The 57671-nt window shown below is 69.0% G+C and carries 47 protein-coding genes and 1 pseudogene (1 of these 48 running past the window's edge); 24 read left to right on the forward strand and 24 right to left on the reverse strand.

Translation table 11 applies throughout. The annotated features are described in order from the left end of the window. The coding region (locus tag H5J26_RS01035) for a multifunctional oxoglutarate decarboxylase/oxoglutarate dehydrogenase thiamine pyrophosphate-binding subunit/dihydrolipoyllysine-residue succinyltransferase subunit (protein ID WP_181763710.1) at window positions 1-3400 on the forward strand (3400 nt) is incomplete at its 5' end. Window positions 3401-3602: 202 nt separating this feature from the next. Continuing rightward, complete coding sequence (locus H5J26_RS01040) at window positions 3603-3785, forward strand: DUF6104 family protein (protein WP_181763711.1); 183 nt, start codon at window positions 3603-3605, stop codon at window positions 3783-3785. Window positions 3786-3850: 65 nt separating this feature from the next. Here the strand turns inward: H5J26_RS01040 and H5J26_RS01045 are convergent, their stop codons facing one another. Beyond that, window positions 3851-5047: a PucR family transcriptional regulator gene (locus H5J26_RS01045; protein WP_181763712.1), complete on the reverse strand. Its 1197-nt coding sequence runs from the start codon at window positions 5045-5047 to the stop codon at window positions 3851-3853. A 121-nt stretch (window positions 5048-5168) separates the two neighbouring features. Here H5J26_RS01045 and ureA point away from each other — a divergent pair, with 121 nt between their 5' ends. The 5 genes from ureA (at window position 5169) to H5J26_RS01070 (ending at window position 12467) form a co-directional block, all read left to right on the forward strand. Further along, window positions 5169-5810 carry an urease subunit gamma gene (gene ureA, locus H5J26_RS01050; RefSeq protein ID WP_181763713.1) on the forward strand — a complete coding sequence of 214 codons (642 nt, stop codon included), beginning with the start codon at window positions 5169-5171 and terminating at the stop codon, window positions 5808-5810. Next, window positions 5807-7507, forward strand: coding sequence for an urease subunit alpha (locus H5J26_RS01055; RefSeq protein WP_181763714.1), 1701 nt, complete (start codon window positions 5807-5809; stop codon window positions 7505-7507). Before ureA ends, H5J26_RS01055 begins: the two co-directional genes overlap by 4 nt. A 37-nt stretch (window positions 7508-7544) precedes the next feature. Further along, complete coding sequence (locus H5J26_RS01060) at window positions 7545-9209, forward strand: amidohydrolase (protein WP_181763715.1); 1665 nt, start codon at window positions 7545-7547, stop codon at window positions 9207-9209. A 169-nt stretch (window positions 9210-9378) separates the two neighbouring features. Then, entirely contained in the window at window positions 9379-10779 is a 1401-nt protein-coding gene (locus tag H5J26_RS01065; protein ID WP_181763716.1) for an MFS transporter, read from the forward strand. Beyond that, window positions 10776-12467 (forward strand): thiamine pyrophosphate-binding protein, encoded by a 1692-nt coding sequence (locus H5J26_RS01070; protein WP_181763717.1) that lies wholly within the window; start codon window positions 10776-10778, stop codon window positions 12465-12467. Before H5J26_RS01065 ends, H5J26_RS01070 begins: the two co-directional genes overlap by 4 nt. A 187-nt stretch (window positions 12468-12654) precedes the next feature. On the opposite strand, the gene H5J26_RS01075 is transcribed toward H5J26_RS01070, so the two are convergent. The 9 genes from H5J26_RS01075 to H5J26_RS01115 form a co-directional block, all read right to left on the reverse strand. Beyond that, window positions 12655-13092 carry a hypothetical protein gene (locus tag H5J26_RS01075; protein WP_181763718.1) on the reverse strand — a complete coding sequence of 146 codons (438 nt, stop codon included), beginning with the start codon at window positions 13090-13092 and terminating at the stop codon, window positions 12655-12657. An 892-nt stretch (window positions 13093-13984) separates the two neighbouring features. Continuing rightward, on the reverse strand, window positions 13985-18616 hold the full coding sequence (locus tag H5J26_RS01080; RefSeq protein ID WP_181763719.1) for a putative T7SS-secreted protein: 4632 nt from the start codon (window positions 18614-18616) through the stop codon (window positions 13985-13987). Next, window positions 18616-19266: a hypothetical protein gene (locus tag H5J26_RS01085; RefSeq protein WP_181763720.1), complete on the reverse strand. Its 651-nt coding sequence runs from the start codon at window positions 19264-19266 to the stop codon at window positions 18616-18618. The genes H5J26_RS01080 and H5J26_RS01085 overlap by 1 nt, the downstream gene beginning before the upstream one ends. After that, entirely contained in the window at window positions 19263-19625 is a 363-nt protein-coding gene (locus H5J26_RS01090) for a hypothetical protein (RefSeq protein WP_235980191.1), read from the reverse strand. Before H5J26_RS01090 ends, H5J26_RS01085 begins: the two co-directional genes overlap by 4 nt. A gap of 363 nt (window positions 19626-19988) precedes the next feature. After that, window positions 19989-20738: an amino acid ABC transporter ATP-binding protein gene (locus tag H5J26_RS01095; RefSeq protein WP_181763792.1), complete on the reverse strand. Its 750-nt coding sequence runs from the start codon at window positions 20736-20738 to the stop codon at window positions 19989-19991. Between the two features lie 59 nt (window positions 20739-20797). Continuing rightward, window positions 20798-21832 (reverse strand): amino acid ABC transporter permease, encoded by a 1035-nt coding sequence (locus H5J26_RS01100; protein WP_181763721.1) that lies wholly within the window; start codon window positions 21830-21832, stop codon window positions 20798-20800. A 91-nt stretch (window positions 21833-21923) separates the two neighbouring features. Beyond that, a complete protein-coding gene (locus H5J26_RS01105) occupies window positions 21924-22883 on the reverse strand; it encodes an ABC transporter substrate-binding protein (protein WP_181763722.1) in 960 nt (319 codons plus the stop codon). Continuing rightward, entirely contained in the window at window positions 22880-23689 is an 810-nt protein-coding gene (locus H5J26_RS01110; protein ID WP_181763723.1) for a deaminated glutathione amidase, read from the reverse strand. Before H5J26_RS01110 ends, H5J26_RS01105 begins: the two co-directional genes overlap by 4 nt. A 29-nt stretch (window positions 23690-23718) precedes the next feature. Beyond that, the gene (locus tag H5J26_RS01115; protein WP_309237731.1) at window positions 23719-24753 is read right to left on the reverse strand and encodes a hypothetical protein; all 1035 of its coding nucleotides are present in this window, start codon (window positions 24751-24753) and stop codon (window positions 23719-23721) included. A 199-nt stretch (window positions 24754-24952) separates the two neighbouring features. Between H5J26_RS01115 and H5J26_RS01120 the strand changes: the two genes are divergently transcribed. The 3 genes from H5J26_RS01120 to H5J26_RS01130 all read left to right on the forward strand — a co-directional run bounded on the left by H5J26_RS01120 (window position 24953) and on the right by H5J26_RS01130 (window position 28383). Continuing rightward, window positions 24953-26338 (forward strand): aminotransferase class I/II-fold pyridoxal phosphate-dependent enzyme, encoded by a 1386-nt coding sequence (locus tag H5J26_RS01120; protein WP_181763724.1) that lies wholly within the window; start codon window positions 24953-24955, stop codon window positions 26336-26338. Between the two features lie 181 nt (window positions 26339-26519). After that, entirely contained in the window at window positions 26520-27383 is an 864-nt protein-coding gene (locus H5J26_RS01125; RefSeq protein ID WP_181763725.1) for a DUF4097 family beta strand repeat-containing protein, read from the forward strand. Window position 27384: 1 nt separating this feature from the next. Beyond that, on the forward strand, window positions 27385-28383 hold the full coding sequence (locus H5J26_RS01130; RefSeq protein ID WP_181763726.1) for a PadR family transcriptional regulator: 999 nt from the start codon (window positions 27385-27387) through the stop codon (window positions 28381-28383). Window positions 28384-28404: 21 nt separating this feature from the next. On the opposite strand, the gene H5J26_RS01135 is transcribed toward H5J26_RS01130, so the two are convergent. Further along, window positions 28405-28950 carry a Uma2 family endonuclease gene (locus tag H5J26_RS01135; protein ID WP_181763793.1) on the reverse strand — a complete coding sequence of 182 codons (546 nt, stop codon included), beginning with the start codon at window positions 28948-28950 and terminating at the stop codon, window positions 28405-28407. 296 nt (window positions 28951-29246) lie between these two features. Here H5J26_RS01135 and H5J26_RS01140 point away from each other — a divergent pair. Next, window positions 29247-29587: pseudogene (locus tag H5J26_RS01140) on the forward strand (DUF6624 domain-containing protein); the annotation flags it as partial. A 43-nt stretch (window positions 29588-29630) separates the two neighbouring features. Here H5J26_RS01140 and H5J26_RS01145 read toward each other — a convergent pair. The 4 genes from H5J26_RS01145 to H5J26_RS01160 form a co-directional block, all read right to left on the reverse strand. Continuing rightward, window positions 29631-30593: a zinc-binding dehydrogenase gene (locus H5J26_RS01145; protein ID WP_181763727.1), complete on the reverse strand. Its 963-nt coding sequence runs from the start codon at window positions 30591-30593 to the stop codon at window positions 29631-29633. 207 nt (window positions 30594-30800) lie between these two features. Next, window positions 30801-31553 carry an amino acid ABC transporter ATP-binding protein gene (locus tag H5J26_RS01150; protein WP_181763794.1) on the reverse strand — a complete coding sequence of 251 codons (753 nt, stop codon included), beginning with the start codon at window positions 31551-31553 and terminating at the stop codon, window positions 30801-30803. A gap of 11 nt (window positions 31554-31564) precedes the next feature. Next, entirely contained in the window at window positions 31565-32512 is a 948-nt protein-coding gene (locus H5J26_RS01155; RefSeq protein ID WP_181763728.1) for an amino acid ABC transporter permease, read from the reverse strand. Between the two features lie 49 nt (window positions 32513-32561). Further along, entirely contained in the window at window positions 32562-33518 is a 957-nt protein-coding gene (locus tag H5J26_RS01160) for an ABC transporter substrate-binding protein (RefSeq protein ID WP_181763729.1), read from the reverse strand. Window positions 33519-34132: 614 nt separating this feature from the next. Between H5J26_RS01160 and H5J26_RS01165 the strand changes: the two genes are divergently transcribed. Next, the gene (locus tag H5J26_RS01165) at window positions 34133-35329 is read left to right on the forward strand and encodes an NAD(P)-dependent malic enzyme (RefSeq protein ID WP_181763730.1); all 1197 of its coding nucleotides are present in this window, start codon (window positions 34133-34135) and stop codon (window positions 35327-35329) included. A 61-nt stretch (window positions 35330-35390) separates the two neighbouring features. On the opposite strand, the gene H5J26_RS01170 is transcribed toward H5J26_RS01165, so the two are convergent. After that, on the reverse strand, window positions 35391-36209 hold the full coding sequence (locus tag H5J26_RS01170) for a class I SAM-dependent methyltransferase (protein WP_309237733.1): 819 nt from the start codon (window positions 36207-36209) through the stop codon (window positions 35391-35393). 86 nt (window positions 36210-36295) lie between these two features. Between H5J26_RS01170 and H5J26_RS01175 the strand changes: the two genes are divergently transcribed. Next, complete coding sequence (locus H5J26_RS01175; protein ID WP_181763732.1) at window positions 36296-36940, forward strand: CGNR zinc finger domain-containing protein; 645 nt, start codon at window positions 36296-36298, stop codon at window positions 36938-36940. Here H5J26_RS01175 and sodX read toward each other — a convergent pair. Further along, window positions 36829-37305 carry a nickel-type superoxide dismutase maturation protease gene (gene sodX / locus H5J26_RS01180; RefSeq protein ID WP_181763733.1) on the reverse strand — a complete coding sequence of 159 codons (477 nt, stop codon included), beginning with the start codon at window positions 37303-37305 and terminating at the stop codon, window positions 36829-36831. The genes H5J26_RS01175 and sodX overlap by 112 nt on opposite strands. A gap of 153 nt (window positions 37306-37458) precedes the next feature. Here sodX and sodN point away from each other — a divergent pair, with 153 nt between their 5' ends. Next, a complete protein-coding gene (sodN, locus tag H5J26_RS01185; RefSeq protein ID WP_181763734.1) occupies window positions 37459-37854 on the forward strand; it encodes a superoxide dismutase, Ni in 396 nt (131 codons plus the stop codon). A gap of 212 nt (window positions 37855-38066) precedes the next feature. On the opposite strand, the gene H5J26_RS01190 is transcribed toward sodN, so the two are convergent. Continuing rightward, complete coding sequence (locus H5J26_RS01190) at window positions 38067-39221, reverse strand: methyltransferase (RefSeq protein ID WP_181763735.1); 1155 nt, start codon at window positions 39219-39221, stop codon at window positions 38067-38069. A 9-nt stretch (window positions 39222-39230) separates the two neighbouring features. Beyond that, window positions 39231-40052 (reverse strand): EamA family transporter, encoded by an 822-nt coding sequence (locus H5J26_RS01195; RefSeq protein WP_181763795.1) that lies wholly within the window; start codon window positions 40050-40052, stop codon window positions 39231-39233. Window positions 40053-40241: 189 nt separating this feature from the next. On the opposite strand from H5J26_RS01195, the gene H5J26_RS01200 reads away from it, so the two are divergent. Both H5J26_RS01200 and H5J26_RS01205 read left to right on the forward strand, forming a co-directional pair. Further along, entirely contained in the window at window positions 40242-41150 is a 909-nt protein-coding gene (locus H5J26_RS01200) for a LysR family transcriptional regulator (RefSeq protein ID WP_181763736.1), read from the forward strand. Between the two features lie 86 nt (window positions 41151-41236). Continuing rightward, a complete protein-coding gene (locus tag H5J26_RS01205) occupies window positions 41237-41473 on the forward strand; it encodes a hypothetical protein (RefSeq protein WP_181763737.1) in 237 nt (78 codons plus the stop codon). Window positions 41474-41629: 156 nt separating this feature from the next. Here the strand turns inward: H5J26_RS01205 and H5J26_RS01210 are convergent, their stop codons facing one another. After that, the gene (locus H5J26_RS01210; RefSeq protein WP_181763738.1) at window positions 41630-42160 is read right to left on the reverse strand and encodes an NUDIX hydrolase; all 531 of its coding nucleotides are present in this window, start codon (window positions 42158-42160) and stop codon (window positions 41630-41632) included. A gap of 88 nt (window positions 42161-42248) precedes the next feature. Further along, a complete protein-coding gene (locus H5J26_RS01215; protein ID WP_181763739.1) occupies window positions 42249-43625 on the reverse strand; it encodes a transcriptional regulator in 1377 nt (458 codons plus the stop codon). Between the two features lie 228 nt (window positions 43626-43853). On the opposite strand from H5J26_RS01215, the gene H5J26_RS01220 reads away from it, so the two are divergent. Further along, on the forward strand, window positions 43854-44201 hold the full coding sequence (locus H5J26_RS01220) for a hypothetical protein (protein ID WP_235980171.1): 348 nt from the start codon (window positions 43854-43856) through the stop codon (window positions 44199-44201). A 167-nt stretch (window positions 44202-44368) separates the two neighbouring features. Here the strand turns inward: H5J26_RS01220 and H5J26_RS01225 are convergent, their stop codons facing one another. From H5J26_RS01225 to H5J26_RS32160, 3 genes are read right to left on the reverse strand one after another with little or no spacing between them, the layout of a single operon-like run. Then, complete coding sequence (locus H5J26_RS01225; protein WP_181763740.1) at window positions 44369-46378, reverse strand: anthranilate synthase family protein; 2010 nt, start codon at window positions 46376-46378, stop codon at window positions 44369-44371. After that, window positions 46375-47031, reverse strand: coding sequence for an isochorismatase family protein (locus H5J26_RS01230; RefSeq protein WP_181763741.1), 657 nt, complete (start codon window positions 47029-47031; stop codon window positions 46375-46377). Before H5J26_RS01230 ends, H5J26_RS01225 begins: the two co-directional genes overlap by 4 nt. Then, window positions 47028-48272 (reverse strand): 3-deoxy-7-phosphoheptulonate synthase, encoded by a 1245-nt coding sequence (locus H5J26_RS32160; protein WP_181763742.1) that lies wholly within the window; start codon window positions 48270-48272, stop codon window positions 47028-47030. The genes H5J26_RS01230 and H5J26_RS32160 overlap by 4 nt, the downstream gene beginning before the upstream one ends. Window positions 48273-48486: 214 nt before the next feature. Between H5J26_RS32160 and H5J26_RS01240 the strand changes: the two genes are divergently transcribed. The 7 genes from H5J26_RS01240 to H5J26_RS01270 all read left to right on the forward strand — a co-directional run. Then, window positions 48487-49818, forward strand: a complete 1332-nt coding sequence (locus tag H5J26_RS01240; protein ID WP_181763743.1) for a peptide ligase PGM1-related protein — start codon at window positions 48487-48489, stop codon at window positions 49816-49818. After that, complete coding sequence (locus H5J26_RS01245) at window positions 49819-50559, forward strand: SDR family NAD(P)-dependent oxidoreductase (protein WP_181763744.1); 741 nt, start codon at window positions 49819-49821, stop codon at window positions 50557-50559. It abuts the gene before it with no gap. A gap of 55 nt (window positions 50560-50614) precedes the next feature. Beyond that, window positions 50615-51856, forward strand: a complete 1242-nt coding sequence (locus H5J26_RS01250; protein WP_181763745.1) for an ATP-grasp domain-containing protein — start codon at window positions 50615-50617, stop codon at window positions 51854-51856. A 505-nt stretch (window positions 51857-52361) separates the two neighbouring features. Then, window positions 52362-54944, forward strand: coding sequence for a nitrate- and nitrite sensing domain-containing protein (locus H5J26_RS01255; protein ID WP_181763746.1), 2583 nt, complete (start codon window positions 52362-52364; stop codon window positions 54942-54944). Beyond that, window positions 54944-55348, forward strand: a complete 405-nt coding sequence (locus H5J26_RS01260; protein WP_210770878.1) for a roadblock/LC7 domain-containing protein — start codon at window positions 54944-54946, stop codon at window positions 55346-55348. The genes H5J26_RS01255 and H5J26_RS01260 overlap by 1 nt, the downstream gene beginning before the upstream one ends. Before the next feature lie 63 nt (window positions 55349-55411). Beyond that, window positions 55412-56614, forward strand: a complete 1203-nt coding sequence (locus H5J26_RS01265) for an ABC transporter substrate-binding protein (protein ID WP_181763748.1) — start codon at window positions 55412-55414, stop codon at window positions 56612-56614. A 1-nt stretch (window position 56615) separates the two neighbouring features. Next, window positions 56616-57671: the 5' portion of an ABC transporter permease gene (locus H5J26_RS01270; protein WP_181763749.1), read on the forward strand. 978 nt of this gene lie beyond the right edge of the window; the window shows 1056 of its 2034 coding nt (coding positions 1-1056); the start codon lies at window positions 56616-56618; its stop codon lies beyond the right edge, outside the window.

Below are 57671 nucleotides of genomic sequence, written 5' to 3' on the forward strand. Positions count from 1 at the left end.
CGGAGAGGGCTCCGAGGCGGAGCAGCCGTCAGGTCCCGAGTACGTGGCGCTGCGGGGTCCGTCCGCGGCCGTCGCCAAGAACATGAACGCCTCGCTGGAGCTGCCCACGGCCACGTCCGTGCGTGCCGTTCCCGTGAAGCTGCTCTTCGACAACCGCATCGTCATCAACAACCACCTCAAGCGCGCCCGCGGCGGCAAGGTGTCCTTCACGCACCTGATCGGCTACGCCATGGTGCAGGCGCTGAAGGCGATGCCGTCGATGAACTACTCGTACACCGAGAAGGACGGCAAGCCGACGCTGGTCAAGCCCGACCACATCAACCTCGGCCTCGCCATCGACCTCGTGAAGCCGAACGGCGACCGCCAACTCGTCGTCGCCGCCATCAAGAAGGCGGAGACGCTCAGCTTCTTCGAGTTCTGGCAGGCGTACGAGGACATCGTCCGCCGCGCCCGCCACAACAAGCTGACGATGGAGGACTTCTCCGGCGTCACCTGCTCGCTCACCAACCCCGGCGGCATCGGCACCGTGCACTCCGTGCCGCGCCTGATGCCCGGCCAGGGCCTGATCCTGGGCGTGGGCGCGATGGAGTATCCGGCGGAGTTCCAGGGCACCTCGCAGGACACCCTCAACAGGCTCGGCGTCTCCAAGGTGATGACGCTGACCAGCACCTACGACCACCGCGTGATCCAGGGTGCGGCCTCCGGCGAGTTCCTGCGCATCGTCAGCCAACTGCTTCTCGGCGAGAACGACTTCTACGACGAGATCTTCAAGGCGCTGCGCATCCCGTACGAGCCGGTGCGCTGGAACCAGGACATCGACGCCTCGCACGACGACGACGTCACCAAGGCCGCCCGCGTCTTCGACCTGATCCACTCCTACCGGGTGCGCGGCCACATCATGGCCGACACCGACCCGCTGGAGTACAAGCAGCGCAAGCACCCCGACCTGGACATCACCGAGCACGGGCTCACCCTGTGGGACCTGGAGCGGGAGTTCGCGGTCGGCGGCTTCGCCAACAAGTCGATGATGAAGCTGCGCGACATCCTCGGCGTCCTGCGTGACTCGTACTGCCGCACCACCGGCATCGAGTACATGCACATCCAGGACCCGAAGGAGCGCAAGTGGATCCAGGACCGGGTCGAGCGTTCGCACTCCAAGCCTGAGCGTGACGAACAGCTGCGCATCCTGCGGCGGTTGAACGCCGCGGAGGCCTTCGAGACGTTCCTGCAGACCAAGTACGTCGGCCAGAAGCGCTTCTCGCTGGAGGGCGGCGAGTCCGTCATCCCGATGCTGGACGCCGTACTGGACGCGGCCGCCGAGTCGCGCCTCGACGAGTGCGTGATCGGCATGGCGCACCGCGGCCGTCTGAACGTGCTGGCCAACATCGTCGGCAAGAGCTATGCGCAGATCTTCCGGGAGTTCGAGGGCAACCTCGACCCGAAGTCGATGCACGGCTCCGGCGACGTGAAGTACCACCTGGGCGCCGAGGGCACCTTCACCGGTCTGGACGGCGAGCAGATCAAGGTCTCCCTCACCGCGAACCCCTCGCACCTCGAAGCGGTCGACCCGATCGTCGAGGGCGTCGCGCGTGCCAAGCAGGACATCATCGGCAAGGGCGGCACGGACTTCACCGTCCTGCCCGTCCAGCTGCACGGTGACGCGGCGTTCGCGGGCCAGGGCGTGGTGGCTGAGACGCTCAACATGTCGCAGCTGCGCGGCTACCGCACCGGCGGCACCGTGCACATCATCGTCAACAACCAGGTCGGCTTCACCGCCGCACCCGAGTCGGCTCGTTCGTCGATGTACTCCACCGACGTGGCGCGGATGATCGAGGCCCCGATCTTCCATGTGAACGGTGACGACCCGGAGGCCGTGGTCCGCGTCGCGCGGCTGGCCTTCGAGTACCGCCAGGCGTTCAACAAGGACGTGGTCATCGACCTCATCTGCTACCGCCGCCGCGGGCACAACGAGACCGACAACCCGCAGTTCACACAGCCGCTGATGTACAACCTGGTCGACAAGAAGCGCTCGGTGCGCAAGCTCTACACCGAGTCCCTCATCGGCCGCGGCGACATCACGCTGGAAGAGGCCGAGCAGGCCCTTCAGGACTTCCAGGGCCAGCTGGAGAAGGTCTTCACCGAGGTGCGGGACGCGGCGAACACGCCCGCCCCCGCCGAAGTCCCCCAGCCCGAGGCGGAGTTCCCGGTGCACGTCGGGACCGGCGTCAGCCAGGAGGTCGTCAAGCGGATCGCCGAGTCCCAGGTCAACATCCCCGATCACGTCACCGTCCACCCGCGACTGCTTCCGCAGTTGCAGCGGCGCGCGGCGATGATCGAGGACGGCACCATCGACTGGGGCATGGGCGAGACGCTGGCCATCGGTTCGCTGCTGATGGAGGGCACTCCCGTCCGGCTCGCCGGTCAGGACTCCCGCCGCGGCACGTTCGGCCAGCGCCACGCGGTGCTGCTCGACCAGAACACCGGCAACGACTACACGCCGCTGCTCTACCTCTCCGAGGACCAGGCCCGGTACAACGTCTACGACTCGCTCCTGAGCGAGTACGCGGCGATGGGCTTCGAGTACGGCTACTCGCTGGCCCGCCCCGAGGCGCTGGTCATGTGGGAGGCCCAGTTCGGTGACTTCGTCAACGGCGCGCAGACCGTCGTGGACGAGTTCATCACCTCGGCCGAGCAGAAGTGGAATCAGACGTCCGGTGTGACGCTGCTGCTGCCGCACGGCTACGAGGGCCAGGGCCCGGACCACTCCTCGGCCCGCATCGAGCGGTTCCTCCAGTTGTGCGCGCAGAACAGCATGACGGTCGCGATGCCGTCCCTGCCGTCGAACTACTTCCACCTGCTGCGCTGGCAGGTCCACAACCCGCACCACAAGCCGCTGGTCGTCTTCACCCCGAAGTCGATGCTCCGGCTGAAGGCGGCGGCGTCGAAGGCCTCCGAGTTCACCGAGGGTGGATTCCGTCCGGTCATCGGCGACGACTCCGTGGACCCGGGCGACGTCCGCAAGGTCGTCTTCTGCTCCGGCAAGGTCTACTACGACCTGGACGCCGAACGGCAGAAGCGTGGTCTCACCGACACCGCGATCATCCGGCTGGAGCGGCTCTACCCGCTGCCCGGCAAGGAGATCCAGGCGGAGATGGCCAAGTACAGCGGTGCGTCGAAGTTCCTGTGGGCCCAGGAGGAGCCGGCCAACCAGGGTGCGTGGCCGTTCATCGCACTCAACCTGGTCGACCACCTGGACCTGATCATCGGTTCCGACCCGGTCCCGAACGCGGACCGCCTGCGCCGGGTCTCCCGGCCCTCGTCCTCCTCGCCTGCCGTCGGCTCCGGCAAGCGGCACCAGGAGGAGCAGCAGAACCTGATCCAGGAGGTCTTCGACCTCTGAGCGGTCTGAACGACGAAGAGGGCCCCGCCGGTTCGCTCCGGCGGGGCCCTCCTCGTGTGCGGGGCGGGTGCGCGTGGTCAGCCCCGGTACGGGCGGACGCACGCGAACGGGCCTCTCCGTGCGGAACCCCGCCTGACCGACGGCGCCGGAACGCGCCCGCATATCGTGGGAGTGCAACGTCAACAGTCCCCGGGAGCGCTCCTTGTACTTCACCGACCGCGGCATCGAAGAGCTGGCCGACCGACGCGGCGAGGAATCGGTCACCATCGAGTGGCTGGCCGAACAGCTCCGCGCGTTCGTGGACATCAACCCGGACTTCGAGATCCCGGTGGAGCGCCTCGCGACCTGGCTCGCGCGGCTCGACGAAGACGAAGACGAGGACTGAGGCAGGGCCGAGGGAGAGCTGAGGGGCGGGCGACGGCTGAGTGCGGACGTCCGGCATCCCGTCGCTCACTGCCCGGGCCTGCTCCCCTCGTGCTTCCGTGCGCGCAGCGCGAGTGCGAGAAGGGCGGCGTCCTCGGGACGGCGGACGTCGCGGCCCGTGAGCTGGAAGAAGCGCGTGAAGCGCTGCTGCACGGTGTTCCGGTGGCAGTAGAGAGCATCCGCGGTCTCCGCGATCGATCCGCTGCCCGCCAGATGCACCCGGACCGTGTGCAGCAGCCGACTGGTCTCGGCAGCGGGAGCACCGCTGTCGGTCAGCCCTCCGAGCACGTCCTGCGCCAGGTGCCCCGCGAAGGAGTCCGCGCGGTGCACGAGTACGTCGAGCCAGGCGTCCGCCAGGCGCAGCGGCCCCGTCGCCGCTTCCGGAAGCGCCCGTACGGTGGCGGTGGCGAGTTCGACCGCGCGGGGCACTTCGGCGAGACCCTCGGCGGCGGGTGACAGCCCGCACGGCACACCCTCCAGCCGGTCGAGCACCGCCCCCTCCGTGACGCGTCCCTCCAACTGCACGACCAGCAGCGAGGCGGACGAGACGGTGTGCCGCTGCAACGTTGTACCGACGGCACGCAGCGCGGTGGCCGCGCCGTGCAGTCCGCCTCCGGCGCCCGGCAGGGCGGCCACGCAGAGGAAGTCCGCGGTGGGCCGGAATCCGAGCGCCACTCCCACGTCGCGTACGACTGTCGGGTTGTGGCCTCCGGTCTCCAGCAGCCTGTCGAACCACAGCCGGCGTTCGTCCTCGCGCTGCCTGCCCATCTCCAGCACGGTGCGCTGGTACGCGGTCATGATCCCGGTGACGTGCGCTTCGACGGCCTCCCACACCTGGTAGGCCGAGGCGACGAGCAGCACCTTGTCCTCGTCGTCGGCCCGTTCGACGAGTGCGGCCCACACGACCCGGAAGTCCAGGCGGGCCGCCGCCAGCAGCGAGTCGAGTGGTACGCCCTGGCGCGCTCGCCGTTCGCCGATGCGTCCGGAGATCCCGGCGAGGCCCGCGGGCACGGGCAGCTCCGCGACGGTTCGGAGCAGCAGCTCGAAGGCCTGGAGGGCCGTCTCGCGGAAGTCGTCGTCGGGCACGGCGTCCGCGTACTGCGCGCGCAGCGGCCGTACGGTCTCCAGCCAGTCGACGAGCAGGCTGTCGATCTCCTGGAGGCACTCCACAGCGAGCTCGGCAGCGCGCGGTGACGGCGGGGGTGAGGCAGGCGGAGTGTGCATCTGCACAATGGTGGCCCTCCAGTCCGCGATACTTCAACGTTGGCCTCCTCCTCGACTGACGCCATGCTGGGTCGATTGCCCGCACCCGCCGTCCGGTCAGTCGATCCCGGAGGTCCCGACAGTGCATCTGACCCCTCGCGAGAACGAGCGGCTCCAGTTGTTCACCGCTGCCGAACTCGCCCGCCGCCGCCGCGGGCGCGGCCGCCGTCTCAACGCCCCCGAGGCCATCGCCCTCATCTGCGACGAGGTGCTGGAGGCCGCCTGGGACGGGCTGAGCATGGACGAGGTGATCGCCGTGGGGCGTTCGGTCCTCACCGAGGACGACGTCCTGGAGGGCGTGCCCGCGATGGTGCCGACCGTCCAGGTCGAGGCGCTCTTCCCCAGCGGCACCGCGCTCGTCGCCGTCGACGTTCCCATCGCGGCTTCCGGTACGGGAGACGCGCCGGGCGCCGTCCGTACGGCACCCGAGCCCGTGCGCATCAATGCGGGCCGGCGCAGGGCGCGGCTGACCGTGCGCAACACCGGCGACCAAGCCGTCTACGTGTCCTCGCACTACCCGCTCACGGAAGCCAACTCGGCGCTGCACTTCGACCGCGGAACCGCCGAGGGCATGCGCCTCGACATCCCTGCCGGCACGGCCCTCGTCTTCGAACCGGACGGTGAGCGCGAGGTGGAAGTGGTGGAAGCACGTCACGAGGGCGCCGGACTCAGGCGCGAGGAAGCGCACGTCGCACAGCCCGAGGAGAGGGAGGCCCGCCCGTGAACGCGCCCGGCCACCGTGAAGTCGACCGCCGCACCTACAACGCCCTGTACGGGCCCACCACTGGTGACCGGATCCGGCTGGCAGACACCGATCTGTGGGTCGAGGTGGAGAGCGACGACGGAACCCCCGGCGACGAACTCCTCGGCGGCTGCGGCAAGACCGTACGTGACGGGCTGCTGGCCTCACCCCGCTCGGACCGTGCCTCCGCGCTGGATCTCGTCATCACCAACGTGGTGCTGCTGGACGCGCAGGCCGGTGTGCGGAAGACGGACATCGGCGTCAAGGACGGCCGCGTCGTCGCGGTCGGAGGGGTCGGCAACCCGGACCTCACTCCCGTCGACTTCGCCGTCGACTCGCACACCTCCATGGTGCCGGGCGAAGGACTGCTGGCCACGCCGGGCATCGTCGACAGCCATGTGCACCTCTCCTCACCGGAGATCGCGCCCGCTGCGCTCGCTTCGGGAGTGACCACGGTCGTCGGTATGGGGCTCGGCGGCATGTGGGAGATCGGCTGCAACCCGGCGCACAACCTGCACACGTTGATGAGCGCCTGGCGTGGCACGCCGCTCAACGTGGCGTTCCTGGCCCGCGGTTCGTCCAGTTCGCGCAGGCTGCTGGACGAGATCGTGCTGGCCGGCGCCGGAGGCTTCAAGATCCATGAGGACTTCGGAGCGACTCCGCGCATCGTCGACAACTGCCTGGACGCGGCTGAGCACGCGGACCTCCCGGTCGCGCTGCACACCGACTCGATGAACGAGTCGGGCTATCTGCGGGACACCGTCGGCGCCACGCGCGGACGCACCGTGCACGCGTACCACGTCGAGGGCGGCGGCGGTCATCCCGACCTGCTGGAGATCCTCTCCGAGGCCAACATCCTTCCCTCGTCGACGACTCCCACGATCCCCTACACGGTCAACACCGTCGACGAGCTCTTCCCGATGACGATGACCGTCCACCGGCAGAACCACCACATCGAGAGCGACGTGGAGGTCTCCAAGGGGCGCATCCGATCCCATGCCATCGCCGCCGAGAACTCGCTGCACGACCTCGGCGCGATCAGCATCGTCAACTCCGACTCGATGGGCATGGGCAGGATCGCCGAGACCGTCCGCCGCACCTGGCAGCTCGCCCACCTCCAGGCACTGCGCTGCGGCGAGGGCGGTGTCGAACACCCCGCCAACGCACGCGTGTTGCGCTACCTGGCCAAGCTCACGCTCAACCCGGCCGTCGCGCACGGCATTTCGCACGAGGTCGGCAGCGTCCGGCCGGGGCAGCTCGCCGACATCGTCCTGTGGCACCCGGCATGGTTCGGCACGAAGCCCGAACTGGTCGTCAAGAGCGGCTTCGTGGCCTGGGGCAACACCGGTTCCGGATCCGGATCGACCCGGCTGACCCAGCCCCGTCGCTACCGCCCGTACTACGGAGCACTCGGCGACGCCGCCTCACGGCTGGCCCGCGTCTTCGTCGGCAACGAGACGCTGGAGGACAAGACCGCTCGCAACTCCCTTCCGTCCGGGCTGCGTTACGCGTCCGTACGGGACAGCCGGGGTCTCAGCCGCGCCGACATGCTGCACAACACCGCGACCCCGACCGTCCATGTGCCGCGCGAGGCGGGCCCCGTCCTCGTCGACGGAACGCCCACCGCCACCGAAGCCGCCACACACGTACCGCTGGCTCAACTCCACCACCTGGCCTGAGCACACCGACCGAGGGAAAGGACGAGGGTCCGAAGCCATGCGACTCGATCTGATCGTGCGGGACGCGAACGTCCTCACCATGGACGACGACCGGCCGACGGCGCGCAGCCTCGGCGTCCTGCACGGACGCGTCGTCGGCCTGGACGAGGACATCGACGGCCTCCACGCCGACCGCGTCCTGCACGCCGACGGCGCCACGGTCGTACCCGGCTTCAACGACGCGCACTGCCACACCGCTTGGTACGGCCTCTCCCTCTCCCAGCTCGACCTCTCCGGGGCCCGCTCCCTGGAGGAGGTCTACGACGCCGTCGCCCGCCACTCCCGGACCCTCCCGGACGGAGCGTGGGTGGTCGGTGCGGGGCTGGACCATCACAAGGCCGGCGGCGTTCCGCCGCACCGTGACGCGCTGGACCGGGCGGCCGGCGGACGCCCGGTGTGGCTCAAACACACCTCGGGCCACGCCTGTTACGTCAACACCCCCGTGCTGGAGAGCGCCGGAGCGCTCGCCGACGGCTTCGAGCCGCCCGCGGGCGGAGTCCTGGTGCGGGACGCGGACGGGCGTCCCAACGGCCTGCTGGAGGAGACCGCACAGCAACTCGTGCAGCGGCAGGTGCTGCCGTACTCGGTGGAGACGATCGCGGACGCGGTGCAGGCCGCGACCCGCCGCTATCTCGCCGAGGGCATCACCAGCTTCACCGAGGCGGGCATCGGCGGCGGCTGGATAGGCCAGACGCCGGTCGAGTTCGCGGCGTACCAACTCGCCCTGGACACGGGACGGTTGAACGCCCGCGCCCAGTTGATGATCGCCTCCGACGCGCTGCATCCCCTGAGCGCGCACTCCAGCGACGGCATCACCACGGGCCTCGACCTCGGAATCCGCACGGGCCTCGGGGACGACCGGCTGTCCGTCGGCCCGGTCAAGATCTTCCTCGACGGCTCGCTCCTGGGCCGTACGGCAGCCGTCACCGAACCCTTCTGCGGCTGCCACGACAGCAACTCACCGGGCACGGGCTACTTCCAGGAGGAACCCGACGCGATGGCCGGCCTCGTCGTGGCCGCACACCGCGCGGGATGGAGCATCGCCGCGCACGCCATCGGCGACCGGGCGGTCGACCTCGCCCTCGACACGTACGAACGCGCACAGCGCGAACACCCCCGCACGGACGTGGTGCACCGCATCGAGCACGCCGGGATGGTCCGCCCGGATCAGCTGGAACGCTTCGCCGCACTCGGCGTCGTACCCGTGCCGCAGCACAACTTCCTCGCGGCCTTCGGTGACGCGATGGCCGCGAACCTCGGCCCGGACCGCACGAGTTGGACCTATCGCATGCGGTCCTTCCTCGACCTCGGCCTCACGGTGCCCGGCTCCTCCGACCGCCCGGTCGCTCCGGGCGCCCCTCTTCCGGCGATCGAGGCGATGGTGCGCCGGCTGACGGATTCCGGTGCACCCTTCTCGCCGGGTGAACGCGTCCCCGTCCAGGCCGCGTTGAAAGCCTGGACAGTCGGGTCGGCGCAGGCCACGGGTGCCGGCGCGGACAAGGGCCGCCTGAGACGCGGCATGCTCGCCGACTTCGCCGTGCTCGACGCCGACCCCTTGAGCGTCGACCAGGACCGCATCGGCTCCATCGGCGTCCTGGCGACGGCGGTCGGCGGCGACGCCGATACCGCTCACGACCCGCACGGCCTGATCGGCCTCCGATGACCCCGCTCGACGCAGTGGCAGGCACTCCCCACCGCCTGCGGTGCGGTCCCCTCCGTACCGCAGGCGTTCCCTGCCGCGCGGCCCCACCGATCGCAGCACCAGCGACAGCCGCTCCCCCGCCCTCCGCGCGCCTCGCACCAGCGGACGCCGTCCCCGAGGAGACACCCTGATGAGCCAGGAATCACCACCGCCCACAGCCGGCGGAGAGTCACCGGCACACGAATCGCCGACGCCCCTCCCCCAGACCACGGTTCGCACCGCGGACATCAAGCGGCTGCTCTCCGCCGCCTTCGTCGGCACCGCCCTGGAGTGGTACGACTACTTCCTCTACGGCACGGCCGCCGCCCTGGTCTTCAACAAGCTCTTCTTCCCCGACCTGGACCCGGCCGTCGGCACCATCGCCTCCTTCATCACCTTCGCGGTGGGCTTCGTGGCCCGTCCCATCGGTGCCGCGATCTTCGGGCACATCGGTGACAGGCACGGGCGCCGGACGGCGCTGATCATGACCGTCGTGCTGATGGGCGTCACCACCGGCTGCATCGGCCTGCTGCCCGGCTACGACAGCATCGGCGTCTGGGCGCCCGCGCTGCTTGCCACGCTGCGGTTCCTGCAGGGCATCTCGGTGGGCGGAGAGTGGAGCGGCGCCATGCTGCTGACGCTGGAGCACACCCCCCGGGAGAAGCACGGCAGTTACTCCGCCGTGCCCCAACTCGGCTCTCCCGTTGGCACGTTGCTCTCCAGCGGAGCGTTCGCCCTGGTCGGGATGCTGGACGACGACGCGTTCTACTCCTGGGGCTGGCGGATACCGTTCCTCTTCGCCTTCGTGCTTCTCGTCGTCGCCCTCTACATGCGTCTGCGCATCGAGGAGTCGCCCGTCTTCAAGGCGATGATGGCCGAGAGCGAGAAGAACGGCCCGCCGCCCGCACCGCTCCTCGAGGCCTTCCGCCGCACCTGGGGCCGCATCCTCATCGGCATCGCCGCCGCCTTCCTCGGCATCGGCGGATTCTTCCTGCTGACCACCTTCATCATCTCCTACGGCACCGAACAACTCGGCGTGGACAAGTCGGTGATGCTCAACTCCACGCTCGTCGGATCCGTCGTCGAGATCGCCGTGCTCGTCGTCGCGGGACGCATCGCCAACAAGGCCGGGCCGTGGAAGGTCTGCGCGGTGGGCGGTGTCGTGTCGGTACTGGCCGCCTTCCCCGCCTTCTGGCTGGTGGACACGGGGCAGACAGGGCTGGTGATCCTCGGCGTCTCGCTCGGGATCGGCGCCATCTCCATTCCGTACGCGCCGATCGGCGCCGTCGTCTCCGGGATGTTCCCCGAGAACTTCCGCTACAGCGCCGTCGCCATGTCGTACAACCTGGCAGGCGTGCTGGCCGGCTTCGTGCCGCTCGTCGCCGCGTCGCTGCTCGGGCTCTCCGGCGGTGCCTCGTGGAGCGCGGCACTGCTGCTCGTCTTCATCGCGGCCTGCACGGCGGTCGGTTCCTACCTCGCGGGTCCGCAACTGCAACGCCGGCTGGGACATGACCCGAGCAAGCAGCACGAGACCTCGAAGGCCATCGCATGACGCCGCAGACCCCTGCCCGCACCGGCGGACGGATACTCGTCGACCAACTCGCCGCCCACGGCGTGGAGACCGTCTTCGGCGTACCGGGTGAGAGCTACCTCGACGCGCTGGACGCCCTCTACGACGCCCCCGTGCGGATGGTCGTGTGCCGCCACGAAGGCGGCGCCGGGTACATGGCGGAGGCGTCCGGCAAGCTCACGGGCCGACCCGGCGTCTGCTTCACCACCCGCGGTCCCGGCGCGACCAATGCGCTGGTGGCCCTGCACACCGCTCAGCAGGACGCCACACCGCTCGTCCTGTTCGTCGGCCTGGTGCCGCGAGGTCACCAGGATCGTGCGGCCTTCCAGGAGTTCGATCTGCGGGGCACCTTCGGGACGACGGCGAAGCTGGTCGAGACGATCGAAGACGCCGCCCGGATCCCGGAATTCGTGGCCCGCGCCTTCGCCGTCGCCGCGAGCGGGCGCCCCGGACCCGTGGTTCTGGGGCTGCCCGAGGACATGCTCACGGACACGGTCTCCGTCGCGGACGCGTCCCCCCTGCCGGTGCCCGAGGGCGCGGTCTCCGCTGCCCAACTCACGGAGCTGGAAGAGCTGTTGGGCGAGGCAAAACGTCCGCTGGTGCTCCTCGGCGGAAGCCGCTGGACGGAGACGGCGCGAGCGGACGTACGGTCCTGGGCCGAAGCCTGGTCCCTGCCCGTGGCCGTCGACTTCCGCTGCCAGGACCTGATCGCCGAGGAGTGCGAGGTGTTCGCCGGCAACCTGGGCTACGGGCGCTCCGAGAAGCTGGCCCAACGCCTGGGCACGGCCGACCTGTTGATCTGCGTCGGCGCGGCACCGGGGGACGTGGCGACGGACGGATACACGCTGCTCGACTCAACGGGAGAGGAGACCCGACGCCTCGTCCACGTGCTGCCGGAGTCACAGGCACCGGGATCGCAACAGTCGGCCGACCTCGCCCTGCTGGCCTCACCCGAGGCCTTCGGCGCGGCGGTCGCGCAGCTGAAGCCGGACGGGCCGGTGCCCTGGACGGAGGTCGCACAGGCCGACCGCGCCGCTCATCTGGACTTCCGCCGCACGCTGAACGACGACGAATCACTCGACCTGGGTTCTGTGTTCGCGGAACTGGACGCCCGTCTGGAGCCTGACGCCGTCATCACCTTCGGCGCGGGGAACTACGCCCTGTGGGCACAGCGCTTCATCGGCTACCGCGACGGCATGCGCCAACTGGCGCCCCGCAGCGGCTCGATGGGCTACAGCGTGCCGGCGGGCGTCGCGGCGAGCGTCATCTCGCCCGGACGCCAGGTGGTCACCTTGGCGGGCGACGGCTGCTTCCTGATGAACGGGCAGGAGCTGGCCACGGCGACCGCCGAAGGCGGGGCTCCGCTGATCCTCGTCGTCGACAACGGCACGTACGGCACGATCCGCAAGCACCAGGAGATGCACTACCCGGGCCGCGTCAGCGGGACCGACCTGGCCAACCCGGACTTCGCCGCGTACGCACGCGCCTTTGGCGCGCACGGCGAAACGGTCACGGAGACCGGGGAGTTCGGCCCGGCACTGGAACGCAGCCTGGCCAACTGCCGATCGGGCCGCCCGGCCCTGATCGCGCTCCGCCCGGCGGAGGGGCGGCTGGCGCCGGGAGTGACGGTGGAGGGGTTGCGGGGGCGGGCACATCGCTCGTCGAGTTGAGCGGTTCCGATACCCGCGCCCCTTGCTGCCCGCCGGCTTCTCGCCGGATGACACGAGCACGGTTCCGCGCGCCTGCCTGATGAAGGGAGGCGCGCGGGACAAGCCTGGTCAACCGTCCATGTACGCCGAGACTTTGGAGAGCAGTGCGGCTTCGGCGGACAGCCGCATCCGAATCTCCGGGCTGCTTCTAGGTACGGGGGATCGGAAGCCGCGGATCGTCGATGTCGACGGTGATCGTCACCTCGGACGTGGAACGGAACATGGCGTATCGCCCGGACACCTGGATGTCGTCCTCGAACGGATTGGAATCCTGGAAGAGAAAGGCCCACACGAGCGACTCGTCTTCCCGGACGCGGGCGATGAAGCCGTCCGACCCCCACGCCGTCTCGCCGGCCCAGAGGAAGTCCCCCTCCGTCACACGGATCTCCGTCAGAGGGTCGATAGCGGTCACCCAGTTCTGTGCCTCTGAAAGCATCTCCCTCACGTCGAAGGCAGCGAGGACACGCAGGCCTCCGGGAGCTTCCGGATCCAAGGACACATCGTAGGAGCCCTCGTCGCCGGAGAAATGCAGAGCGTTCCGGATCGGAAGCTTGCCCTCAGCCCGCACGTCGTCGATGGCACTCATCGGCCGGGATATCCTCTCTGCTGCTCCGGTGGGAGGGGAATCGGGCGTTCCTTCAACCCGCCTTCAGGAACAGGCTCACCGTTCGGGCCGACCGACTCACATGCCTCTTCCCGCACGTTCGGGACCGGAGACGTCAGCGCGCGCGAAAGCTCCACCAGGCTTGAATCGCCTACAGGCAGGCCCCTGTCTTCCATGTGCGCTCGACCGGCCAACCTCGTTCGCCTTCGCCTGTGGCCTGTCAGCCGGTTCCGTCTCCCGCACCTAGAGTCGTGTAACCAACTCCTCGTCAGTCACGCGCCCGCACGTCCAAGACCAAATCAGTCGACGTTGCGCCCTGTCAGGAGAAAAGACTCTCTTACAGGCAAGGAAGAGGAGATCAGGCCTGCGCGCGACCCACCACTCCTCGTGTCGCACCTGGATGCAGATGCTTGACATCGCAGAACCGCTCTCGAGCAACCGAAGCATCGCGGCAACATCATTGTCGTACTGAGATCGTACGGGGATCTCAACGCCGTAAGCCCTCTTGAAATCCTCACAAAAGTGGTGAGCGCCATACTGTGGAGCATTGCGCAACCACCACTCCCCTTCTGGGAAGTCTGTGAAAACTTCTCTGCTGAGTACGGTCATCAACTCTGAGTCAATTCTCTTGATGTCCTGCAGGAGCGCGCCTGCACACTTGGGATGAGCGGGCGTCAGCTCTGTCAAAACCCGCTGCAGAGTGCTCCTCAGAGTTAGGTCATTTGCATATTCCTCCACTTCCCACGGATAGCCCGCCAAGCAGTCGTCCGTAAAATAGCGCCAGCGTTGCATTGCTTCTTCGGGGGCAATCCCAGAACGCCAACCTGCCTTTGACGCCGCAGCATCGAAGGCCCCCTCGAATGAAGCACGTGAGTCACCTGACACTTTCGTTCTCCATGTACTCACGTGGGTTGTCGGGACGGAAGAAATTCACGATCTTCCCATCGCGCTGGATGGCCAATCGGCCTTCAGGATCAAGACGCAGAACAGCACCGTCGCTCGCGCGGACCACCTCCCGCACATTTTCACCAGGGGGGCCGTTCATGAGATCCTCCGCATCTTTCATGTACCTGTCGAACCCGTCGACCCCATCAACCGTCTGAGCATACTCGGGCATATCCGGGGCCTCGCCAGGCCGCTTGCCGATTCCCTCAACATGCTTGTCGTACTTCTCGTCGACAGCAGACATGTCCCATTTACAAGGAGTCAACCCGTACGGATCAGTCCATGTTTTCGGGTTGTGAACGTATGCGGAGGGGTTGGGCGTAGGCGCGAGGCCCAATGGATCCTGGGTGGCGTATCGAGCCGTAGTGGGATCGTAGTGACGGTGGAGGTTGTAGTGAAGCTCAGTCTCCGGATCGTAGTACTGACCAGGAAATCGAAGCGGCGTATAAGCCGTAGCATTGATGTTCCAAGTAGTCGTCCCCCACAACGTCGCTCGGCCGTGCCAAGCGATTTCTCCACATTCATCGACGAGTTCGGTCGGCGTGCCGATCAGATCAGTGACGATCGCGAAAAATCGAGAATCGATCTCACCCTGAGTTTCAGTATCGGTGATGCGTTCAGTCTGCGTCAGGGGGCGCAAACCATCGTGATTCCAAGTGAGGGTCACTGGATCCGGCAGGTCTGAGCTGGTCGTGGTCTGCTCGATGAGCGTGGGCCCGTCCCAGGTGAAGTCGACCTGCTCGACGACAGTTGCGCGATCACCGTCGAGGCGCTGTTTGGCGATGCGGCGACCCAGGGGGTCGTACAAATAGCGCCATACGCAGCCGTCCGGTGTGGTTACCGAAGTGAGGTGATCCTCGGAGTCCCATGTATAACGCCACGTATCCGGTTTCCTGGACAGCCGATTCTTCTGACGGAGGATGACACGGCCAGCGGCATCGTGTTCGTAGCGGACAGCCCCCGCAGAGAGCAGCTGAGTTCCTCCGTACGTGCGCTCACCCCGAGTGTCCGCCCTGGCCTTCTCTGCTGGCCAGTGTGCGCGAGTTTGATTGCCTGACTCGTCGTATGCGTACGACTCGTCCCAATCGTTCGCCAGCACAGTTGTGACACGCCCAACTGGATCCAGGTCGTACTCCTGAGATCCATTCAAGTGGTCGTCAACGGCGAGCAGATGACCGTCAGGCCTGTACGTGTAGGTCCGCTGCTGCACGCGGGTCGCCGAAGGGCTTCTGACGGTTTGCGCAGTCAAGCGGCCGGCGGGGTCCCAGGTGTACTCGAGGTCGACAGCGCCGTCGACGCGCCGGTGGATCTCGCGACCCACCGCGTCACGAGTGAATTCGAGGGTATGGCCCGAGGCCATAAGCGTGGCCCGGTTGCCGGCGTCGTCATAGGTGAAACTTGAAGCAGCGCCAGAAGGAGTCACCCGGCGCGTGCGGTTGCCTACGGCGTCGTACGTGTACGTCAGAACTCGCCCGTTCAGCAGTTCCGTTTTCACGCGCCCAAGCTTGTCCCTTTGGACCAGCAGCTCGGCGTCCGGCCCAATAGCGTGAATTAGATTGCCTGCAGCGTCGTAGTCATAGGTTGTCCGCTGGCCGTCTGCACTTTTGGAGACGATCTGCCCGAGCGAATCTCGCTCAAAGGTAACGGTCATTCCGGCAGGATTGGTGCGAGAGATCAGCCGACCTACAGCGTCGTGCCCATACCTGAGCCTGCGGCCGTCGAAGTCGGTCTCTGACACGATGCGCCCCGCGGAGTCATACTCATAACTCCAAGTCATCTGCTGCGGGTTGGTGACCTTGGTGAGGCGAAGTGCCTGGTCATAGCTGAACTCGTGATGAACACCGTTCGGACCCGTGCGCGCGACCAGACGGTCGAAGTCTCCAAACTGGTAGGCGGTGATGCCGCCATTCGCATCGACAAAAGAGGTGCAGTTTCCTTCTCCGTCGAAAGTCCAGGATTCCGCCGCTCCGTCCGGGCCTGTACGGCGCGACAGCTTGCCTTCGATCGTCCACTGCAGTCGGGTCTCCGCTCCCAGCGAGTCGGTGATCACTATTGGACGGCCGAATGCATCGCGTTCGTACGTAGTGACCGCCCCAAGGGGATCTTGGATCTCGACGGGCAGGCCTGCGGAATTACAACGGACGCGAGTGGTCGCTCCCAGAGCATTCACGTAGGACGTCAGAAAGCCGTGTGAATCATAGGTGTATCGAGTGACGTGACCCGCCGGGTCGGTCACTCTGGTACGGTTGCCCCGCTCGTCATATTCCTGCCTCCAAATACCCCCGTCGGTGTTGATAATTTCGACGGGCAAGCCGAATTCGTTGTTCACGGCACTGATCCGCATGCCGTCGGGGCGAATTACGGAGGTCAGTTGATCGCTTGCTTCGCCGTACTGGTAGTGGGTAGTACTTCCTGCAGCGTCAGTGCGGGATAGCAGACGATGGCAGCGATCACGCTCCATGAACACCGTATTGCCCAACGCATCAATTTCAGCTACCACTTGCAGTCGTTCATTGATCACGTTTCGCCGAGTACCTCGCTCGGGATCCGTTACTGTCGTTACCCGATGACCAGTTCGCTCGTCGAGTCCGTTGTAGTCGAACGTGAACTGCATGCAGCCGTTTTCGCCGGACTGCGCAATGCACCGGTCCTCTTCGTCATATTCGTAGCTGAACCGGCGATCATTGGTGTCCGTCCACGATTTGATGCGCCCTCGCCCGTCGTAGTCGAACTGCAACGGCACACCAGATGAGTTCGTTACCGAAGTGAGGTTTCCGTCCGCGTAGCCGAAGCGGACCAGCGTCTGATCGCCTCCGTCGGGAGCGGCTTCGGCCAGGCACAGAGCGGTGACGCGGCCGTTGTCTGCAGTGACCTTCAGGTGATAGCCACCCTCGTGGACAATGCTGGTCGGCGTACCGCAGCTGTCGTACTCAAACGAAATGCGGTTTCCGTTGCGATCAACCACTGCATCGAGCAGAGCGGTCCCGGATCCACCTGGATTCGCGCCCTGCGGTCCAACGATTTGCCAAGCCCTGCCTGTGCCTTCATCCGTCAGGACGTAGTCTCCCTCGACGGTCCGGTCAAGGGGCCAGCGCGCACCCGTTTCCGGCAGTGTCGGTACATCCGGTGCGGGGTGGGGGTAGGCGAGCAACAAGTTGTCCTCGCCGTGGAACACCACACCCTCTGCATCGATCTCGAGACGCTGATCGATTGTGCTGGACCAACTGGGGCCGAACCAGCGGCCGGCGCGGTAGGAGGATTCGAACCCGCGCTTGAAGACCAGTGGCAGCGCTCCCGGCAGCGACACATCCGTCTGAGGAAGGAGCACCCGCCCTGTCGCCACGTCCACCGGATCGCCGTCGCATGGCCTTCGCCCCGGGCCTCTACCAGCGTTATCCGGGTTGTTGTCGACGTCCCCTCGCCCCGGCGTCTTGGGCGGCTTCTCGTCCGGGAGATGCTTCGCGACGGTGGCGATCTTCTTGATGCTGCCCAGCCCCCGCGTCCCGAGCAGCTCCGGGATGAGGCGCCCGGTGCCCTCGGCCGGGTCCTTCATGAAGCCGTCGTACATCGTCTTGGCCGCGCCCAGCGGGTCGTTGGCCATCCGCACCAGACCCGCTGTGGTGCTGTTCAGGCTCGTCATGAACTCGGCGGGGTGGGTGATGTTGTACGGGTCGGTCGGGTTCACGCTCCGCGCGAAGCTGACGATGCCCGCCGTGCCCTTGACGATGCCGCCGTAGAAGTGGGACGCGCTCAGGTTCAGCCCCTCCAGGCCGTCCAGAGCCTGCTCACCGTACGAAGGCTTCTCCGGCGCAGCGTCCCGCGCACCGGCGACCGCCGAACGAGCGGGCCCCGCCGCGTCGTTGCGCTGACGACGCGCCTCCGCCAGCTTCTCCTGCGCCGCCTTGATGTCCGCCGCTCCAGGATCCGCACCGGGCTTGTCCGGAAGGGACTTCGGGTCACGCTCGTCCGCCGGCTTGGCGTTGTAGGAGTCGACGGCCTTGTTGTACGAGTCGACCTTCCCCTCGTGCGCCTCGGATGCCTTCTTGCCCTTGTTGTAGAGGGTGATGGCTTCCTGGGCCTGCTTCTGCGCCCAGTCCACCGTCCCGGCGAAGTCCTTCAGCGCCTTGGCCGCCTTCTCGCACGCGTCCGCCGCCTTGAACCACTTCTTCGGCTCGATCGCGACCTTCTCGCGGAACGCGTCGGCCGCCTCGCCCTTCAAGTGCGAGGAGTCCAGGCCCTTCAGGCCGTTGCCGACGTTCGTGAACGCCGTCTTGAAATCGGTGAGATGGCTCGCCGTGGAACGCAGCTTCTCCGGACTGCCGTGGACGAGCTTCGTCTCGTCCTCGGTCTCCCCCAACTGCATCTCGTCGACAGCGGCACCGAGAGCGTTGGCGGCGGAGTCGCCCTTCTCGCGCACCCAGTCCGCACCGGAGTGCCAGCCGACGTCGTCCAGCCGGTCCGCACCCCAGTCCGAGGCGGCGTCGATCCCCTCGCCGACGTCCTCGACCCTGTCCTCGGCCCAGTCCTCGACCGAATCCGGAACCAGATCACCGAGTCCCATCAGCCCTCATCCCCCGATCCCGACTGCTGCTGTTGTGCACGTTCTTCCGCCGACGGACCGAACGCGTCGTCGCGCGCCTGCTCCCGTGCCTCTTCCGGGATGCCGTACGCGTCCATCACCACGTCGTTCTGCAGACCGCCGATACCGTCCTCGGTCAAGGAACGGCCGGTGTCCTTCCACGTCTGCCCGATCTCCTGCTGGGCCTGCTGAAAGGACTCCGGGCTGTAGTCCGGATCCAGAAAGCCCGGAGTGAAGGTCTCGCCCCAGCTCTGCTTGGCGACCTCCTCCTCCGTGGCGTGAGGATTGCCGATCAAGGAGTTCACCCCGACCTTGAAGGCCCCCTCCCAGTACTTGTCCTCCTCGTGGACCATCCCCGCCGCCAGACCAAGCTTCGCCGCAAGAGCGTTGGCGTCCTGGACCAGCGCCCGAACCCCCCACTCCCAGCGCTCGCAGAAGCTCTCGAAGTCGTCGGCCAGACCGGCGTCACCGGCCTCCATCTTCGACATCGACATCTCACCGAACCCGCTGCCCTGCAACGAACCCGTCGCCCCGCCCCCGGCCGACTTCAGCTCACCGATCGCAGAGTTCAGCCCCTTGGTGATCAGGGCGAGTGATTCCTTGTCGAACTTCAGTTCCTCGCCGCCGCTCACCGGCCGCCCCCGTCCGCCGTGATCCGGTTCCCGTCCTCGTCGACGTCGACGGCCACCGCGTCCGGGACGATCCCCGCCACCGGCGGGAACATCATCGAAGCGTCGTCGTCCGCGACGTCCACCGCCACACCCGTCGGGCCGTCCAGCTCCGGGATGATCCCGTCGAGCAGCCGCGCCCCGAGCACCGTCACGAACTCCCAGGCCTCATCCGGAGCCGAGCCGCGAGCCTCCGCGAAACGCGCCAGGGGAGCCTCATCGGTGAAGGCGTAGATCCACCGGATGCCCCCGTACTCGGCGGACATGAAACCGCCGCCCACGACCGGCACCAGCACGGCCGTACGCCTGAACTCCCCCACCATCTCCTGCGGGTCACCGACCCCCGCCCGCACCGATGCGATCTGCTCCGCCAACTCCACGACGGCCCCCCATCCCCGTGTCACAACCACCAGAACCGTGCCGTATCGCCGACACCGGGGACAAGCCCCACCAGCAGGCTGTTGCCAACCCCATACCTCTGCTGTCGGCTCGTCAGATGATGAGCGAAGGAGGCCGGCGCGTTCCGCGGGACGTTGAGTGTGTGCAGTGCCCTGAAGCGCGGGGCACCTAGTCCAGGGGCAAGTGCCGGCGCTCGTACGGAGATCGGCGCAAGGGACACCCCGAGCGGGCCGGCGCCGCCCCCCGTACGGCGCCCGCCCGCTCGAGTCCGCTTCCGGTGAAGGGGGTTACAGGAAGCGCTTCAGGAAGGCCTGGGTACGGGGGTTGGAGGGGTTGTCGAGGACGGACGGGGGGCCGGACTCCAGAACGCGGCCGTCGTCCATGAAGATGACACGGTCCGCGGCCTCCTTCGCGAAGCTGATCTCGTGCGTGACCACGACCATGGTCAGGCCGTCGCGCGCCAAGTCCCGCATCGTCTCCAGGACTTCGCCCACCAGCTCGGGGTCGAGCGCCGAGGTGGGCTCGTCGAAGAGCATCAGCTTCGGGCGCATCGCCAGCGCACGCGCGATGGCGACCCGCTGCTGCTGGCCGCCGGAGAGCTGCCGGGGGTAGGCGGCGGCCTTGTCCGACAGGCCGACGCGGCGCAGCAGTTCGTGTGCGCGCTCCTTCGCCTCCGCCTTCGGGCGGCGCAGCACGCCGACCGGGGCCTCGATGACGTTCTGCGTGACGGTCTGGTGCGGGAAGAGGTTGAAGTGCTGGAAGACCATGCCGATGTCGCGCCGCTGCCGGGTCACCTCGCGTGGCCGCAGGTGGTGCACGCGGCCGCCGTGAGCGCGGTAGCCCATGAGTTCGCCGGCGACGTGGATGGAGCCCCCGTCCGGGGCCTCCAAGTGGTTGATGCAGCGCAGGAACGTCGACTTGCCGGAGCCGGACGGCCCCAGCAGGACGACGACTTCGCCCGCTGCCACGTCCATGTCGATGCCCTTGAGCACTTCGAGGGACCCGAAGCTCTTGCGTACGCCTCGTGCCCGCAGCATCGGCACCTGCCCGGAGGAAGGAGCGGCAGTGGCGGGGGCGTCCTTGGTGACGGGACGGCTCATGCTGGCTCCTTCGGGGCCTGGTCCTCCGGCGTGTGCACCCGCTTGCGGCGCCGGAAGAGGGCGAAGTCCCAGAAGTTCTGCGGGGCGTTGCGGGTGACGCCGCGGGCGTAATGGCGTTCGATGAAGGACTGGCCGACGTAGAGCACGGACGTCATGACCAGGTACCACAGGCACGCCACGAGGAGCAGCGGGATGGTCTCGAAGGTGCGGTTGTAGATGGACTGCACGGTGTAGAGCAGGTCCGACAGCGCGATCACGCTGACCAGCGAGGTGGCCTTGAGCATGTTGATGACCTGGCTGCCGGTCGGCGGGACGATGAAGCGCATCGCCTGCGGCAGAACGATCCGGCGAAGGCTGCGGGAGCGGCTCATGCCGAGCGCGTCGGAGGCCTCCGTCTGGCCGGGGTCGACGCCGAGCAGCCCGCCGCGGACGATCTCCGCCATGTACGCGGCCTCGTTGAGGCCGAGGCCGAGGATCGCGGCCAGCAGCGGCGTGATCAGGTCGTTCGTGTGGTGGCTGACGAACTCCGGCCCGAACGGCACCCCGAGGGAGACGCGCGGCAGCAGCGCGGACAGGTTGTACCAGAACACCAGCTGCACCAGCACGGGCACGCCGCGGAAGAACCAGACGTACGCCCCGCACACCGCCCTGAGCACCGGGTTCGCCGACATCCGCCCGACGGCGACGAGCACGCCGAGGACGATGCCGATGACCATCGCGATGACGGTGAGTTCGATGGTGGTGGCGATGCCCTTGCCGATGATCTCGGCCGTGAAGTAGGCGCCGACCGTGTCCCATTCGAAGTTGGGGTTGGTGAAGAGGAAGTGGAAGAGCTGGGCCGCGAGGACGGCGAGGACGGCGATGGCCAGCCAGCGCAGGGGGTGGCGTACGGGTGCGGCACCGGCCACGTCCACATCCAGGTGGGAGGTGGCTGAGCCGTCGGGGCCGTTGCCGTCAGCTCGGTCCTCGGCTCGTTCCTCTGGCTCCTCGGGATCGTCGCGAGTGGTGGCCGGTGGGTGCGCGGTGGCCATGTCGGGGTCACCTCCTGTGTGGTTGGCGCGGTCCCCCGACCAGGTCAGGGGATGTCGGACGCCGGGGACTCAAGGGGCCCCCGGGCGTGGATCAGGCCTCGCCGCCGAGGTTGACTCCCGGCTTCTTCAGGGCGTTGTCGGTTGTGCCCCACTTCTTCATGATGGTGCCGTAAGTGCCGTTGTCGATCAGCTCCTTGAGCGCCTTGACCAGCACCTCCCGGAGCGGTGAGTCCTTGGGGACGACGGCGCCCTGGTAGAGGTCGTCGAAGCCGTTGCGCTCGCCGGTGCCTGCCAGTTCGAGTGTGCCCTTGGCTTCCTTGACGAAGTAGGTCAGCGGGGCCTGGGAGGAGAAGAAGGCGTCCGCGCGGCCCGAGCGCACTGCGAGCACGGAACCGGGCTGGTCCTTGTAGGACTGGACGCGCACGGTCTTCTCGCCGTCCTTCTCGCAGCGCTTGGCCTGTTCCTTGATGACCCCCTCGGCGGAGCCGCCCGCCATGACGGCGATGCGCAGACCGCAGGTGTCGGAAAGGGCCTTGATCTTCTGGGGGTTGCCCTTCTTCACGGCGAAGACCACGTACTCCTGGACCCAGTCGACGAAGTCGTTGGACTTCTGGCGGTCCTTGAAGTCGCCGATGGGGCCCAGCGCGAAGTCGTAGCGTCCGGCCTTGATGCCCGTGAGCGAGCTGGGCAGGCCGTCGGCCGTCACGTGGTCGATCTTGACGCCGAGGAGCTGGCCGAGTGCCGTGGCCATGTCGGCGGACGCGCCGGTGAGGCTGTGGCCGTCGGAGCCGGCGATCTCGTACGGGGGGAAGGAGCCGTTGTTGACGGAGGTCATCTTCCCCGCGTCACGGATCTTCTTCGGCAGCATCTTGTGCAGCTCGGGGTCCTTCTCGAGCTTCGGCTGCTTGCCCTCCTTCGCGGCGGAGTCCTTCTTGCCGCCTTCGGCCTGGGGCGGGTTGCTGCCGCAGGCTCCGAGGGTGAGACAGGCGAGGGCGGTGGCGCCGGCGAGGAGCGAGCGGGCGAGGGTGCGCTGAAGGGACGGTGTTTTCATGGCAGTTCTCCTGGGGCGAGGAGTTTCGGGCTGACCGCGAAGCGGCGGTTGGCGAGGACCGGGAGGGTGCGGCGGGCCGCGAGAGTGGTCTCGGGGTCCGTCTCGGCCCAGGCCAGGCCGGTGGTGTGTGAGAGGCGGGCTCGTACGGTGCCGAGCGGGTCGACGATCATGCTGTTGCCGATGTTGCGGGGGCCGCATTCGCCGCTGGCGGCGACCCAGCAGGTGTTCTCCAGTGCGCGGGCGGCCAGCATGACTTCCCAGTGGCGTTCCTTCGCAGGGCCCCTCACCCATGCGGCGGGCAGGGCGAGGACCTCGGCGCCGGCGTCGGTCAACAGCCGGGCCAGCTCGGGGAAGCGCACGTCGTAACAGGTCATGAGGCCGACCTGGGTGCCGGCCACCTCGACGATGACGGGGGGTTCGTCGGCGGGGCGTACGTGTGCGGATTCCTGGTCGCCGAAGGCGTCGTAGAGGTGGATCTTGCGGTACCGGGCGACCAACCGGCCGTCGCGGAGGGCGACGAGGGTGTTGAAGACCCGTCCGTCGTCCGCGGGTTCGTGGATGCCGACGACAACGGTGGTGCGGCCTCCGGCCGTCGCCTCGCGCATCGCGGACACGAACGGCCCGTCCAGCGGCTGGGCCACCTCGCGGATACGGTGCCGGTCCTCCGTGAAGCGGGCGAGCACGCCTTCGGGGAGCACGAGCAGATCGGCACCGCCCAGCTCGGCCTGTGCGGTGAGGTCCTGGCAGGCCTGCAGGTTCTCTTTCCAGTCGGGGCTGGCGGTGAACTGTCCGACGGCGGTACGCATGACGTGCAACTCCGTACTCGGGTGCTGCCCTAGCGGGGCGCGGGCAGGGGCTGGGGCTGGGGACGGGAACCGGACCGGGCGCTCGGCGCGGTAGCGCTGCCGGGCTCGGTGAGGGCGGGGTCGGGGAAGAGAACGCCGGGGTCGACCGGCTCGGGCAAGATGCCCTGTTCGTAGAGCTCGGTGCAGAAGCTTTCGATCATCGCGGCGTTGCGGGCGGTGCCGTACGGCATCCAGTCGTCGCCGAACAGCCGCGCCGATTCGGTGAGTTCGCGCAGCAGCCAGGGCGTCGTGTCGGCGAGATGCCGGCGCCGCCTCACCCAGTGAAGCTTCGACTCCTCCAGTGCGGTGAGCACCAGACCGGGCAACTCCGGTGCGGCGTCCACGACTTCACGGCGCAGCGTGACGAGGTGGATGCCGGGGACGAAGCCGTGCTCCTGCCAGTACGCGCGCTCCGCGGTGGCGTGGTCGGTGAGCAGATGACGGAAGCGGCTGTCGCTGGTGAAGAGTTCGGGCGGCATGAAGGGGGTGAGGACGGCGTCGAGCCGTCCCGCTCCCAGCTCCTCCACCAGTGAGGTGTCCTCGGTCAGAGCCGAGACGTTCGGCGGCAGGGGGCGGCTGCCGAGGCGGTCCTTGCCGCTCTCGCCGGCCGTCAGCGGGCCCACCCGCCAGTCCACGCCTGACAGTTCGACTCCTTCGGCGCGCAGCAGCGCCCGCGTCCAGGTGTTGCCGGAGTCGGGCCAGCCGGTCAGCCCGACGCGGGCACCGGCCAGTTCGGCCAGTGCGGTGCGGGGGCTGTCGGAGCGGACGAGCACGCAGCGGTGCCGGAAGCCGCGCATAACGAAGGCGGGCAGGCCCACGAGGCGGTCGTCGCCTGCGGCGCGGGCCTGTACGTAGCGGCTGAACGACGTCTCGCCGCCGTCGAGTCCGGGCTCGCCGAGCACGTCGGGTGTCGTCTCCCGCGAGTCGATGCGCAGGGTGAGGCCGGGCACGTCCACAGAGCCGGCCGCCAGCGGAACGAGGTGGTCCCAGTCGCGCAGTGCGAGGCGGAGGGCGGGACGGGACACGTGGTGCTCCTTGCTGCCGTGCATGGCGGGTTTTGCCGGTACTTGCCGTGTAGGACTCATAAGTCCCTGCACGAAGTGGAGGCTATTGTTCAGTCATCGAGTCGCACAAGACTCTTTTTGTTACCGAACACAGCCTTCTCCGACGGTGATGCGGCGACTACGCTGCGGGCGGCGAGGGACCGAGACGAGGAGCGGTGTGATGGCCGGCAGCAGCGCTTTCCGTACGGAGCAGGCGGGGCCCTCGGCGGAGGAGCTGTCCCGCCGGCTGCCGGAGCCCAGCGCACGCGGCATAGCGGCGGCCATGACCGACCTCATCCGCAGTGGCGAACTCGCCCCGGGCGCTTCCCTTCCCACCGTGCGCGCGCTGGCCTCCGTGCTGGGCATCAGCCCCGGAACAGTCGCGGAGGCGTGGGCGGCGCTGCGAAAGCACCGCATGATCACCACACTCGGCCGCCGCGGCAGCATGGTCAGCGGACCCCCGACCATCGCCCACCCCGTCCGCTTCGAGCGTCTCGGCGACTTCGGCGACCGGCTCACGCAGGATCTGGCGATCGCGGCACCCGACCCGGCGCTGCTGCCCCCGCTGGAAGAGGCCCTGCTCGCCGGGGTACGCACACCCCGGCTCAACGACTACTCACGGACGGCCATCACCCCGGCGCTGCTCGAAGCGGTGCGCGGCACCTGGCCGTTCACGCCCGAGGCATGGCTCGCGGTCGGCGGCGGCTTCGAGGGCGTGCATCTGCTGTGCCAGGCGCTGCTGGTGCCCGGGGACCGGGTCGCGGTCGAAGAACCAACCGCCGTAAGGCTGTTGGACATCCTCGACGCACTCGAGGTCCGCACCGTGCCCGTCGCGTGCGACGACGACGGGCCACTGCCCGAGTCGCTGGCCGAAGCGCTGACGGCGCGCCCCGCGATGTTCCTGCTGCAGCCGCGCGCGCAGACACCGTGCGGATGGTCGCTCAGCGAGGAGCGGGCCGCCGCGCTCGCCACCACGCTGGAGGGCGCCCCGAACGTCGCCGTCGTGGAGGACGACGGCATCGGCCCTCTTGCCGCACTGCCGGCGCGCAGCATCGGCACACACCTCCCGGACCGCACCGTCGTGGTGCGCTCCTACTCCAAGACCTACGGGCCCGATCTGCGTCTCGCGGTGCTGGGCGGGCCGCAGGCCATCGTCGAGAAGGCCCGCGTCCTGCGCACGTACGGCACCGGCTGGACCAGCCGCATCCTTCAGGACGCCCTCGCGCACCTGCTCACCGACTCCGCCACCGGCGCGTTCGTTCAGGACGCCACCCGGCACTACCGGCTTCGCCGCACCGGCCTGGCAGCCCGGCTCGCCACGCAGCACGGCATCGAGACCCGCAACGAGGACGGGCTCTCCCTGTGGATTCCCGTCGCCGACGAGACCTCGGCTCTCGTCACACTCGCCGCACGCGGCACCGCCGCCTCCCCCGGCAGCCATTTCGCCACCTCGCCGCACCCTCCGCACATCCGCGTCGCCACCACGCGACTGTCCGAGGAAGCGGCCGAATTGGACAAGCTGGCAAAGCTCGTCGCTCTTGCGGCACGTACCGACCGGACTCTCTGAGCCGGCCCAAGACAGCACGGCCCTGCCCGGGAAGGGTTGCCGGTCGTTCTCCGGCGTGCGGCTCAGGAAGCAGGGGTGGCCTGTCAGTCGGAGCCCAGCGCTTGCCTCTCGCACCACACACGACATATCGTGTTCTCCCACGGACGCGATATGTCGTCGTACGCCTATCCGGGAGGCCGCCGTGCCCGCCGAAAGCTCGTGGCAGATCTCCGAGGCTCGGACCCTCGAGTTCGACGCCCCTCTCGACACGCTGCACGTGCGCGTCGTCAACGGCACGGTCAACGTCGTCGGCACCGCCGAGCCGGGCGCCCGCGTCGAGATCACCGACGTGCAGGGGCCCCCGCTGACGGTGACGCGGGAAGGCGGGTCGCTGGTCGTCGCCTACGAGGACGTGCCCTGGAAGGGCTTCCTGAAGTGGCTCGACCGCAAGGGCTGGAACCGGCACGTGGTCGTCTCGGTCTCGGTCCCCGCACAGGTGCAGCTCTCGGTCGGCGTCGTCGGGGCGAACGCGTTCGTCTCCGGAATGACCGGCCGCACGGACGTACGCGGCGTCAGCGGAGACACGACCCTCGTCGGACTCACGGGCCAGGTACGGGCCGACACCGTCTCCGGCAACATCGAGACGCAAGGCCTGACCGGCAGGCTCAGCTTCAACTCGGTCTCCGGTGACCTGACCGTCATCGACGGCAGCGGTTCGGCGGTCCGGGCCGACTCCGTCAGCGGAGACATGATCCTCGATCTGGGTACGGACGGCACCACCGACGAGATGGACGTCGCCCTGGGCACCGTCTCCGGCGCGGTGGCCGTCCGGTTCCCGTACCCCGCGCACGCCAAGGTGGAGGCCAACAGCGCGGGCGGCGCCGTCAGCAGCGCGTTCGAGGAGCTGAAGGCAGTAGGGCAGTGGGGTGCGAAGAAGGTGTCGGGTGTGCTGGGCGACGGAAGCGGCCGGGTGAAGGCCAACAGCGTCTCCGGCTCGATCGCTCTTCTGCGCCGCCCCGCCGCCCCGTTCGACGACGAAGCCCCCCTCTTCAGCAAGGACGTGTGACATGCCTCCCGTCTTCGCCCACGGCCGCCTCCGCCTCTACCTGCTCAAGCTGCTGGACGAGGCGCCGCGGCACGGCTATGAGGTGATCCGGCTGCTGGAGGAACGCTTCCAGGGCCTGTATGCACCCTCCGCCGGCACCGTCTACCCGCGGCTGGCGAAGCTGGAGGCCGAGGGCCTGGTCAGCCACACCACCGAGGCAGGCGGCCGCAAGGTCTACGCGATCACCGACGCAGGCCGACGTGAACTCGCCGAGCGTCAGGACGAGTTGGCCGAGCTGGAGCTGGAGATCAGCGCATCGCTGACCGCACTCGCCGCCGACATCCGCGAGGACGTCAGCGGCTCCGCCCGCGACCTGCGACGCGAGATGCGCGAACAGGCCGAGCGCAGCCGTACGGGCGGCGGCGGTGCGTCGGGGAACGGCTGGGGCGACAAGGAGGCCTGGCGGGCGGCGAAGGAGGAGATGAGGCGGGCCAAGGAGGAGTGGAAGGAACAGGCCCGCCGTGCCAAGCGGGAGACCCAGCAGGCGAAGCGCCAGGCCAAGGAGGCCGAGGCGCGGGCGGCGGCCGTCGAGGAGGTCCAGCGCATCGCCCGGCAGGTGCAGGACCAGGTCCAGTCACGGGCGAAGTCGGGTGACTGGCCGGGCGCGGTCCGCGAAGGCATGTCCGAACTCGCCCGCGAGATGGGGAACTTGGGCCGCATCACCGCCCAGAGCACGCCGTGGTTCCCGTACGCGAAGCAGCAGGAGCAGGCCGCGGACGAGGGCGCCCCGGAGCCGGCGCGCCCCGACTGGGGGAAGGAGAGCGGCACTTCGAGCGACGATCCGGGACGGGACCTGGAGCGGCTGCTGGACCACTTCCGCGACGACGTACGGGACGCGGCGCGCGATCACGGCGTGGACGAGGAGCAGTTGAGCGAGGCCCGACGTCATCTGTCCACCGCGGCGGCCCACTTGGTGGCCCTTCTCGGCGACCCGGAACGCTACGGAGACCTCAAGGACTGACCACCCGGGGCACCGGGGACGTCAGAACTCCGCGGTGTCCAGCTCGAATCCAAGAGGCTCCGGAAGGGCGATCTTCTTGGAGATCTTCGCCTCGGTGCTGCGGGTGTACGCACCGTCGGACGGCTCGGAGTACACGACGACCTCGCCCTCCTCGCGGTCGATCAGCAGATAGCAGGGGATCCCGGCGCGGGCGTACCCCCGCAGTTTCGGCCCCCGGTCCAACCGGCCGGTGGATCGGGACGTCACCTCACCGACGAGCATCACGGGGGCGGGGTCGTGGTACTCGGCGTCGCCCCCGAAGCTTCCCTTCGGGGCGATGACCAGGTCGGGGACGACCTTCCCGGTGGATGAAGCGTCCGGAACGAAGAGCCCGACCCCCGTGTACGTACGCAAGCCTGGCTCATTTCGGCGCTCCGTCACCTGGTCCGAGACCTCCGACACGATCTCTTCGTGCTCGCCGTTCGCCGGTGGCACCACGTGGATCTCTGCCTCGATCAACTCCACGCGCCACCCCTCAGGGGCTGCCGCGCTCAGTGCTTCGAAGGCGTTCTCCACCGACGGCCTCATGCTGTCGTCGGTCACCACGTGTGCTCTCGCTCGGGTGCTGCCATGGTCACGCCGACCTCCTTCGTCACTGAGCGACGATTCCAGAGGAACCAGCGGAGCGTGGGCTCAGCAGCGGATGCTCATCCCATCGCGGCACAAATGACGTTTCTGCACCTCACAGCCTGCTTGCATGTGCTGCTGACTGTTGCACCCTCTTGCACAGGCACAGCATCCATTCTCCCCGCGCAGGGAGTCTGCGTCACCGTCCGCCAGAATGATCTTCGTCCACTTGCGGCCGCTCCGGCGTGGTCACCGCGACCACTCCGGCGGTCGGCGAGGACGCGTCACGCGCAGCGTGGCTGATCGCCCAGCACGCGGACCGCCAACTCGACGTGCAGCGGCAAGCGTTGGCGCTGCTGGAGGAGGCCGTGGAAGCAGGCGGGGCGAGGGCGACTCGCTCGCGTCCCTGCGCGACCGCACGTACGTCAACGAGGGCCGCGAGCAGCCGTACGGCACTCAGATCGCCGGTGTACGGGACGGCGCCCCCGTGCCGTGGCCGTACACGGAATCGGGGCGGCTCGACGAGCGCCGCGCGAAGGTCGGCATCGAGCCCTTCGCCGCCTGGACCGCACGGCACGCGCCGCCCGCCACCGGCTGAACCCGGCATACGGACCTGCTCGTCACCCGGCGTACGGACCTGCTCAGACGGTCAGCACGACCTTGCCGAAGAGCTCGCCCTCCGCCATCTTCGCGAAGCCCTCGCGCGCGCGGTCGAGCGGCAGCGTGGAGTCGATGACCGGACGGACGCCCTTGGCGGCGCAGAAGCTCAGCAGCGAGGCCAGCTCCTCCTTGCTGCCCATCGTGGACCCGACGATCTTCAGCTCCAGGAAGAAGACGCGGTTGAGCTCGGCGGCGGGCGGATTCGGGCCGCTCGTCGCACCGGAGATGACGACGGTACCGCCGGGCTTGAGCGACTTCAGGGAGTGCGACCAGGTGGCGGCGCCCACCGTCTCCAGCACCGCGTCGACACGCGTGGGCAGCTTGGCGCCGGTCTCCACGGCGGCCTCGGCACCCAGTTCCACGGCCCGCTTGCGCTTGTCCTCGTGCCGGCTGGTGGCGAACACCCGCAGCCCGGCCGCTGCGCCCAGCACGATGGCCGCAGTCGCCACGCCGCCGCCGGCGCCCTGGACCAGGACGCTGTCGCCGGGACGTACGCCCGCGTTGGTGAAGAGCATGCGGTACGCGGTCAGCCAGGCCGTCGGCATGCAGGCGGCCTCTTCGAAGCTGAGCTCCTTCGGCTTGGGGAGCACGTTCCACTGGGGGACGGCGACCCGCTCGGCGAAGGCGCCCTGGTACTTCTCCGTGAGAAGGGACCTGCGTTCCTTCGCGCCGACTCCGTGGCCGGTCGCGCCGATGACCGAATGGACGACGACGTCGTTGCCGTCGGCGTCGACGCCCGCGGCGTCGCAGCCGAGGATCATCGGCAGCGACTCCTCGCCGAGGCCGATGCCCCGCAGCGACCACAGGTCGTGGTGGTTGAGCGACGCCGCCTTGACGTCGACGGTCGTCCATCCGTCCGGAACCGTCGGCTCCGGGCGGTCGCCCAACTCGAGTCCGTCGAGCGGCTGGTCCTTGTCGATGCGCGCGGCGTATGCAGCAAACATGATCCAGACGCTACTCCCGAGAAGCGATGACCAGCCAGCCCCCGCCCCGCGATAGCGACAGATGTCACGGACGTGAGCGGACGCGGGACGGAGCCCGGAAGAACCCGATGCGGCCCGGTCCGCGCTCAGCGAGCGCGGACCGGGCCGCAATTGGGAAGTCTGCCCCGTGCGGTCGGTCCGGCGCCGCCGGATCCACCGCCGCGGGTGTCAGAGCACCTTGGAGAGGAAGGACTTCGTCCGCTCGTGCTGCGGGTTGGTCAGCACGTCACGCGGGTGTCCGGACTCGACGACGACGCCGTCGTCCATGAAGACGAGCGAGTCGCCGACCTCGCGGGCGAAGCCCATCTCGTGCGTGACGACGATCATCGTCATGCCGTCCTCGGCGAGGTCGCGCATGACGTCGAGCACCTCACCGACCAGCTCCGGGTCGAGCGCGGAGGTCGGCTCGTCGAAGAGCATCAGCTTCGGCTCCATCGCCAGTGCCCTGGCGATGGCGACTCGCTGCTGCTGCCCGCCGGAGAGCTGCGAGGGGTAGCTGTCGGTCTTGTCGCCGAGTCCGACGCGGTCGAGCATGGCCCGCGCTCGTTCCCGTGCCTTCGCCTTGCTCACGCCCTTCACCAGCACCGGCGCCTCCATCACGTTCTCCACCGCGGTCATGTGCGGGAAGAGATTGAAGCGCTGGAAGACCATGCCGATGTCGCGGCGCTGGGCTGCCACTTCGCGGTCACGCAGCTCGTAGAGCTTGTTGCCGTGCTCCCGGTAGCCGACCAGGGTGCCGTCGACGTACAGACGTCCGGCGTTGATCTTCTCCAGGTGGTTGATGCACCGCAGGAAGGTCGACTTGCCGGAGCCGGACGGCCCGACGATGCAGAACACCTCCTGCGGGGCCACCTCGAGGTTGATGCCCTTGAGCACCTCCAGCGGACCGAAGGACTTGTGTACGGCTTCCGCCTTCACCATTGCGTTCATACTTACCGCCCCGCTCCCGATCCCGTACCGCGGCTGAAGGTGAACACCAGCTGCCGCGCCCGCTGCCACGGGGTCGCGGGCAACTGCCGGGACGAACCGCGTGCGTAGTGACGCTCCAGATAGAACTGCCCGATGCTGAAGATCGTCGTGATGACGAGGAACCAGAGGGTGGCGACGAAGAGCATCTCCACCACGGCACTGGAGGTGTTGCCGATGTTCTGCGCCTTGCGCAGCACCTCCTCGTACTGCACGACCGAACAGAGCGCGGAGGTCTTGAGCAGGTTGATGAACTCGTTGCCGGTCGGCGGCACGATCACGCGCATCGCCTGCGGCAGCACGATCCGGCGCATGTTCTGCCCGTTGGTCATGCCCAGCGCCTGCGACGCCTCGGTCTGACCCTCGTCGACGGACTGGATGCCCGCCCGGCAGATCTCCGCCATGTACGCGGCCTCGTTGAGGCCGAGGCCGAGCAGCGCCGCGACGAACGGAGTCATGACGTCCGTCATCTCGTCCTTGTAGATCGGCCCCAGGTTCAGCACGGGGAAGATCAGCGCCAGGTTGAACCACAGCAGCAGCTGTACGTAGACGGGCGTGCCGCGGAAGAACCAGATGTAGCCCCAGGCCACCGAGGAGGTGACCGGGTTCTTCGACATCCGCATCACGGCCAGGACGATGCCGAGCACCAGGCCCATCAGCATGGACAGCACGCTGACCACGAGGGTGTTCTTGACGCCCTCCATGATCTGGTCGTCGAAGAAGAAGTCGCCGACCGAGCCCCAGGTCAGGTCCGCCACCGCGAAGGCGTTGACGATGAGGCCGAGCAGCGCGAGGACGATCACGGCGGACACGTAGCGGCCGTAGTGCCGCACGGGTATCGCCTTGATCGCCTCGGGCGCCCTGTCGGTCGGAGACGGCGCGTCTCCGGCCGTCTTGTCGAGAGGAGCGGTCATGGGTGTTGCCTTTCAGCGTCTACAACGTCGGTTCGGTGGCCGTGAAGGCTCAGGAACCGCTGTTGATCTTCGCCTCGGAGACCCCGCCGTCCTCGACGCCCCACTTCTTGAGCGCCTTCTCGTACGATCCGTCCTCGATGATCTTCGCGAGGGCTTCCTTGAGCGCGCCGCTCAGCTTGTCGTTGCCCTTGGAGACGGCCATTCCGTAAGGAGCCGACTCCATCTGCTCGCCGACGACCTCGAAGTCGTCGCCGCTCTTGGCCGCGTTGGCGGCGACCGGGAAGTCGGAGACGTCGGCGACGACGCCGCCCGCCTTCAGCCGCACCCGCGCCTCGTCGTCGTTGTCGAAGGCCTCGATGGTGATGGGCCGCTTGCGGTCCTTCTTGCACTTGTCGATCTGCGTCTTGAGGATCTCGTGCGAGGTGGTGCCGCGCTGCGTGGCGACCTTCTTGCCGCACATCTGGTCGACGGTCTCGATCTTCTCCGGGTTGCCCTTCTGGACGAGGATCGAGGAGCCGGCGGTCAGGTAGTCGACGAAGTCGACGCCCTTGCCGACCTTCTTACCCTTGTCGTCCAGGCCCTCCTGCCGGTCCTTGGTGTCCGTCATCGAGGACATGATCATGTCGAAGCGGCCGGTCTGCATCGAGGTGATCAGGCCGTCGAAGGTGCCGTTGGTGAACTCGAAGCGCACACCGAGCTGTTCGCCCATCGCGTTGGCGAGGTCGGGGTCGAGGCCGACGATGTCCTGCCCGTCCTTGTACTCCATCGGCTTGTACGCGGCGTCGGTGCCGACCTTGATGACGCCCTCGTCCTGGATCTTCTTCGGCAGCTTGTCGAAGAGAGGTGCCTTGCTGCCCTGCGTCTTGGAGGGACCGTCGGCGGAGCCCGTCTGGTCGCCGCATCCGGTCAGCAGAAGCGCACCGGTGACCGCGACGGCAACGGGCGCGGCTATCCGGATACGCCTGGTGCGCGCAACGGCCGGGCGTCGGGTGGAGCGTGCGGTCATTGCGGGGTCCTCCTGCGGATGAGGGGCGGCCGGTCGGGCACGCACCTGCGGATGTCGACCGCGTGGGGAGCGGCTGATGGATGGGGAAATCCTGCCATCCGCAGGGGCGCTAACAGAGGGCGTGGGAGTCAAAATCGGATAACGGAGCCGACAATCCGAATACAGGGCGCTCACTGTTCGCGTACAAGATGTCGCGTTCTGTCGGAGCGAGATCTTCACCACATGGGTGGTCCAGTTCTCGCGAAGTCCGTCCATCAACGGGCTTGTTGTGGTCGAGGAATGCTTGACATCCCGCCACCTTCCGGCCGTTCTGTCAGTTAATGTCCGATTGCTGGCTCCTGACGTACGGGAAGCGGGTCGTAACCGAAGGGCCTTGTCAGGTAGAAAGGTCGATTACACCCCTCACCCGGGGACCAGGGCGCGTGTGCGGCGCGCCCGGCGTTCGTCTCCTCCTGGGCACCGACTGCCCGCGAGGACCCACGGGCCCCTCGCGGCCCTGGGATCACCGCCTGGCGGCGGCCAACCGCCAACCAGGCCGCGGACGTGGTTGCCCGCCCGTTCCTCAACCAGGGAGCGGCCACCCTCACAAAGATTCGACAAAGGGGTTCGACAAAGTGGCAGCGGAGATCGTCAATCCAAAAGACGGCCTGGACGAGGACGTCATCGATCCGGCCTTCGCCCTTCACCGCGGCGGCAAGATGGCCGTGCAGGCGACGGTTCCGGTGCGTAACGCCGAAGAGTTGTCTCTCGCCTACACGCCGGGCGTCGCCAAGATCTGCAGCGCCATCGCACGCCAGCCGGAGCTGGTCGACGACTACACCTGGAAGTCCCAGGTCGTGGCTGTCGTCACCGACGGCAGCGCCGTTCTGGGGCTGGGCGACATCGGGGCGGAGGCTTCCCTCCCGGTGATGGAGGGCAAGTCCATTCTCTTCAAGCAGTTCGGCGGCGTGGACGCGTTCCCCGTGGCGCTCGACTGCCGCGACGCGGACGAGATCGTCGAGACCGTGGTGCGTCTCGCGCCGTCCTTCGGAGGCGTGAACCTGGAGGACATCGCAGCGCCCCGGTGCTTCGAGATCGAGGCGAAGCTCAAGGAGCGCCTGGACGTTCCGGTCTTCCACGACGACCAGCACGGCACGGCCATCGTCACCCTCGCGGCGCTCCGCAACGCCGCCCGGCTGACGGGGCGTCCGCTCGCCGACCTGCGTACGGTCATCTCCGGCGCGGGCGCCGCGGGTATCGCCATCGCCAAGATCCTCGTGGAGGCGGGCGTCAGCGACATCGTCGTCACCGACCGCAAGGGCATCGTCTCCGCCGACCGCGAGGATCTGACGTCGGTCAAGCGTGAGTTGACCGGGTTCACCAACAAGGCGGGGCGCACCGGCTCCCTGGAGACCGCCATGGACGGCGCCGACGTCTTCATCGGCGTCAGCGGCGGCACCGTGCCGGAGTCCGCCGTGGCGAAGCTCGCCCCGGACTCGTTCGTCTTCGCCATGGCCAACCCGACTCCGGAGATCCACCCGGACATCGCCCGCAAGTACGCGGCAGTCGTGGCCACGGGCCGCAGCGACTACCCGAACCAGATCAACAACGTGCTCGCCTTCCCCGGCGTCTTCGCGGGCGCTCTCCAGGTGCGCGCGACCGACATCACCGAGGGCATGAAGCTCGCGGCGGCCGAGGCCCTGGCGGCCGTGGTCTCCGACGAGTTGAGCGCGGCATGCGTCATCCCCTCGCCCTTCGACGAGAGGGTGGCCCCCGCGGTGACGGCGGCGGTCGCCGCCGCGGCACGCGCGGAAGGCATCGCGCGCCGCTGAGCAGCAGTCGAGGGCGGTACGGGCCGGAAGGCCCGTACCGCCCTCTTCCGTGTCCAGGCGCTCACCTCAGGCCGAGCACCATCGCGTCCTCGGGCGAGCACCACACAGGCCGTGCCTCCGCGAAGCCGGCCGCGCGCAGCGCTTCTGCGTGCCAGCCGGCGGACTGCACCTCACCGTCGGAGTGGTCGCCGTTCAGCGGGTTGCCGAAGATGCGGAAGCGCTCGGCCACGACGTCCGCCAGCGTCGCGTCGTCCGCCATCTCGCTCCACCACTCGACCCAGTCCTGCGACCCGGCGGACTTCTCCCGCTGGCGCCGGGCCCGGTCGAAGTCGTGCACGGCTTCGTTGATGCGCGGCGTGGAGGCATCCGGCATGTGATCGGCGTTCATGAAGACGCCGCCTTCACGCAGCACGCCCGCGAGTTGCCCGTACAGCGCGCTCAACTGCTCGGTGCGCAGCCAGTGCAGTGCTGTCGCCGTCAGGACGGCGTCGTAGGAGCGGTGCGGCAGCTTGTCCACCCAGTTCGCGTCGCTGATGTCGGCGGTGACGAACTCGACGCGGCTGTCGGCGGCGAAGTGCCCGCGCGCGATCGTGAGGAGGGCGGGGTCGAGGTCGACCCCGGTGGAGCGCGCCGCGGGGAAGCGCCGCAGCAGCCGGTCGGAGATGCTGCCGGTGCCGCAGGCGAGGTCGAGCACTGCGGGCCCGCCCTGCCCCTCCGTACCGGACGGGCCGTGCGGACCGGTCAGTGCCTCGACCATGTCCAGCATCACGCGGAAGCGCTCCTCGCGGTCGGGGAGGTACCACTCCTGCTGCCGGTCCCAACTGTCCTGCCACGCCTGCCAGTCCGCGTGACCGGCGGCTGTGTCCGCGTACGTCGCCACGACCCCTCCTTGGTGTAATACCCTCTGAGCAAGCTCAGCCATTACTGACCGATGCTGACGATAGAGCAGCCACGTAAGGATCACAAGTGGAACTCAACTATTACTCCGACATGGCGGTGCGCCTGGTCAACACCGAGGAGCCGGAGCGCGGCGAGGACACCCTGACGTCGGTCGAATCCGTACGGGAGCTGTGCGGCGCCAACCAGCAGATGGCCCGGCGCGCCACGGAGAGCGACGTGCCGCGGCTGCGCGGCGTACGGACGCGGCTGCGCGCCGTCTTCAGCGCCGCGTCGGAGGGCGAGGAGACACGTGCGGTGGACCTTCTCAACTCACTGCTGATGGAGTTCCCGACCAGTCCGCAGATCAGCGGCCACGGCGATCTCGACCAGGACGGACGCCCGCGCTGGCACATGCACCTGGCCGAACACCCGGTGACGACGGCCGCCGGCTACACGGCCACCGCCTGCATGGGCCTCGCCTTCCACCTCACGGACCTCGGCGTGGAGCGGCTCGGCATCTGCCAGGCGACGCCCTGCCGCATGGCCTACCTGGACACCTCCACGAACCGCTCCCGCCGCTACTGCTCGGACCGCTGCGCGACCCGCGCCAACGTCGCCGCCTACCGCGCCCGCAAGCGCCGGGAGAGCGAGGAGGAGCGCAGCGGCCGTACGGCCACCAGCGGACGCACCGCCGAGACAGCCCAGCGCACCACGGGCCAGAAGGAGCGCTGAAGCCCCCGCGGCGAACGCAGCCGCACCCACGCGCGCGCGACCACCAGATCGTCCGGCACGGTGCCGAACTCCCGACTGTCATTGCGCACATGCGGATTGTCACCGACCACCCACCAGCCACCCGAACGGCGCTCCACCGCCCGTTTGACGATGAGCAGATCGTGCTGGAAGGGATGACGCAGCACCACGACCGCCCCGGGGCGCACGCCCGGGCCGTACTTGAGCACCAGACGGTCGCCCGGCCGCAGCGTGGGCAGCATGGACGGGTTGTAGACCTCGGCGAGCCCGATCTGCTTCAGCAGTCCGGCAGCGCCGCCGCTCTCCCGGCCCGTCCCGTCCCCCGGATTCCGCGCCCGCTCAGGCATCTGTGCGCCTCACCTCGTCCCGGCCTCGTCCCTGGGTTGCCTCTTCACTCAACACTGGACTTTTGTCCTGAGCCCATGGGGGCACACGCGAAAAGGCCTCCCCTACGGAGTAATCTCACAGGTGAGAAGACGATCACGAGGAAGGACGGCTTTATGCTTTCCCGTCTGTTCGCCCCCAAGGTCCAGGTCAGCGCCCACTGCGACCTGCCCTGCGGTGTCTATGACCCTGCCCAGGCCCGCATCGAGGCGGAGTCGGTCAAGGCCATCCAGGAGAAGTACCAGTCCAACGACGACCCGCACTACCGCGCCCGCTGCACCACGATCAAGGAGGAGCGGGCCGAGCTCGCCAAGCACCACGTCTCGGTGCTGTGGAGCGACTACTTCAAGCCCCCGCACTTCGAGAAGTACCCGGAGCTGCACCAGCTGGTCAACGAGACCCTCAAGTCGCTCTCCACGGCGAAGGGCTCGACCGACCCGGCGACGGGGCAGAAGGCCCTGGACTACATCGCCCAGATCGACAAGATCTTCTGGGAGACCAAGAAGGGCTGACCGTCACGGTCTTCGCCTGACCGCAGCCCAGGCTGCGGAGTTGCACGGTCCGCACCCCGGCCCGCGCGGCTGCCGGTTCCGGCAGTCACTGCGGGCCGGGGTGCGTTCTGTTTCGGCACCGGGGGACGCCCCGCGGCCCGCGCGTCGACGTACCGGCCCGGTCGGAGTGCGCCGCTGCTTGCGGCGTGCGTCCACGCACTGGAGGCGAATCTCTAGCTCGCGCGCCTCAGGCGCCACAGCGAGGTGACCTCCGCACTGCGCGCCGCGTGCAGCGGATCGGCCGTGTCCGCCGAGCGAGGGTGGTGGGGACGCGTGTCCTCCCGGCCGGCCACGAGGAGTCCGGCCGCTTCGATCCAGCCCAGCAGTTCGTCGCGGGTGCGCAGTTGGAGGTGCTCGGCGAGGTCGGAGAGGATCAGCCAGCCTTCGCCGTCCGGTACGAGGCGCTCGGCGAGTCCGGCGAGGAAGCCGCGCAGCATGCGGCTGCCGGGATCGTAGACGGCGTGCTCGAGGGGCGAGGTCGGCTTGGCGGGAAGCCAGGGCGGATTGCAGACGACGAGCGAGGCTCGCTCGTCCCCGGGCGGGAAGAGATCGGCCTCGACGACCGTCACCTTCTCCGAGAGTCCCAGCCGGCCGAGGTTCCCGCGGGCGCAGGCCAGCGCACGCGGGTCCTGATCCGTCGCGACGACCCGGCCCACTCCCCGCCGGGCCAGCACGGCGCTGAGCACGCCCGTCCCGGTCCCGATGTCGAACGCCGGGCCCTCAGCGGGCAGTTCAGCCCGCGCCACGAGGTCGACGTACTCCCCGCGCACCGGTGAGAAGACTCCGTACGCCGGATGCACCCGGTCACCGTCCAGCGCCGGTACGGGCACTCCCCGGACCCGCCACTCGTGCGCGCCGACGACGCCGAGCAGTTCGCGCAGCGGGACGACGGAGCCAGTACCGGGTTCCGGCGGGCCGTACGCCTCCTGGCACGCCTCCCGTACGTCGGGGGCTCTGCGCAGCGGTACGGTCCAACCCTCGTCGCCGGGACCGGAGTCCAGCGGCACCAGCAGCATGCCGAGCACCCGTGCGCGGCGGGACTGCGCCTGCCGGTGGAGGTGGAAGTCCTCATACGGACTCGCCCCCGGCTTGGGCGCCTTGCGGTCCACTCTGCGGCGCAACGCGGACAGCATCTGCCTCGCGCCGTGATAGTCGCCGCGCCAGAGCAGCGCGGTGCCCTCGCAGGCCAGTTTGTAGGCGGCGTCCGCCGTCGTCCGGTCGTCCACCGCACGTACGGGCCGCGGTGGCTTCGTTCCGCTCTCCGACCGCCACAGCGCCGACCGTTCAACCTCGTCCTCGGTCCAGCCGACCGACTGCCGCTCGTTCACCGGCCCAGCCTATGGCGCCTTACGGGTGGGCGGCGTTCGCACGGCACCCATGCTGGCGAGGACGACCAGGGCGATCGCGACCAGTTCGAGCGGGTGCAGGTGCTGTCCGAGCACGAGGAAGCCGGCCATCGTCGCCGCCACCGGCATCAGGCTCATCAGCAGCGCGAACGTGGCCGCGGGCAGCCGGCGCAACGCGAAGAGCTCCAGCGTGTACGGGAGTCCGGAGGACAGCACGGCCACCGCCGCGCCCAGCCCCAGCGTCACCGGGTCCAGCAGGGCGCCTCCCGCGCTGGCCACGCCGAGCGGCGCGCTGAGCAGCGCCGCGAGCCCCATGGCCAGGGCGAGCCCGTCGGCCTTCGGAAAGCGGGCGCCCGTACGGGAGTTGAAGATGATGTAGGCGACCCACATCGCACCCGCAGCGAGAGCGAAGGCGACACCCGCGAAGTTGAGACGGTCGAAGCCGCTGCTGCCCAGCAGATACACCCCCGCCAACGCCAGCGCCGCCCACAGCAGGCTGAGCACCCGGCGTGACCCGACGACGGAGAGGACGAGCGGACCGAGCAGTTCGAGCGTGACGGCCGCGCCCAGCGGGATCCTGTCGATGGCCTGGTAGAAGAGCGTGTTCATGGTGCCGAGGGCGACGCCGAGTCCGGTCACCGCGGCCCAGTCGGCGGACGAATGCCCCTTCAGGCGGGGCCTGCACACGGCGAGCATGATCAGCGCGGAGAAGACCAGCCTGAGCGCGACGACACCCAGCGCGCCCGCGCGAGGGAAGAGCGTGGCGGCGACGGCCGAACCGAACTGCAAGGACATGGCACTGCCGATGACCATCCCCACGGCGGCCCCCCGTCCGTCGGCTCCGCGAGGTCCGCGGGAGGCGGAGGACCGCGGTGCGGCAGCGGCCGCACCGGATGCCGCGGCGGCGCGGGCGGGATGTTCACCAGAGGTCATGGACACACGCTAGAACCGCGGACGGCCGGCTGTGAAATGCCTCTTCGCCAGCGGCTATGCTCCGTGCGCATGACCGTCGAACTGCGTCACCTGCGTGCCTTCCTCGCCATCGCGGAAGCAGGCAGCGTGACGTCCGCGGCCGCGGTGCTCCGGATCAGCCAGCCCGCCCTCTCCCGCACCCTGCGACAGCTCGAACAGCACCTGGGCGTGCGGCTGGTGGACCGTACGACGCACCACCTGGAGCTGACGACGGACGGGCGCAGGTTCCGCGAGAAGGCCGCCGTGGCGGTGGCCGCCGTCAACGAGGCGCTCGACCCCGCGCGGCTGCACCCCTGGCCCCTGCGGCTGGGCCACGCCTGGTCCGCCTTCGGGCGGCACACCACGCCCCTGCTGCGGCGCTGGAAGGAGACCTTTCCGGAGACCCCGCTGGAGCTGCTTCGGGTGGACGACCGTACGGGCGGACTGCTGAGCGGCAAGGTCGATGTCGCCCTCGTACGGGCGCAGATGGTCCCGCAGGACGCCGAGGGCCTGCTGGGCGAGTGGCTCTGCAACGAATCGCGTGTGGCGGCGGTGCCGGCCGACAGCGAACTCGCCCGGAAAGAGGGCGCGTTGACCCTGGAGGACCTGTCCCGCCACCCGATCGCGCTGAACACGGTCTCGGGTCTGACCACGCTCGACCTGTGGCCGGAGGAGATCCGTCCCGATGCATCCGCGACGGTGCGCGTCGCCAACACCGACGACTGGCTGGGCGCCATCGCGGCCGGCAGCGCGGTGGGCACCTCCACCTCGGCCACAGCCGAGATGCACCCCCATCCCGGTGTCGTCTACCGGCCGTTGGCGGGAACGGAGGACGTGCCGCTGATGCTCTTCTGGCGCGAGACGCCCATGGGTTCCGGAAGGCCCGGGCACCCGGCCGTCCCCCAACTGGTCGAACTGGCGCTGGACGTGCTGGCCGAGGATGCGCGGGGAACGGGCTGATCACGGCATACGTTGGAGAAGCGGGGCAGTCAGTGCCCCGGTACTCGGGTACGTCCGCACGGCGACGCACGCAACGGGAGGCAGACATGGCGGGTTTCCTCGACAAGGCCAAGGAGCAGGCACAGCGCGGGCTGGCGCAGGGCAAGGAGAAGGTGGAAGAGGTCCAGGCTCAGCGCGCGGGCAGCGACCTGCTGCGCAAGCTCGGGGCCGCCTACTACGCGGAGCAGCGCGGCAGCGGCTCCCCCGCCCAGGTGCAGCAGGCTCTGTCCGCGCTCGAGCAGCACATCGCGCAGCACGGGGACAGCTTCCTGCGCAACCCCTGACGGTGCGGGCGGGCAGCCCCGCCCACGGTCACGCTCGCTCACCGGCCCCGGCCCGCTCTCACGGGCCGGGGCTTGTGTGTACTGCGGAGTGCCCGGACGAGGTCCGGCCGTACGGGCCTGCACTTGCCGGCCCGTACGGTCACGGTCCCCTCCGGACTACCCGAACCGCAGCCGGTACAGCATCAGCAGCGCCGCCGCCGTGTTCGCCGCGGGGACCTCGCCCTGTGCGATCAGCTCCGGCGTCTCCTTGAGCGGAACCCACTCCCGCTTGTCCGACTCGAAGTCGTCCTCCGGGTGGCCGACGTAGGTGGCACCGTCCGACCAGTAGATGTGGTGCCGCGCGTCGATGAGCCCGTTGGCGGGCTCGACCGTCATCAGATGCCGCAGCGGTCCGGGCTTCCAGCCCGTCTCCTCCAGCATCTCGCGGGCCGCTCCTTCGGCGAGGTCCTCGCCCTCCTCCACGACTCCCGCGGCCAGCTCCCATCCCCAGCTGTCGGTGATGAACCGGTGCCGCCAGAGCATCAGCACTTCGTTGCGCTCGTTGACGGCTGTGGCCATCGCCACCGGCCGCAGCCGGATCAGGTAGTGATCCAGATGACGGCCGTCCGGGAGTAGCACGTCCGCGAGATTGACCCGTAACCACTGGTTCTCGTACACAGTGTGTTCACCCAGGTTCTTCCATCGCACGTATGTGCCCCCTTCCTGACGGAGGTTGGGCACATCCCAGCACGCTGCGGCGTCCCTCTGACAGAGGCACCACCACAGCCGCCCTACCTCAGAGGGGCACTCGCAAGGTCTCCTCGATCAGCTTCGCCGCCCTGTCGACCGGTGTTCCGGGGTGCCGGAGCAGGTGCTCCCGGACCCGCCGCATGCGCTGCCGCAGCCGCTGTGACTCGATGCCCTGCGCCTGATCGACCATCTGCACCGCCGTCTGCGCAGCGCGTTCCGCTGAGCCGCTCTGCAACTCCACGTCGGTGAGCGTGGCCAGCCGGTTCACCCGGCCGCGCACATGGGCGGGTGCCCTGGCTGCCTCCTCGGCATACCGCTGTGCGGCGTCCAGCTCTTCCAGTACGAGCAACGTCTCAGCCAATCGGACCTGGACCAGGCCCGGTTGGACGTAGCCGGTCTCATCCGGCTCCTCCTCCGGCCGGATGAGAGTGGAGGAGTGCTCGGCGTTCCGCATACAGCCGTACGCGCCTCGGCGGTCGCCGATCCGCGCATAGGCCTTCGCCTGCATCGCGTACAAGTCGGTCGCCAGGGCCGGTGTGGATTGCGGCCCCGGCGTGCGTAACACCGCCTCCGCACAGGCGATGGCACGCCTGTCGTCGCCGAGGAACAGCGCCTGGTTGACCAGCAGCGCCACCACGTAGCCGCCGAAGAGGCGGTCCCCGGAGGCCTTCCCCAGGCGGAGCGCCTGGTGGAAGTAGCGCTGGGCCAGGCCCTGTTCGTCTGCGTCGTACGCGCAGATGCCGCTGACGGCCGCCAACGACCCTGCCGCACGGCACAGTTCACGACCGGTGCTGTCGCTGTAGCCGCCGCGCAGCAGCGGCGCCACCTCGCCCGTGAGGAAGCCGACGACGCGGGGGCGCGTCGCGACACCGCCAGCGTTCCGGTAGAGGTGCTCGTAGTGGCCGCGCGCCGCATGCAGCACCGCCACGTCCGCCTCCGAGACCTCGCGCACCCCGTCGTGCGAGACGTCCAGGTCGTCTGGCGGGTTCTCCCACTCCCAAACGGGCGCGACGGCGGCCGCGCCCGTCAGCAGAGCGGGACCCCGTGTGTGCGCGTGGAGTTCGTCGGAACGCCACGACACCGCGGCCCTCTCCACGAACCGGCCGAGCACGGCCGGGCCTTCGGCGTCTTCCACATCCCCGGCACCCTGCACCGATGCCGCGGAAGGGAAGCCCGAGGGGCGGCCCATTCCGACGTCCGCGAGTGTGAGCGTGCGGTCCAGCCGGGCGCCCAGCACCTCGCATATCCACTCCGGGACGCTGCCACGTGGTCGCTGCCCCTTGAGCCAGCGCGCGACAGCCGTGTGATCGTAACGCAGAGTGACATTGTTCTCCGCGCCGAGGCGATTGATTCTCATGGCCAGACCGGCCCGGGAGATTCCGGACTGGTCAAGCAGTACGTCCAGTTGACTGTTGGGCTCCATTTCGCCCTCCGGTCGTCCAACCCTTGTTTCGCAGAGTAACCGACAATCGTTCACACGGGGTGTGAAAGTCCCACCTGTGCGTGCACACGGCACATGCTCCCGAAGAAGCGGAAGTTGAGGTTCGCTGGAAACACTCCGTAAGCAGGAACGCGGACGGAGCACCGTAGGAGGGACCAGAGATGAACGACCCGATCCGATTCCACTTCGAGGTATACCCGGTGGTCGACCGTGCAGCCCGCTGACCACCATCGCCGTGACCCGACGCCCAACCGCGCGCTGCGCTCGTTACTGGCGGAGACGGAGTGGACGCAGGAGGCGTTCGCCCGCGCCATCGGAAGACTCGGCACCGAGGCGGGCGTGCGACTCGGCTACGACCGCACCTCCGTCGCCCACTGGTTGCGCGGCAGCCGCCCGTCCCCCCGCGTGCAGGGCTTCATCGCCGAAGCCCTCTCACGGCGACTGGGCCGTCCGGTCGCCGTGACCCAACTGGGCATGGGCGACGGCTCCAGCGGAGGCCCCGGCCCACGGTCCTCGGACGGCTCCGCCGAGGCGTCTGGGCGACCTCGCCGGCGATGAAGAACGCGGCGAGCACGCTGCCCGTGGAGTAGCCCCCGGTCGCCCCGTGGCCGAGGAAGACCATGGCCAGCGGTGCCATGGCTACGGGCAGCCGGGTCATGGACGCGGTGACGGCCCAGACCCCGGTCTGCCGGGTGAGGATGGTGCGATAACTCATGGGGTGACTCTCACTTCGGCGTGGACGAGACGGTTACGGACGGCGTGGCCGGGCGCGGGAAGTGGGCGCCGGGCGGCAGCAACTGCTCCAACGCCTGCGCCAGGACGCCCAGTCCGTCGGCGCTGAGCACCGACTCGGGATGGAACTGGAAGGAGCGCAGCCCGGGCGCGCGCAGAGCGTGCACGTCGCCCGTGGCCTTGTCGCGGCAGACCTCGACCGGGCGGCCGAGGGCGTGCGGTTGGAGGGTGTCGGAGTGGCTGCGGGCGGCGAAGGTGTTGTAGAAGCCCACCCGCACTTGTTCGCCGAAGAGGTCGATCTCCCGTCGCACTCCCTGGTTCGGGCGCTCCAGCCGGGCCAGTTCGAGGCCCAGCAGCCCGCTGAGCACCTGGTGGCCGAGGCAGACTGCGAGCAGCGGGCGCCGGTCGGCCAGGACCTCGCGCAGCGCCGTGCGTAAGGCGGCGATCTTCGGATGCCCGAGGTCGCCCGGGTCGCCTGGGCCGGGCCCGGCGAGCACCAGGTCGTAGGCAGCCGAGGTGAACGGCTCGCCGAACCTGCGTACCGTCACCTCCGGCCCCAGGGAACGGATCTGATGGGCAAGCATGGCGGTGAAGCTGTCCTCGGCGTCGATCACGAGGATGTGCTGCGCGGCGCTCAGCCGGGAGGCGGCGAGCACGCTCTCGGGCGCTCTCCCGGGCGCAGGTTTCGTCACGGGCGCTCCATCCCCCTCCTCGGCCAGCCAGAACCGCGCCAGGCCTCGGTTTCGCTCTTCGAGTGCATGGCGGACCGACGGCTCGTCGGCCAGCGACCGGCGGACAGGAGCCGCGGTGTTCGGCACCGACGCACCTGCCGCGGTCCCGGACGGCGTGCTTCGGAGCGCGCGGAGCATTCCGGCGGCCTTCGCCCGCGTCTCGGCGGCCTCTGCCGCCGGATCCGAGTGCCGTACGACCGTGGCACCGACGCCCAGCGTCAGCTCTCCGGACCGGTCGATCCGCGCGGTACGGATGAGGATCGCCGAGTCCAGCTCCTGCCGCCCCTGCTCGTCGGCGCCGATCAGGGCCAGCGCCCCGCAGTAGTAGCCGCGGCCCTCGGGTTCGTAGCGGTCGATGGCCCGGCAGGCGCTCTCCAGCGGGCTGCCGGTGACCGTCGGTGCGAAGAGTGTCCGGCGCAGCACCTCGGGCACCGGCCGGCTGGAGTGCCCCTCGATGAAGTACTCCGTGTGCGCGAGGTGCGCCATCTCCTTGAGCCGGGGGCCGACGACGCGGCCGCCGCCGTCGCAGACCGCGGCCATCATCTTCAGCTCCTCGTCGACCACCATGTACAGCTCTTCCGACTCCTTGGTGTCGGAGAGGAACTCCAGGGCCCCGGCCAAGGTGGGGCCGTCGTCGGGATAGCGGTAGGTGCCGCTGATCGGATTCATGACGGCGGTGCCGGCGCGCAGGCTGATGTGCCGTTCGGGACTTGCGCCGACGAAGGTCCGCTCACCGGTGTGCACGGCGAACGTCCAGTACGCGCTGTCCTCTTGGAGCAGCAGCCGGCGCAGCAGCGTGCAGGCGTGCCGAGGGGAGTAGTCGGCGATACGGGCGGTGAAGGAGCGCTTGACGACGAAGTTCGCGCCTTCGCCGCGCCCGATCTCGTCGGTGATCAGACGGCGGACGACGTCGGCGTACGCGTCGTCGTCGACGTCGAATCCTGCATCCGTCAACTCGATCGGTTCATCGGGGAGTTGGCGGATCGCCTCGTCGAGGGGCACGGTCCACCGGTCGTCCACGGCGAGGGCCAGCAGCGGAGCGTGGTCCTCGGGGTAGACGAAGCCCCGCTCGCCGATCTGACGGTAGGGCAGGGCGGCGAGCGTCTGGTGGCGCCCGCCCAGGGGGTCCACCGGCGGCAGTTCGTCCAGCCGCTCCAGCTCGGTGACGTCGCCGGTGAGTACCTCGAGGACCCCGGGAGCCGTCTCGGGGCGGTAGAGCAGCGCGAAGGGGCGGGCGTCCGCTCCGCTCCACAACGTCTCCAGCGGCCTCATTCCGGGTGGCCCTCCCCCAGTAACGCTTCGACGACCTGCTTGGTGGTAGGCGTGGCCGCGCAGGCGTGAGCGGCGTACGAGACGGCGAGGCGGTGGTCGTCGGCGTTGAAGTCGGCGACGGCGTCGGTGACCAGGAAGGGCTGGATGTCGTGGCTGAAGGCGTCGACCGTGGTGATGAGGCAGCCGAGGTGGGCGTAGACGCCGCAGACGATGAGCTGGTCGCGGCCTGCGGCCCGCAGCCGCTCGAGCAGCGGGGTGCGCTGGAAGGCGCTGTAGCGCCACTTGGTCAGCACCTGGTCCGCCTCGTCCGGCGTCAGCTCGTCGACTATGCGCCGGTCCTCCGGCGCCGCCGCCATGCCGGCTCCCCAGAACGCGCCGAGCAGCCCGCGCTGATCCTCCGTCATGTCGCCGGGCTGCGCGGTGTAGAAGACCGGTACGCCGAGTGAGGCGCAGGTCTCGCGCAGCTGCACCGCGTTGGGCAGCACCACGGTGAGCGGCGGGGTGTCCTGGCGGAAGGGGCGCAGGAAGTAGCTCTGCATGTCGTGGATGAGCAGGGCGGCCCTGCGCGGGTCGGGCCGCCATCCGGTCCGGTCCTGGTCGGCGTCCTCCTCCGCGGGCAGGTCGTACGGGGCGATGGGGGCAATGCCGGTCATCGGCCGTCCTCCAAGTCCTGGGCCGTGCCTGCCTTTCCCCACGCGTCCACGGCGGCCACCGCCTGGGCGCGGTCGAGCCGCGGGTCACACAACGTGGTACGGGCGGTCGGCCCGGTGGGCGGTACCTGCGAGGCTCGCCACAGGCACTCGGTGACGGGTTCGTCGGTTGCTTCCAGGTGCAGGCCGCCTGCCACTCCGCCCGCGGCGCGCACGGCGGCTCGGAACTCCCGTATCTCCGCCAGGACCGTGGTGAGGACGCGGGTCTTCAGCCCGTCGGGCCCGGTGGTCGTGTTGCCGTGCAGCGGGTCGCACAGCCACAGCACCGGGTGCCCCGCCTCGCGTACGGTCGCCACGAGCGCGGGCAGCCGTTGCGCCGCCTGCCCTGAGCCCATGCGGACGATCAACGTGAGCCGGCCCGGCCTGCGGTGGGGGTCGAGACGCGCGCACAGCCGCAGCAGCGCGGCCGCCGTCATGGTCGGCCCGACCTTGCACGCCACGGGGTTGGCCACCTCGGCGAGCAGCCGCACATGGGCGCCGTCCGGGTCCCGGGTCCGCTCGCCCACCCACGGCCAGTGCGTGGAGGTCAGCAGCAGGCGGCCGTCCTCCGTCGTCCTCAGCAGGGGGACCTCGTAGTCGAGCACCAGCGCTTCGTGGCTCGTCCAGACCCGCTCGTGCGGCGTGCCGCCCTCGGTGCACCCGCGCAGGAAGTCCGCCGTGGCCCGGGCCGCCGCGTAGCAGGTGAGCATCCGGCCGGGGTCGGCTCTGCGGGAGATCGGATCGGGGTCGGGGGCGTTGACCATGAGTCCGCGGAAGGCGGGCAGTGCGACCCCGTGCTTCGTCTCGGTGGCCTGCGAGCGCGGCTTGGCGAACTGGCCGCCGATGCGTCCGGCCATGAGTGCTTCCAGGCCCGTCGCGGCGGTCATCGCGGACGCGAGGTTCCGGAGCAACTCGACTTTCCCGGCGAGCCGTTCGGACACGCAGTGTGCGGGGTCCTCCGCGCAGTCCCCTGCCTGGATGACGCTGCGGGTGCCGGTGGCCGCCCCGGCGAGCAGCGAGCCGAGTGCGTCGACCTCGGCCTCGTCCACGAGGCCCGGAAGTGTGGTCAGGGTCTTCACGGCGGGATCCGCCGTCTCGTGCCACCGGGGCTGCTGGTGTGCCGGAAGTCTTCGCCAGCGCTGGATCTCGTCATCGGGTAAGGGCCTGAGGCCCGTGCCCGGACCGGCGAGCGCCTGTCCATTCACTCATGGTCTCCTCAATCGACCCGGTGGAAACTCCGGGAGCTTATGGAGAAGAGATTCCGGAACGCAACTACTCACTTGAGTAGCCGGGCGTGGGGGAGAGATTCCACCGGACCTACTCGGTCGAGTAGTTGCCGTAATTCTGGGGTCCATGGATGCTGTCCAGCGGTGTCGGTCACCCACCAGGCTGGAACCTTATCCGGAGGCGGACTCGGAAATGGCGAAAATCATCATCGGAAATCAACTGACCGAGGAGACCGTCGAAGGCGACCGCGCTCTCCCGGCCGAGTACCTCACCTACCTGGCCGCGGTCACCCACCGGCTGGCCTGGTGCGCGGAGGCGGACGACATCATCGTCCTGCCCACCGAACCGGACACAGAATTCCTCGCGTACGTGTGGAAGCGGCTCGGAATCGAGGACGCCCGGCCGGTCGTCGTGGTCCCCCCGCCGGGCCGCCGGGGAAGTTCGCTGCTCTACGACGACCGCCTGCACCACCCGGATTTCATCAGGAGGGTGGGGAAGCTGGCGGCCGAGCGCGGCGCCGACCGTCTCTTTCCTTTCTATGTGGACGCGGGAATAGCCGGACTCGCCGAGGCCCTGGAATTGAAGGATCCACTTCCCGCCTATTCCTTTCTGACGGCGGGAGGGAACGAACTCGTCAACAGCAAGACGTTCTTCCGGACCCTGGCCTCGGGGAACGGCATACCCGTGCCCCACGGCCGCACCGTCAACTCCGCTGCTGAGGCGGCCGACTTCGTCCGCCCCCTGCTGCGCGCCGGGCACCCCGTGATCGTCAAGCAGGACGTGCACGGCGGCGGTTACGGCAACGAGATCCTGGCGCCCGCCGAGGGGCTCGAGGGATACGGCGCCGAGCGCGTCACCGTCCTCGACGGAGACGCAGCGGCCGGTCACCTGTCCGACTCGTGGGCCCGCCACAGCCATGACGGACGCCGCCAGGTCGTCGTCGAGCAGTACGTCGACGGGTCCGTCCCCATCTACATCGAGCTCTACATCGCCGACGACGAGGTGAGGACCGTCGGCCACGGTGAGATGCGCATGGCCCCGGTCAACAACGGCCTGGTCATCCCGCCGCCGTCGGCCGGGCTGCCGTCCTTCCCCGGCTTCCTGGACCAGGCCCGGCGCATCGGCGAGACCGTGCGGGCGCTCGGCCACCGGGGCCCGATCAGCATCGACGCGATCGTGGTCCCCTCCGGCGAGATCCTCTTCAACGAGTTCAACGGACGCGTCGGCGGCTCCACCCACATCCACCGCATCGGTGACCACTTGATCGGCCCCGAGCACTGGGCGGACCGCGCTCTGATCGCGCGCAGCCGCTGCGGCTGGGACTCCCTCGCCGGGGCGGTGGCCACGCTGGAGGAGCAGGGTCTCGCCTTCGACCCGGCGACGCGGACCGGTGTCGTCATCGCAGGCGACAGCCACGGCACCCCGGGGCCGTCCGGCCAGTGCCTGATCGTGGCGCACTCCGTGCCGGAGGCGCGGGCCATGGAGGCCCGGCTGGTCGAGATCCTGGGCCTGGAGGGCGACTGAATGGACACGGCCCTTGTCACCGGCGGCGGTTCGGGCATCGGGCGGGCCACTGCCGTCGCCCTCGCCGCGCGGGGAACGAAGGTGGTCGTGGCCGGCCGCCAGGAGCACACGCTGATCGAGACGGCCAAGATGATCGAGGAGAGCGGCGGCACCGCCTCCCACGTCCTCGCGGACATCGCCCTCGCAGAAGGAGCGGCCCGCGCGGTCGGCACCGTCACCGAACGGTACGGGCGGCTGGACCTCGCGGTGAACTGCGCCGGCCTGCCGTCCTGGGGGCTGACGGCCGACATGGCCCCCGCCGAGTGGGAGCAGGTCATGGGCGTCAACGTCAACGGCACCTGGCTGTGCATGAAGTACGAGATCGAGCAGATGCTCGGGCAGGGCGGCGGCGCCATCGTGAACGTCTCCTCGCGAATCGGCCCGCACATGCGCGTCACTCATCAGTCGGCGTACGCGGCGAGCAAGTCCGCACTCAGCACGCTCACCCGCTCCGCGGCCCGCGAGTACATCGGCCGGGGCATCCGCATCAACGCGGTGAGCCCCGGCCCCACGGACACCGCGATGGCCGTCTGGCCGGGCGAGACGGCCGCCGACCGTGACGCCCGGGTCGCCCGCGACATTCCCGCGGGCCGGCTGGCGCGCCCCGAGGAGATCGCGGGCGCCGTCCTGTGGCTCGCCTCCCCCGGTGCGGCCTTCGTCGTGGGTCACGACCTGGTGATCGACGGCGGACTGAGCGCCTAGGCGACGGATGACGACCGACAACGCGCCCCAGTGCGAGAGAGAGGCCCGAACACCCATGTCCGCAACGCGTGTTGCCGTCGTCGACGGCTACTCCAGCGGGACGCACCTCGTGAAGGAGCTGCTCGACCGCGGTGCCGAGGTGCTGCACATCCGCAGCAGCCCCACTCTCAACCCGTACTTCGAGGCGACGTTCCGTCCCGCCGACTACGCCGAGGACCTCGGGCACGACCCTGACCCGGCGGTGCTCGCCGCCCGCCTGACCGCACTCGGAGTCCAACACGTCGTCGCGGGCACCGAGTCGGGGGTCGCCCTGGCCGACCGGCTGGCGCACCTGACGGGGCTGCCCGGCAACTGCCCGGACCTCGCGACCGCGCGCCGCAGCAAGTTCCGCATGGCGGAGGTCCTGCGTGCCGCCGGCCTCGACGCGCCGCGCAGCACGCTGGTGACGTCCGCCGCCGAGGCCGCGGAGTGGTTCACCGGCAGCGGCCCGGCCACGGTCGTGGTCAAGCCCGTCCACAGCGCCGGCTCCGACCACGTCCTCATCTGCCGTACCGCGGCCGAGACCTCACAGGCGGCGGCGGAGGTGCTCGGCTCGGCCGACCTCTTCGGCCGCCGCAACGAGTTCGCCCTGCTCCAGGAGTTCCTCGAGGGCCCGGAGTACTACGTCAACACGGTCTCCGTGGACGGCCGGCACACAGTGGTGGAGACCTGGCGCTACACCAAGCACCGCACCCCGGAAGGCGCACCGATCTTCCAGTTCGAGGAGCCCGCCGACCTCGAGGACCCGACGGTGGGCAGCATCCACTCCTACGTCGCGAAGGCGCTCACCGCTCTCGGCATCCGTACCGGAGCCGGGCACAGCGAGGTCGTGCTCACCGCCCGCGGGCCCGTCCTCATCGACCCGGGTGCCCGGCTGGGCGGAGGGGTGCTGCCCTGGGTGTACGCGAAGCTCGCCGGCCACTCGCACGCGGGCCTGCTCGCCGCGAGCATCACCAACCCGGCCGAGCTGCACGCCGCCCGCCTGCCGCTGCGCTTCGAGCAGCCCATCCGCTACGTGTCCCTGGTCAACCACTTCCCCGGCACGGTCCGCGACCAGGACTGGGCGAGGCGCCTGGGCGAGTTGCCGACAGCCATGGCCGTCGCGCCGGTCGCCCGTCCCGGCGACGAACTGCCGCGCACCCGGGACCTGCTCACCTCCCCCGGCTTCCTCTACCTCACTGCCGCGACCCGGCAGCAGATCGAGGCGGACTACCGGACCATCCGCGACTGGGAGAGCCGCCCGCTGTACACGTCCTGACGTGATGAACCGTCACAGGCGCGCTGCTGATCAGCACTCCTGCTTGCCCTCACCGAGGGGCGAGGGCGTACGGCAACCGAGGGCAGGTGCCCGTGCCGTTCCACCTCGCAGGCGGCGGAGTTCGTGCGGGAGCCTGCCGCGTTCCGCGGTGATCGCGTGTCGGGACGATGTGCGGCTCGGCCGGCGACGTGAGTGGTCAAGGTATCTCAATTGAACCCCCGCAGCAGGCCAGTTGAACAGGCAATGTGGCATGCAGTGACAAGTCGTCACCCGAGCCCGAGCGGACGGTGGTACTGTCCGGCCCGCCCGTTGATTGCCGTAGGGGTTTGAATCGCCCTGCACATTTCGAAGGTTGTCCTTATTCATGCCAGAGTGTTGCGCGATGCCCCTAAGGCTCACCCGCTGTCGTAGCGGCGAAATACCCGGCCCCTGTGGTTTGTACGGCCCGTCAGGTATCCGTGTATCACCGGCTGTTGATCCTCGGACCCGGTGACGGAGCCACTCAGTGAGAATCTACCGTCGCCTGTTCTTATTGGTCGCGGTGCCGCTTGCGGTGGCCGTCACCTTCTCCGTACTCGCCCTCGCCCCCTCGGGGCAGCAGGCGCTGCAAGCTCATCGGCTGGCCAACATGGTCGAAGCCGCAGCCGCCGCCAACGAGCTGGTCTACAAGCTGCAGGGTGAGCGCACGGCTGCCACCGCACTGGTCTCGGGCCAGGGCGACGAGGCCAGCTTCCGTAAGACCGCCAATGCCACCGGCGAGAGCATCGACACCTTCCGTGGCAAGCGCGAACAGCTGTCAGACGTGCCTGAGAACGCCCAGGAAGCGCTGGATCGTGTCGACCGGTCAGTGAAGCAACTGCCCACCGTCCACGCGCAGGTTCGCTCTGGCAGCAGCTCACTCTCCGCGCTGACCTTCAGCTATCGGATCATCATCGCCGATCTGGTCGCGTACCGCGAAGGCATAGCCCAGGCCGAGGGAGTGGACGCGAACATCGCCGACCAGATCCGCGCCGACGCCGCCCTCTCCGAGGCCACCGAGCACATGGGCCAGCAGCAGGTGACGGTGCTTCAGGCGCTGGCCGGCGGGGGGTTCACGCCCGCCTCACAGCGTACGTTCGAGGCGACCAGGCTCGGATACACCGAGTCGACAGGCACGATGTTCGACATCGGCCCGCAGGAATGGCGTACCTGGCTGGAGAAGGGCGTCTACGGCCCCAAGGCTCTCGCAGCGCAGCGCCTCGAGGACCAGGTGAGCCGCACTCAGGTCAACACGGAACTCTCGATCTCCTCGGACACCTGGCAGGAAGCCACCTCCGGCCGGCTGTCGCTGCTGCGCTCGGTGGAGCAGCGGATCGACGACTCCGTCATCAGCACGGTGAAGGACAAGCGCACCGAGCTGATCTGGTGGGCCGTCGGCGAGGCCCTCATCGTGTTGTTGACGCTGGTCGGCACCGTCTTCGTCGCCTCCCGCCTGGGCCGCGTGATGATCCGCCGGCTGCGGGACCTGCGTGACGCCGCGAACGACATGGCGTACAAGCGGCTGCCCCAGGTCACCGCGGAACTCTCCCAGCCCGGCGCGCTCAGCGGTGCCACGCCTGATCAGGTCGCCCGACGCGCGGGCAAGCCGGTCACCACCACCGGCGAGGACGAGATCGGGGAGGTCGGCGAGGCGTTCAACTCCGTGCACCACGAGGCCGTACGGCTGGCCGCGGAGCAGTCCGACGCGCAGGACCAGTTCGCCGAGACGCTGGTGACCGTGGCCCGCCGTGGTGCGCAGCTGACCAGCGTGATGGTCTCCGAGCTGGACGTGATGCAGCGCGACGAGGCCACTCCTGAGCGGATGAAGCTGCTCTTCGCGCTCGACCACCTTGCGAACCGCATGGAGCGCAACACCAACAACCTGCTGGTCCTCGGCGGTTCCGGGCACGGGCGCGCACGCACCAGTGACGTGTCGTGCTCCACGGTGATCATGGTGGCGGCCCAGCAGATCGAGCAGTTCGACCGGGTGGAGACCGGCGTCGTCCAGCCCGGTATCGACATCGCCGCCCGCGCCGTACACGATCTGGCGCACATCCTGGCCGAGCTGCTCGACAACGCCACTCGCTACTCGCCGCCGGAGAAGACCGTCGGGGTCGCGGCCTGGCGACTGTGGGACCGCGCCGTCGTGCAGGTCGTCGACGACGGCGTAGGCATCAAGCCCGAGCGGCGCGCCGAACTCAACTCCGCCCTCTCCGAGCCGCAGACGCGGATCGGGGGCGTGCGGTCCATGGGTCTGCACGTGGTGGCTCAACTGGCCGCGCGGCACGGCATCGCGGTCGAGCTGCGTGCTTCGGAGAGTCCCGGCACCATAGCCGAGGTCATGCTCCCCGCCAGCGTGCTCGGCTCCGCTCCCCCGCACGAGGCGCCGGAGTTGCCGCAGGGCGCGCGGTCCGGCCATGCGGACGGGGCGCCTTCCCATGCCGGAGCGGTCGAGTTCGCCGCCGGGCCCGCCGGATCGCCCGTGAGGGAGACCGACGCCTCAGGGCTTGACGCGCCGATGACTCCGGATGGGAGCGGTCGGCCCATGCCTCACCCGGCCGACGCCTCGGCGAGTCGGACGGCGGAGAACTACGACGACTACAGCGCCACCGCCGGCAAAGAGGGCCGGGAGACGGCTCACACCCATGACGGGACCATGCAGCTGGGGAAGGTGCGGCCGTCCGGCGCCCGTGCACAGTTCAGGTCCACGACGGAGAGGCCGGCACCACGTCCGCAAGGTGGGGAGGAGCGGGCAGGTGCGCGGTCCGAGCCGGAGCCCTCGCAGACCGCCGGGGTGAGTGCCGCGGGACTGCCCGTACGTCGGCGCAAGCCAGCGGACGGGCAACAGCGGGTACGCGCCCGGGACGACGGTGGGGACGGAGCAGGGGCGGCCACCGCGTCCAGGCCTCGGTCCTCGCCCCGCCGCCGGGACTCCCGCCAGATCTCCGACATCCTGACCGCCTATTCGCAAGGCATCAACAGGAGCACGAGTCGCCGAGAGCGCTCTGCCCCCTCGAATCCCCGCGGTTCGAAGAATGGGAATGCCGACGACACTCAACGGAATGCGTGATGATCCGATCTGATCTGAACTGGCTGCTGAACGACTTCGCACGGCGGCTTCCGGAAGTCACCCACGCAGTCGCCGTTTCCGTGGACGGGCTGGCGCTCGCCTTCACCGGCATCCCCCGCGATGACGCCGACCGGCTGGCCGCGATCGCGTCCGGCATCGTCAGCCTGCTCTCCGGTGCCGCTGAACTGACGCAGACGGACCCCGTCGAGCACAGCCTGACCGCCATGGAAGGCGGCTACATGTTCTCCATGGCGGTCTCCGGCGGGGCGTCGCTTCTGGTGTGCACCACAAGGGAGGCGGACATCGGGGAGGTCAGCTTCATGATGTCGGAGCTGATCAACCAGGTCGGAGACGCGTTGTCGCCGGAGGCCCGGGACGGCGACCGCCAGGCCGCGTCCAGCTGAGCCGTTCCACAGCCCTCCCCCCCCCCTTTGCCCCACCCGTATATCAATCCAACGGAGACCTGAATGTTCAACGCACGCATCGTGCGCGGCCAGAGAATACGGACCGCCTGCGCGGTGGCCCTCACACTCGCGGTGACTGCCACCGCGGGGTGCAGCGGCGAAAGCAGTTCCGACGAGGACACCGTGACGGTCGGCCTGCTGTCCTCGCTGTCCGGTGTCTACAAGCCGGTGGGCACCGAGACGAGGGACGGCTTCAAGCTCTATCTGGACACGCACGACGGCAAGTTGGGCGGGCGCAAGATCGATCTGAAGGTCGCCGACGAGGGTGACGGCCCGCCGACGGCGCTGCCGGCGGCGAAGAAGCTGATCCAGAAGGACCAGGTCGACGTCATGACCGGCGTCACCGGCGGCGGATCCGTCAAGGCGATGCTTCCCCTCGTACAGCGCAACAAGATTCCGCTGGTGGGATCGAACGCCCGTCCCCCGGTCGAGGACGGCGAATACGTCTGGCACACCAGTTACATGTCGGACGAGCCCGGCGCGGCCATCGCGAAGCACATCAAGACGACGGTGGACGGACCGGTCTACGCGATCGGCCCGGACTACCAGGGCGGCCACGACCAAATGCGCGGCTTCACCACGGCCTTCGACAAGACCGGCGGGGAACTGGCCAACGCGGACGGCAAGACGACCTGGACGCCCTTCCCCAAGACCACCAACTTCGCGCCGTACCTCTCCAAGATCGCGGAGTCCGGAGCCAAGGCCGTCTACTGCTTCTACGCTGGCAAGGCCGCCATCGACTTCGTGAAGCAGTACGCCGAGTCCGATGCCGCGGATCTCCCGCTCTACTCCCCCGGGTTCCTCACCGAAGGCTCCACCCTGCCCGCCCAGGGCAAGGCGGCCGACGACATCTACTCGGTGCTCAACTACTCCGCCGACTTGGACAACGACGCCAACCGGAAGTTCGTCTCCGACTGGACGGCCAAGCACGACGCGCCTCCCACGAGTTACGCGGAGGCCTCGTACGACGCCGCAGCGACGCTGGACAAGGCGATCGGGGAAGCCGCCAAGAAGGGCGAGGTGAACTCCGAGACGATCAACAAGGCCATCGCCGGCCTCGGCAAGATCGACAGCCCGCGCGGCACCTGGGAGTACAGCGAGAAGACGCACACACCCGTGCAGCAGTGGTACCTGAGGCAGGTACGCCCCGACGGCAAGCAGCTGGCGAACGTCGTCGTCAAGGACTTGTCGACGCTCGGCAGCTGACGTGAACGTACTTGATGCGCAGCTCGTTCCGGCGGTCGACGGCGTGGCCTACGGGCTGCTGCTGTTCGTCGTCGCCGCCGGTCTGAGCCTGGCCTTCGGTACCGCCGGCGTGCTGAACCTCTCCCACGGCACGCTGTACGCCATCGGGGCTTACACGGGTGCCGAGTTGAGCGACGGCACCTGGGCGGGCCTGCTCCTCGGGCTGGCCACGGGTACGGCGGTGGCCGGGACGGCGGGGATCCTGCTGGCAGTGCTCACCACTCCGCTGGTGCGACGCGGCCATCTCGCGCAGGCGCTGCTGACCTTCGGGCTGGCGCTGATCGGCGGCAACCTGCTCATCGAGTACTTCGGTTCCGACGCGATACCCGTGCGGATACCCGAGGCGCTGGACCAGTCGGTGACCCTGCTCGGGCACCGCTACCCGGCCTACCGGCTGGGGTTCATCGTCATGGCGCTGCTGCTCGCGGCGTTCGGCACCTGGGTGCTGACGCGTACCCGCGCCGGGGCGGCCGTACGGGCCGCGGCCGACGACTCGCAGATGCTGGCGACCACCGGCCGCAGCCCGGGGGCGGTGCACACCGGAGTACTCGCCGCCGCCGGTGCGTTGGCCGGGGCGGCCGGGGTGCTCGGCGCGCCGATCATCGGCCCGGGCCCTGACACCGGTGACACGGTACTGATGCTGTCCCTGGTGGTCGTGGTGCTCGGCGGGCTGCGGTCCCTGTGGGCCACCCTGTTCGCCGCCATCGCCGTGGGTGAGGTGCAGTCCCTCGGGGTCTCGCTGGCTGCGGACTGGGCGCCGTACCTGCTCTTCGCCGCCATGGCCCTGGTGTTGACCATACGGGCGCACCGCAGCGCGGTGCCCGCGGCCGCCGGCCACGACGCCGACGCAGCATCGGCCACCGACCCGGTCGCCCGGCTGCTGCGCCGGCTCGGCCCCGCCCGAGAGCCACGGGCCGATTCCGCGCAACGACAGCAGACTCCGAAGAGGGCGGAGAGCTCGGGTCAACCGGACCCGGCCACCGGCTCGCGACGTACGGCACAGGTCGCCGGACTCAGG

The organism is Streptomyces albidus (ex Kaewkla and Franco 2022) (genome assembly GCF_013870515.1).
Taxonomy (GTDB): Bacteria; Actinomycetota; Actinomycetes; order Streptomycetales; family Streptomycetaceae; genus Streptomyces; species Streptomyces albidus.

Excerpts from the sequence above, each read along its gene's own strand:
- H5J26_RS01150 (WP_181763794.1), bottom strand. The coding sequence starts at position 31,553 with ATGGTGAAGGCGGAAGCCGTACACAAGTCCTTCGGTCCGCTGGAGGTG.
- H5J26_RS01155 (WP_181763728.1), bottom strand. The coding sequence starts at position 32,512 with ATGACCGCTCCTCTCGACAAGACGGCCGGAGACGCGCCGTCTCCGACC.
- H5J26_RS01110 (WP_181763723.1), bottom strand. The coding sequence starts at position 23,689 with ATGCGTACCGCCGTCGGACAGTTCACCGCCAGCCCCGACTGGAAAGAG.
- H5J26_RS01265 (WP_181763748.1), top strand. The coding sequence starts at position 55,412 with ATGTTCAACGCACGCATCGTGCGCGGCCAGAGAATACGGACCGCCTGC.
- H5J26_RS01090 (WP_235980191.1), bottom strand. The coding sequence starts at position 19,625 with ATGGTGGGGGAGTTCAGGCGTACGGCCGTGCTGGTGCCGGTCGTGGGC.
- H5J26_RS01080 (WP_181763719.1), bottom strand. The coding sequence starts at position 18,616 with ATGGGACTCGGTGATCTGGTTCCGGATTCGGTCGAGGACTGGGCCGAG.
- H5J26_RS01205 (WP_181763737.1), top strand. The coding sequence starts at position 41,237 with ATGGCGGGTTTCCTCGACAAGGCCAAGGAGCAGGCACAGCGCGGGCTG.
- H5J26_RS01105 (WP_181763722.1), bottom strand. The coding sequence starts at position 22,883 with ATGAAAACACCGTCCCTTCAGCGCACCCTCGCCCGCTCGCTCCTCGCC.
- H5J26_RS01250 (WP_181763745.1), top strand. The coding sequence starts at position 50,615 with ATGTCCGCAACGCGTGTTGCCGTCGTCGACGGCTACTCCAGCGGGACG.
- H5J26_RS01075 (WP_181763718.1), bottom strand. The coding sequence starts at position 13,092 with ATGAGTGCCATCGACGACGTGCGGGCTGAGGGCAAGCTTCCGATCCGG.
- H5J26_RS01160 (WP_181763729.1), bottom strand. The coding sequence starts at position 33,518 with ATGACCGCACGCTCCACCCGACGCCCGGCCGTTGCGCGCACCAGGCGT.
- H5J26_RS01060 (WP_181763715.1), top strand. The coding sequence starts at position 7,545 with ATGCGACTCGATCTGATCGTGCGGGACGCGAACGTCCTCACCATGGAC.
- H5J26_RS01070 (WP_181763717.1), top strand. The coding sequence starts at position 10,776 with ATGACGCCGCAGACCCCTGCCCGCACCGGCGGACGGATACTCGTCGAC.
- H5J26_RS01145 (WP_181763727.1), bottom strand. The coding sequence starts at position 30,593 with ATGTTTGCTGCATACGCCGCGCGCATCGACAAGGACCAGCCGCTCGAC.
- H5J26_RS01245 (WP_181763744.1), top strand. The coding sequence starts at position 49,819 with ATGGACACGGCCCTTGTCACCGGCGGCGGTTCGGGCATCGGGCGGGCC.
- H5J26_RS01100 (WP_181763721.1), bottom strand. The coding sequence starts at position 21,832 with ATGGCCACCGCGCACCCACCGGCCACCACTCGCGACGATCCCGAGGAG.
- H5J26_RS01240 (WP_181763743.1), top strand. The coding sequence starts at position 48,487 with ATGGCGAAAATCATCATCGGAAATCAACTGACCGAGGAGACCGTCGAA.
- H5J26_RS01130 (WP_181763726.1), top strand. The coding sequence starts at position 27,385 with ATGCCTCCCGTCTTCGCCCACGGCCGCCTCCGCCTCTACCTGCTCAAG.
- sodN (WP_181763734.1), top strand. The coding sequence starts at position 37,459 with ATGCTTTCCCGTCTGTTCGCCCCCAAGGTCCAGGTCAGCGCCCACTGC.
- H5J26_RS01200 (WP_181763736.1), top strand. The coding sequence starts at position 40,242 with ATGACCGTCGAACTGCGTCACCTGCGTGCCTTCCTCGCCATCGCGGAA.
- H5J26_RS01230 (WP_181763741.1), bottom strand. The coding sequence starts at position 47,031 with ATGACCGGCATTGCCCCCATCGCCCCGTACGACCTGCCCGCGGAGGAG.
- H5J26_RS01195 (WP_181763795.1), bottom strand. The coding sequence starts at position 40,052 with ATGGTCATCGGCAGTGCCATGTCCTTGCAGTTCGGTTCGGCCGTCGCC.
- H5J26_RS01120 (WP_181763724.1), top strand. The coding sequence starts at position 24,953 with ATGGCCGGCAGCAGCGCTTTCCGTACGGAGCAGGCGGGGCCCTCGGCG.
- H5J26_RS01225 (WP_181763740.1), bottom strand. The coding sequence starts at position 46,378 with ATGAGGCCGCTGGAGACGTTGTGGAGCGGAGCGGACGCCCGCCCCTTC.
- H5J26_RS01065 (WP_181763716.1), top strand. The coding sequence starts at position 9,379 with ATGAGCCAGGAATCACCACCGCCCACAGCCGGCGGAGAGTCACCGGCA.
- H5J26_RS01095 (WP_181763792.1), bottom strand. The coding sequence starts at position 20,738 with ATGCTGCGGGCACGAGGCGTACGCAAGAGCTTCGGGTCCCTCGAAGTG.
- H5J26_RS01135 (WP_181763793.1), bottom strand. The coding sequence starts at position 28,950 with ATGAGGCCGTCGGTGGAGAACGCCTTCGAAGCACTGAGCGCGGCAGCC.
- H5J26_RS01045 (WP_181763712.1), bottom strand. The coding sequence starts at position 5,047 with ATGCACACTCCGCCTGCCTCACCCCCGCCGTCACCGCGCGCTGCCGAG.
- H5J26_RS01260 (WP_210770878.1), top strand. The coding sequence starts at position 54,944 with ATGATCCGATCTGATCTGAACTGGCTGCTGAACGACTTCGCACGGCGG.
- H5J26_RS01215 (WP_181763739.1), bottom strand. The coding sequence starts at position 43,625 with ATGGAGCCCAACAGTCAACTGGACGTACTGCTTGACCAGTCCGGAATC.
- sodX (WP_181763733.1), bottom strand. The coding sequence starts at position 37,305 with ATGCCTGAGCGGGCGCGGAATCCGGGGGACGGGACGGGCCGGGAGAGC.